At 74.2% G+C, this 54,684-nt stretch carries 56 protein-coding genes and 1 riboswitch (2 of these 57 cut by a window edge); of the genes, 22 read left to right on the top strand and 34 right to left on the bottom strand.

What is annotated here, in order from left to right; translation table 11 throughout:
* On the top strand, positions 1-302 hold the final stretch of the coding sequence (locus tag HTZ77_RS16045) for an epoxide hydrolase family protein (RefSeq protein ID WP_205302725.1). It extends 817 nt beyond the left edge of the window; only the last 302 of its 1,119 coding nucleotides appear in the window; the start codon falls outside the window, past its left edge; it ends in the stop codon at positions 300-302.
* An 84-nt stretch (positions 303-386) separates the two neighbouring features.
* Positions 387-965 carry a TetR/AcrR family transcriptional regulator gene (locus tag HTZ77_RS16040; RefSeq protein ID WP_175590398.1) on the top strand — a complete coding sequence of 193 codons (579 nt, stop codon included), beginning with the start codon at positions 387-389 and terminating at the stop codon, positions 963-965.
* A gap of 27 nt (positions 966-992) precedes the next feature.
* Here HTZ77_RS16040 and HTZ77_RS16035 read toward each other — a convergent pair whose 3' ends face one another.
* The 3 genes from HTZ77_RS16035 to HTZ77_RS16025 are packed head-to-tail and all read right to left on the bottom strand — an operon-like array spanning position 993 to position 3,788.
* Complete coding sequence (locus tag HTZ77_RS16035) at positions 993-1,748, bottom strand: ATP-binding cassette domain-containing protein (RefSeq protein WP_175590397.1); 756 nt, start codon at positions 1,746-1,748, stop codon at positions 993-995.
* The gene (locus tag HTZ77_RS16030; RefSeq protein ID WP_175590396.1) at positions 1,745-2,785 is read right to left on the bottom strand and encodes an ABC transporter permease; all 1,041 of its coding nucleotides are present in this window, start codon (positions 2,783-2,785) and stop codon (positions 1,745-1,747) included. Before HTZ77_RS16030 ends, HTZ77_RS16035 begins: the two co-directional genes overlap by 4 nt.
* 19 nt (positions 2,786-2,804) lie before the next feature.
* Entirely contained in the window at positions 2,805-3,788 is a 984-nt protein-coding gene (locus HTZ77_RS16025; protein WP_175590395.1) for a substrate-binding domain-containing protein, read from the bottom strand.
* A 124-nt stretch (positions 3,789-3,912) separates the two neighbouring features.
* Here HTZ77_RS16025 and HTZ77_RS16020 point away from each other — a divergent pair, with 124 nt between their 5' ends.
* Positions 3,913-4,545 (top strand): TetR/AcrR family transcriptional regulator, encoded by a 633-nt coding sequence (locus HTZ77_RS16020; protein ID WP_235994761.1) that lies wholly within the window; start codon positions 3,913-3,915, stop codon positions 4,543-4,545.
* 180 nt (positions 4,546-4,725) lie between these two features.
* Here the strand turns inward: HTZ77_RS16020 and HTZ77_RS16015 are convergent, their stop codons facing one another.
* Positions 4,726-5,625: an HpcH/HpaI aldolase/citrate lyase family protein gene (locus tag HTZ77_RS16015; protein ID WP_175590394.1), complete on the bottom strand. Its 900-nt coding sequence runs from the start codon at positions 5,623-5,625 to the stop codon at positions 4,726-4,728.
* The gene (locus HTZ77_RS16010; protein ID WP_175590393.1) at positions 5,622-6,809 is read right to left on the bottom strand and encodes a CaiB/BaiF CoA transferase family protein; all 1,188 of its coding nucleotides are present in this window, start codon (positions 6,807-6,809) and stop codon (positions 5,622-5,624) included. Before HTZ77_RS16010 ends, HTZ77_RS16015 begins: the two co-directional genes overlap by 4 nt.
* Positions 6,810-6,874: 65 nt before the next feature.
* Here HTZ77_RS16010 and HTZ77_RS16005 point away from each other — a divergent pair, with 65 nt between their 5' ends.
* Complete coding sequence (locus HTZ77_RS16005) at positions 6,875-7,552, top strand: GntR family transcriptional regulator (protein WP_235994760.1); 678 nt, start codon at positions 6,875-6,877, stop codon at positions 7,550-7,552.
* Between the two features lie 47 nt (positions 7,553-7,599).
* On the opposite strand, the gene HTZ77_RS16000 is transcribed toward HTZ77_RS16005, so the two are convergent.
* The gene (locus HTZ77_RS16000) at positions 7,600-8,439 is read right to left on the bottom strand and encodes a helix-turn-helix domain-containing protein (protein WP_175590392.1); all 840 of its coding nucleotides are present in this window, start codon (positions 8,437-8,439) and stop codon (positions 7,600-7,602) included.
* A gap of 136 nt (positions 8,440-8,575) precedes the next feature.
* Here HTZ77_RS16000 and HTZ77_RS48220 point away from each other — a divergent pair, with 136 nt between their 5' ends.
* On the top strand, positions 8,576-9,316 hold the full coding sequence (locus HTZ77_RS48220) for a hypothetical protein (RefSeq protein ID WP_175590391.1): 741 nt from the start codon (positions 8,576-8,578) through the stop codon (positions 9,314-9,316).
* Positions 9,313-10,014: an HAD family hydrolase gene (locus HTZ77_RS48215; RefSeq protein ID WP_175590390.1), complete on the top strand. Its 702-nt coding sequence runs from the start codon at positions 9,313-9,315 to the stop codon at positions 10,012-10,014. Before HTZ77_RS48220 ends, HTZ77_RS48215 begins: the two co-directional genes overlap by 4 nt.
* 84 nt (positions 10,015-10,098) lie before the next feature.
* On the opposite strand, the gene HTZ77_RS15985 is transcribed toward HTZ77_RS48215, so the two are convergent.
* Positions 10,099-10,899, bottom strand: a complete 801-nt coding sequence (locus tag HTZ77_RS15985) for an inositol monophosphatase family protein (RefSeq protein WP_175590389.1) — start codon at positions 10,897-10,899, stop codon at positions 10,099-10,101.
* 162 nt (positions 10,900-11,061) lie between these two features.
* On the opposite strand from HTZ77_RS15985, the gene HTZ77_RS15980 reads away from it, so the two are divergent.
* The 5 genes from HTZ77_RS15980 to HTZ77_RS15960 all read left to right on the top strand — a co-directional run bounded on the left by HTZ77_RS15980 (position 11,062) and on the right by HTZ77_RS15960 (position 16,763).
* Positions 11,062-11,802: a GntR family transcriptional regulator gene (locus HTZ77_RS15980; protein ID WP_175590388.1), complete on the top strand. Its 741-nt coding sequence runs from the start codon at positions 11,062-11,064 to the stop codon at positions 11,800-11,802.
* A 287-nt stretch (positions 11,803-12,089) separates the two neighbouring features.
* Positions 12,090-13,559, top strand: a complete 1,470-nt coding sequence (locus HTZ77_RS15975) for an MFS transporter (RefSeq protein WP_175590387.1) — start codon at positions 12,090-12,092, stop codon at positions 13,557-13,559.
* A gap of 180 nt (positions 13,560-13,739) precedes the next feature.
* Entirely contained in the window at positions 13,740-14,618 is an 879-nt protein-coding gene (locus HTZ77_RS15970) for a tryptophan 2,3-dioxygenase family protein (protein ID WP_175590386.1), read from the top strand.
* 7 nt (positions 14,619-14,625) lie between these two features.
* A complete protein-coding gene (gene kynU / locus HTZ77_RS15965; RefSeq protein WP_328808609.1) occupies positions 14,626-15,843 on the top strand; it encodes a kynureninase in 1,218 nt (405 codons plus the stop codon).
* Positions 15,840-16,763, top strand: a complete 924-nt coding sequence (locus tag HTZ77_RS15960) for an alpha/beta hydrolase family protein (protein WP_175590384.1) — start codon at positions 15,840-15,842, stop codon at positions 16,761-16,763. The genes kynU and HTZ77_RS15960 overlap by 4 nt, the downstream gene beginning before the upstream one ends.
* Before the next feature lie 18 nt (positions 16,764-16,781).
* On the opposite strand, the gene HTZ77_RS15955 is transcribed toward HTZ77_RS15960, so the two are convergent.
* From HTZ77_RS15955 to HTZ77_RS15940, 4 genes are all read right to left on the bottom strand, one after another.
* Positions 16,782-17,192, bottom strand: coding sequence for a DUF5360 family protein (locus HTZ77_RS15955; protein ID WP_205302724.1), 411 nt, complete (start codon positions 17,190-17,192; stop codon positions 16,782-16,784).
* Positions 17,176-17,721 carry a TetR/AcrR family transcriptional regulator gene (locus HTZ77_RS15950; RefSeq protein WP_175590383.1) on the bottom strand — a complete coding sequence of 182 codons (546 nt, stop codon included), beginning with the start codon at positions 17,719-17,721 and terminating at the stop codon, positions 17,176-17,178. The genes HTZ77_RS15955 and HTZ77_RS15950 overlap by 17 nt, the downstream gene beginning before the upstream one ends.
* Before the next feature lie 152 nt (positions 17,722-17,873).
* Positions 17,874-19,532 carry a 2-succinyl-5-enolpyruvyl-6-hydroxy-3-cyclohexene-1-carboxylic-acid synthase gene (gene menD / locus HTZ77_RS15945; RefSeq protein WP_175590382.1) on the bottom strand — a complete coding sequence of 553 codons (1,659 nt, stop codon included), beginning with the start codon at positions 19,530-19,532 and terminating at the stop codon, positions 17,874-17,876.
* Entirely contained in the window at positions 19,529-20,440 is a 912-nt protein-coding gene (locus tag HTZ77_RS15940) for an o-succinylbenzoate synthase (protein WP_175590792.1), read from the bottom strand. Before HTZ77_RS15940 ends, menD begins: the two co-directional genes overlap by 4 nt.
* 151 nt (positions 20,441-20,591) lie before the next feature.
* Here HTZ77_RS15940 and HTZ77_RS15935 point away from each other — a divergent pair, with 151 nt between their 5' ends.
* The 3 genes from HTZ77_RS15935 (at position 20,592) to HTZ77_RS46205 (ending at position 23,812) form a co-directional block, all read left to right on the top strand.
* Entirely contained in the window at positions 20,592-21,755 is a 1,164-nt protein-coding gene (locus HTZ77_RS15935) for an AMP-binding protein (protein ID WP_175590381.1), read from the top strand.
* A 68-nt stretch (positions 21,756-21,823) separates the two neighbouring features.
* Positions 21,824-22,192, top strand: a complete 369-nt coding sequence (locus tag HTZ77_RS15930) for a hypothetical protein (protein ID WP_175590380.1) — start codon at positions 21,824-21,826, stop codon at positions 22,190-22,192.
* A gap of 177 nt (positions 22,193-22,369) precedes the next feature.
* Positions 22,370-23,812: an RNA polymerase sigma factor gene (locus tag HTZ77_RS46205; RefSeq protein ID WP_235994759.1), complete on the top strand. Its 1,443-nt coding sequence runs from the start codon at positions 22,370-22,372 to the stop codon at positions 23,810-23,812.
* A 150-nt stretch (positions 23,813-23,962) separates the two neighbouring features.
* Here HTZ77_RS46205 and HTZ77_RS15920 read toward each other — a convergent pair whose 3' ends face one another.
* On the bottom strand, positions 23,963-24,361 hold the full coding sequence (locus HTZ77_RS15920) for a hypothetical protein (RefSeq protein ID WP_175590379.1): 399 nt from the start codon (positions 24,359-24,361) through the stop codon (positions 23,963-23,965).
* 112 nt (positions 24,362-24,473) lie between these two features.
* Here HTZ77_RS15920 and HTZ77_RS15915 point away from each other — a divergent pair, with 112 nt between their 5' ends.
* Together HTZ77_RS15915 and HTZ77_RS15910 are read left to right on the top strand one after the other, a co-directional pair.
* A complete protein-coding gene (locus tag HTZ77_RS15915) occupies positions 24,474-25,034 on the top strand; it encodes a TetR/AcrR family transcriptional regulator C-terminal domain-containing protein (RefSeq protein WP_175590378.1) in 561 nt (186 codons plus the stop codon).
* Between the two features lie 287 nt (positions 25,035-25,321).
* Positions 25,322-25,513, top strand: a complete 192-nt coding sequence (locus HTZ77_RS15910; RefSeq protein ID WP_175590377.1) for a DUF5999 family protein — start codon at positions 25,322-25,324, stop codon at positions 25,511-25,513.
* Positions 25,514-25,664: 151 nt separating this feature from the next.
* Here the strand turns inward: HTZ77_RS15910 and HTZ77_RS15905 are convergent, their stop codons facing one another.
* From HTZ77_RS15905 to HTZ77_RS15885, 5 genes are all read right to left on the bottom strand, one after another.
* Positions 25,665-26,255 carry an alpha/beta hydrolase family protein gene (locus HTZ77_RS15905; RefSeq protein ID WP_175590376.1) on the bottom strand — a complete coding sequence of 197 codons (591 nt, stop codon included), beginning with the start codon at positions 26,253-26,255 and terminating at the stop codon, positions 25,665-25,667.
* A 100-nt stretch (positions 26,256-26,355) separates the two neighbouring features.
* A complete protein-coding gene (locus HTZ77_RS15900) occupies positions 26,356-26,814 on the bottom strand; it encodes a S26 family signal peptidase (protein WP_175590375.1) in 459 nt (152 codons plus the stop codon).
* Positions 26,811-28,631, bottom strand: coding sequence for an ABC transporter ATP-binding protein (locus HTZ77_RS15895; protein WP_175590374.1), 1,821 nt, complete (start codon positions 28,629-28,631; stop codon positions 26,811-26,813). The genes HTZ77_RS15900 and HTZ77_RS15895 overlap by 4 nt, the downstream gene beginning before the upstream one ends.
* A 12-nt stretch (positions 28,632-28,643) precedes the next feature.
* The gene (locus HTZ77_RS15890; protein ID WP_175590373.1) at positions 28,644-29,213 is read right to left on the bottom strand and encodes a TlpA family protein disulfide reductase; all 570 of its coding nucleotides are present in this window, start codon (positions 29,211-29,213) and stop codon (positions 28,644-28,646) included.
* A 148-nt stretch (positions 29,214-29,361) separates the two neighbouring features.
* Positions 29,362-29,547, bottom strand: coding sequence for a hypothetical protein (locus HTZ77_RS15885; protein WP_175590372.1), 186 nt, complete (start codon positions 29,545-29,547; stop codon positions 29,362-29,364).
* A 165-nt stretch (positions 29,548-29,712) separates the two neighbouring features.
* Between HTZ77_RS15885 and HTZ77_RS15880 the strand changes: the two genes are divergently transcribed.
* From HTZ77_RS15880 to HTZ77_RS15870, 3 genes are all read left to right on the top strand, one after another.
* Positions 29,713-32,694 (top strand): tetratricopeptide repeat protein, encoded by a 2,982-nt coding sequence (locus HTZ77_RS15880; RefSeq protein ID WP_175590371.1) that lies wholly within the window; start codon positions 29,713-29,715, stop codon positions 32,692-32,694.
* A gap of 302 nt (positions 32,695-32,996) precedes the next feature.
* Positions 32,997-33,335 carry a hypothetical protein gene (locus HTZ77_RS15875; RefSeq protein WP_175590370.1) on the top strand — a complete coding sequence of 113 codons (339 nt, stop codon included), beginning with the start codon at positions 32,997-32,999 and terminating at the stop codon, positions 33,333-33,335.
* Between the two features lie 112 nt (positions 33,336-33,447).
* Entirely contained in the window at positions 33,448-33,744 is a 297-nt protein-coding gene (locus HTZ77_RS15870) for a winged helix-turn-helix domain-containing protein (RefSeq protein ID WP_328808607.1), read from the top strand.
* 21 nt (positions 33,745-33,765) lie between these two features.
* Here the strand turns inward: HTZ77_RS15870 and HTZ77_RS15865 are convergent, their stop codons facing one another.
* Positions 33,766-34,368: a TetR/AcrR family transcriptional regulator gene (locus HTZ77_RS15865; protein ID WP_175590368.1), complete on the bottom strand. Its 603-nt coding sequence runs from the start codon at positions 34,366-34,368 to the stop codon at positions 33,766-33,768.
* Between the two features lie 75 nt (positions 34,369-34,443).
* On the opposite strand from HTZ77_RS15865, the gene HTZ77_RS15860 reads away from it, so the two are divergent.
* Positions 34,444-35,439 (top strand): alpha/beta hydrolase, encoded by a 996-nt coding sequence (locus HTZ77_RS15860; protein WP_175590367.1) that lies wholly within the window; start codon positions 34,444-34,446, stop codon positions 35,437-35,439.
* 131 nt (positions 35,440-35,570) lie between these two features.
* On the opposite strand, the gene HTZ77_RS15855 is transcribed toward HTZ77_RS15860, so the two are convergent.
* The 13 genes from HTZ77_RS15855 to HTZ77_RS15795 form a co-directional block, all read right to left on the bottom strand.
* Complete coding sequence (locus HTZ77_RS15855; protein ID WP_175590366.1) at positions 35,571-36,380, bottom strand: tetratricopeptide repeat protein; 810 nt, start codon at positions 36,378-36,380, stop codon at positions 35,571-35,573.
* A 312-nt stretch (positions 36,381-36,692) separates the two neighbouring features.
* Positions 36,693-39,554, bottom strand: coding sequence for an aminomethyl-transferring glycine dehydrogenase (gene gcvP, locus HTZ77_RS15850; protein WP_175590365.1), 2,862 nt, complete (start codon positions 39,552-39,554; stop codon positions 36,693-36,695).
* A 153-nt stretch (positions 39,555-39,707) separates the two neighbouring features.
* A riboswitch (glycine riboswitch) is annotated at positions 39,708-39,803 on the bottom strand.
* 23 nt (positions 39,804-39,826) lie between these two features.
* Positions 39,827-40,447, bottom strand: a complete 621-nt coding sequence (locus HTZ77_RS15845) for a MerR family transcriptional regulator (protein WP_175590364.1) — start codon at positions 40,445-40,447, stop codon at positions 39,827-39,829.
* Between the two features lie 148 nt (positions 40,448-40,595).
* A complete protein-coding gene (locus HTZ77_RS15840; RefSeq protein ID WP_090771501.1) occupies positions 40,596-41,066 on the bottom strand; it encodes a bifunctional nuclease family protein in 471 nt (156 codons plus the stop codon).
* A gap of 150 nt (positions 41,067-41,216) precedes the next feature.
* Positions 41,217-41,882, bottom strand: coding sequence for a transcriptional regulator FtsR (gene ftsR / locus HTZ77_RS15835; RefSeq protein WP_175590363.1), 666 nt, complete (start codon positions 41,880-41,882; stop codon positions 41,217-41,219).
* A gap of 67 nt (positions 41,883-41,949) precedes the next feature.
* A complete protein-coding gene (locus HTZ77_RS15830; protein WP_175590362.1) occupies positions 41,950-42,462 on the bottom strand; it encodes an FHA domain-containing protein in 513 nt (170 codons plus the stop codon).
* Positions 42,463-42,817: 355 nt separating this feature from the next.
* A complete protein-coding gene (locus tag HTZ77_RS15825) occupies positions 42,818-45,322 on the bottom strand; it encodes a sugar phosphate nucleotidyltransferase (protein WP_175590361.1) in 2,505 nt (834 codons plus the stop codon).
* Between the two features lie 4 nt (positions 45,323-45,326).
* On the bottom strand, positions 45,327-45,908 hold the full coding sequence (locus HTZ77_RS15820) for a CDP-alcohol phosphatidyltransferase family protein (RefSeq protein ID WP_175590360.1): 582 nt from the start codon (positions 45,906-45,908) through the stop codon (positions 45,327-45,329).
* A gap of 118 nt (positions 45,909-46,026) precedes the next feature.
* Positions 46,027-47,064 (bottom strand): GNAT family N-acetyltransferase, encoded by a 1,038-nt coding sequence (locus tag HTZ77_RS15815; RefSeq protein ID WP_175590359.1) that lies wholly within the window; start codon positions 47,062-47,064, stop codon positions 46,027-46,029.
* A complete protein-coding gene (locus HTZ77_RS15810) occupies positions 47,061-47,654 on the bottom strand; it encodes a phosphoribosylanthranilate isomerase (protein ID WP_175590358.1) in 594 nt (197 codons plus the stop codon). Before HTZ77_RS15810 ends, HTZ77_RS15815 begins: the two co-directional genes overlap by 4 nt.
* 10 nt (positions 47,655-47,664) lie before the next feature.
* Positions 47,665-48,081 carry a hypothetical protein gene (locus HTZ77_RS15805; protein WP_175590357.1) on the bottom strand — a complete coding sequence of 139 codons (417 nt, stop codon included), beginning with the start codon at positions 48,079-48,081 and terminating at the stop codon, positions 47,665-47,667.
* Positions 48,082-48,145: 64 nt separating this feature from the next.
* The gene (locus HTZ77_RS15800; protein ID WP_175590356.1) at positions 48,146-48,853 is read right to left on the bottom strand and encodes a response regulator; all 708 of its coding nucleotides are present in this window, start codon (positions 48,851-48,853) and stop codon (positions 48,146-48,148) included.
* Positions 48,850-50,691: a sensor histidine kinase gene (locus HTZ77_RS15795; RefSeq protein ID WP_235994758.1), complete on the bottom strand. Its 1,842-nt coding sequence runs from the start codon at positions 50,689-50,691 to the stop codon at positions 48,850-48,852. The genes HTZ77_RS15800 and HTZ77_RS15795 overlap by 4 nt, the downstream gene beginning before the upstream one ends.
* 130 nt (positions 50,692-50,821) lie before the next feature.
* Here HTZ77_RS15795 and HTZ77_RS15790 point away from each other — a divergent pair, with 130 nt between their 5' ends.
* Positions 50,822-51,412, top strand: a complete 591-nt coding sequence (locus HTZ77_RS15790; protein WP_175590355.1) for a class I SAM-dependent methyltransferase — start codon at positions 50,822-50,824, stop codon at positions 51,410-51,412.
* 344 nt (positions 51,413-51,756) lie between these two features.
* Here the strand turns inward: HTZ77_RS15790 and HTZ77_RS15785 are convergent, their stop codons facing one another.
* The 3 genes from HTZ77_RS15785 to HTZ77_RS15775 are packed head-to-tail and all read right to left on the bottom strand — an operon-like array spanning position 51,757 to position 54,220.
* Positions 51,757-52,554, bottom strand: a complete 798-nt coding sequence (locus tag HTZ77_RS15785; protein ID WP_175590354.1) for an enoyl-CoA hydratase/isomerase family protein — start codon at positions 52,552-52,554, stop codon at positions 51,757-51,759.
* A 34-nt stretch (positions 52,555-52,588) separates the two neighbouring features.
* Entirely contained in the window at positions 52,589-53,524 is a 936-nt protein-coding gene (locus HTZ77_RS15780; RefSeq protein WP_175590353.1) for an alpha/beta hydrolase, read from the bottom strand.
* Positions 53,525-53,533: 9 nt separating this feature from the next.
* The gene (locus tag HTZ77_RS15775) at positions 53,534-54,220 is read right to left on the bottom strand and encodes a gamma-glutamyl-gamma-aminobutyrate hydrolase family protein (RefSeq protein WP_175590352.1); all 687 of its coding nucleotides are present in this window, start codon (positions 54,218-54,220) and stop codon (positions 53,534-53,536) included.
* Positions 54,221-54,647: 427 nt separating this feature from the next.
* Between HTZ77_RS15775 and HTZ77_RS15770 the strand changes: the two genes are divergently transcribed.
* Positions 54,648-54,684 carry the start of a globin domain-containing protein gene (locus HTZ77_RS15770; RefSeq protein ID WP_175590351.1) on the top strand. Its footprint extends 1,082 nt past the window's final position, so 37 of the gene's 1,119 nt are visible here — the first part of the coding sequence; its start codon is at positions 54,648-54,650; the stop codon falls past the right edge of the window.

Raw genomic sequence — 54,684 nt, 5'->3', positions numbered from 1 at the left:
TGCTCACGACCGTCATGCTCTACTGGCTGACCAACACGGCCGGCTCGGCGGCCCGCTCGTTCGTGGAGACGCCCGACACCGATCAGGACACGAGCGTGGAGTGGGAGCTCAAGCCGGCGACGGTGCCCACGTCGGTGTCGGTGTTCCCGAAGGACATCCTGCGGCCGATCCGCCGCTTCGCCGAGCGGGACAACGCCATCGTCGGCTGGGTCGAGCACGAGCGCGGCGGCACGTTCGCCGCGCTGGAGCAGCCCGCGGCGTACATCGAGGACGTGCGCGCCTTCTTCGCCACGCTCCGGTGAGCGCGCGGGAAACCCCGATGAGGACACAGTCCGCGCCCTGAGGGGCCTTACAGTCCGGGCACGCCCGCGCTTACTCTAATGGTCATGTCCGTGACCCCGTTGCGGGGCGGTCCCGCACGCGAGGCCGAGCTGCTCGGCGCGGTCCTCGAGGTGTTACGCGAGACCGGCTACGACCGGCTGAGCGTGGACACCGTCGCGGCCCGGGCCAGGGCGAGCCGGCAGACCGTCTACCGGCGGTGGCGGACGAAGGCGGACCTCGTGGTGGCGGCGTTCGTCAGCGCCGCCTCGCCCCTGCCCGAGGCGCCCGACACCGGAAGCCTGCGCGGCGACCTGCTGTGGCTCATGGAGTTCCTCGTCGCCGAGCTGGAACCGCTCGGCGACGTGCTCGCCGGCCTGGTGGGCGAGATCCGGCACAACAGGGAGCTGGCCGCCGCCGTGGACCGGCACTACGTGACGGGCCGCAGGCGGCTCATGCTGGAGGTGTTCCAGCGGGCCTGGGACCGGGGCGAGCTGGCGGCGGCCGCCGACACCGAGCTGCTGTGGCAGCTCGGGCCGGCGGCCCTGCTCTTCCGGGGGCTGATCAGCGGCGAGCCGGTGGACGGCGACCTGGCCCGCCGCCTGGTCGACCACGTCCTGCTGCCCCTCGCCCTGGCCCGCAGATGACCTGGGCAAGGGGGTAGGAGGCGGCACTCACTCGCGCCGCAGCTCGTGCTCCAGCTCCTCCAGCTCGGCCCCGCCGGCCATCAGCCCCGTCAGCTCCTCGCGGGTGATGTCGGCCTTGGCGTACTCGCCGAGGCTCGCGCCCCGGTTGAGCAGCAGGAACCGGTCGCCCACCAGATGGGCGTGGTGCGGGTTGTGGGTGATGAACACGACCCCGAGCCCCCGGTCGCGGGCCCGGACGACGTAGCGCAGCACGACGCCCGCCTGTTTGACACCGAGCGCCGAGGTCGGCTCGTCGAGGATGAGCACCCGGGCGCCGAAGTGCACGGCCCGGGCGATCGCCACCGACTGCCGCTCGCCGCCCGACAGGGTGCCGACCGGCTGGTCCACGTCCCGGATGTCGATGCCCATGGCCAGCAGCTCCTCGCGGGCGATCCGGCGGGCCCGGGCCACGTCGAAGGCCAGGCCCCTGCGCGGCTCGGAGCCGAGGAAGAAGTTCCGCCACACCGACATCAGCGGGATCATGGCGAGGTCCTGGTAGACGGTGGCGATGCCGCGGTCGAGCGCCTCGCGCGGGCTGCCGAGGCGCACCTCCCGGCCGTCCACGAGGAACGTCCCGGCGTCGTGCCGGTGCACCCCCGACAGGATCTTGATGAGGGTGGACTTGCCGGCGCCGTTGTCGCCGAGCACGCAGGTGACCTGGCCCGCCGCGACCCCCATCGACACGTCGCGCAGGGCCAGCACCGAGCCGAACGTCTTGCCGATGCCGCGCGTCTCGATGATCAATGCTTCACCTCCTCGGCGTACCGCCGGACCAGGCGGTTGGCGAGCGTGGCCAGCAGCAGCATGGCGCCGAGGAAGAACTTGAACCAGTCGGCGTCCCAGCCGAGGAACACGATGCCCTTGTCGGCCATCCCGAAGATCACCGCGCCGACGGAGGCGCCGATCGCGGAGCCGTACCCGCCGGTCAGCAGGCAGCCGCCGATCACCGCGGCGATGATGTAGATGAACTCCTGCCCGATGCCGATGTTGGCCTGCACGGAGGTGTAGCGCAGGGCGAGGATCGAGCCGACCAGCCAGGCCGCGAACGCGGTGGTCATGAACAGCGCGATCTTCGTGCGCGCGGCGGGCACGCCCACGGCCCGCGCCGCCTGCTCGTTGCCGCCGACCGCGAAGATCCAGTTGCCCGCGCGGGACCGCATGAGCACCCAGGTCGCGACGGCCGTGACGAGCAGCCACCACAGGATCGCCACCCGGAACGGCGTGCCGCCGATCTCGACGGTGCCGGCCAGCAGCGTGCGGGCGCCCTCGTAGCCGGCGGCCCGGCGCAGCCCGCTGACCTGCACGGTGCCGGTGAGCGCCTTGGTGACGCCGAGGTTGACGCCCTGGAGCATGAGGAACGTGCCGAGCGTGACGATGAAGCTGGGCAGGCGGGTCCGGGTGACGATCAGCCCGTTGACGAAGCCGATCGCCAGGGCCACGACCAGGCCGACGAGCATCGCCGTCCACACGTCCAGGCCGTACCGGGTGGCGAGCGTGACGAGGATCAGGCCGGTCGTGCCGGTGAGGACCCCGGCCGACAGGTCGAACTCGCCGCCGATCATCAGCAGCGCGATGGCGACGGCCATGATGCCGAGCGTGGCCGCCGGGTCGAGCCAGTTGGCGACGCCCTGCGGCGAGCGGAACACCGGCGACTGCGCCGCGAAGAACGCGAACACCGCCACCAGCCCGACCACCGCGCCCAGCTCGGGACGGATCAGCAGCCGCCGCACCAGGCCGGCGCGGGCGACCCGCTCGTCCGCCCGGCCGGCCACCGCGCTCACGACGGCCCTCCGGCACGGGTCATCGGGTGCCCGCCTCGGCCAGCTTGGCGACCTGCTCGGCGTTGTCCTTGGTGACGAAGCCCGGGCCGGTGTTGACCGGCAGCCCGCCGCCCACGGTGTTGAGGTTCTTCTTGTACAGGGTGAGGAACGTGATGGGCAGCCAGCCCTGGAGGTACTGCTGCTGGTCGACCGCGAACAGGATCTCGCCGTCCTTGATGGCCGTCACGACGTCGCCCGACAGGTCGAACGTGGCGAGCTTGGCCTGGGAGCCGGAGTCCTCGACCGCGTCGCGCGCGGCGACCGCGACGGCCGGGTTGAGCGCGAGCACGCCGTTGACCTGCTTGTCGGACTGGAGCTTCGCGGCGACCTTGGAGGTGACGTCGGCGAGGTTGCCCACGTCGACCTGGAGCCGCTCGACGGTGCCGCCGAGGCCCTGCTCGGCGCCCTTGCACCGCTGGTCGAGCCCCACGTTGCCGGCCTCGTGGACGACGCACAGGAGCTTGGTGACGCCCGCGGCCCTGAGCTGCTCGCCGGCGCCGCGGCCGGCCACGTCCTCCGACTGGCCGACGTGGGTGATCGCGCCGAACGCCTTGGACGAGCCGGCGCCCGAGTTGATGGTCACCACCGGGATCTTCGCGGCGACGGCGCGGCCGACGGCCTCCTTCAGCGCGTCGGGGTTGGCCATGGACACCACCAGGCCGTCCACCTTCTGCGAGACGGCCTGGTCGATGAGCTGCGACTGCTTGCCGGGGTCGCCGTCGCCCTGGTAGGTCACGGTGACGCCGTACTGCTTGCCCGCCGCCTCGGCGCCGTTCTTCACCACGTCCCAGAAGGCGTCGCCCGCCGAGGCGTGGGTGATGACGGCGAACGTGCCGCCGCTCGCCGCGGGCGGCGCGGAGCCGGAGGCCGGGGCGCTCTGCGCGCCCGCTCCTCCGGACGAGGAGGAGCAGGCGCCCAGCGTCAGAGCGCAGAGCAGGGCCAGCACGACAGGGGTTCGTCTCACGGGACACCTCCATGACCATCAGGCTCGCCCCGGTTGTACATCAATATCAACTCTTTGTATAGACATACGGACCAATGGAATCGAAGGTCTGGAACGGAAAGCTTCGTTCCGATATAGTGGAGCCATGACGACTCCACCCATGAGCGGGCGCAAGGCTCAGGCCGCGCGCAACGACGAGCTGATCCTGAAGGCGGCGCGGGCGGTCTTCACCGCGGACCCGGGCGCGCCGATCGCGGCGGTGGCCGAGCGGGCGGGCGTCGGGATCAGCGCACTCTACCGCCGCTACTCCAGCAAGGAAGACCTGCTGCGCAAGCTGTGTTTCGACGGCCTGCAGCTCTACATCGCGGTGTCGGAGAAGGCCCTGGAGGACCAGGGCGATCCGTGGGAGGCGTTCGCCGGCTACATGCGCGGCATCGTGGACGCCGACAGCAGCTCGCTGACCATCAAGCTGGCCGGCACCTTCCAGCCGACGCCGGAGCTGGGGGCGGCGGCGGTGCGGGCCTCCGAGCTGGCCACGCGGGTCCACGCGCGGGCCGTGGAGGCGGGCGTGCTGCGGCCGGACGTGACGACGGCGGACATCGCGCTGCTGTTCGAGCAGATGGCGTCGGTCAAGCTGGGCGACGACGAGCGCACGGGGCAGCTCCGGCACCGGTACCTGGCGCTGCTGCTGGACGCCCTGCGCCGCCCCGCCTCCCACGCCGCCCTGCCGGGCCCGGCCCCGGAGGACGCCGAACTCTCCGCCCGCTGGGTCCCCTGACCGCTCCCCGTCCCCCGCTCGCGCCGAGGCTCCGCCCCCTTCCTGCCCCCATCCCCCAAGAGACGCGCGCCCGCCGAGAGGGCAAGGCACGTCAGGCGCCGAAGCATCACGATGAGGGGCAGGTAGGGGGAGGTGGCTCGCGAAAAGGGTCAGGCGGGCGGGGGCGAGGTGGCGGGAGGGTCAGGCGGGCGGGGAGGCGAGGTGGCGGGCCAGGGCCAGGGTGCGGCGGGCGCGGGCCACGATCGGGGCGTCCACGAAGCGGCCGTCCGGCAGCGCCACCGCCCCCAGGCCCTCGCGCTCCGCCTGCTCGGCCGCCTCGGCGATCTCCGCGGCGCGGGCCGTCTCCTCCTCGGTGGGCGTGAAGGCCCGCCGGATCACCGGGATCTGGCGCGGGTGGATGGCCGCCCGGCCGAACATCCCGATCGCGCGTCCCGCGACGCACGACGCCAGCAGCCCCGCCTCGTCCCGTACGTCCGGATAGACCGACATGGGCACGGGCGGCAGGCCCGCGGCGGCCGCGGCCAGCACGACCTGGAGGCGGAGCTGGTTCAGGGCGGCCACGTCGGTGACGGACAGCTCGGCGGACAGGTCCTGCTCGCCCAGCGCCACGCCGGCCACGCGCGGGTGGGCGGCGACGGCCGGGGCCGCCAGGATCCCCGCCGCCGACTCCAGCACCGCGTACGCGGGGGCGGGGCAGCCGCCGAGCGCGTCCAGCACCGCGGCCGACTCGACCTTGGGCAGCCGGAGGCCGCCGAGCCCGGGCAGCGCGGCGAGCGCGGCCACGTCGTCGCGGCCTCGCGGCGTGGTCAGGTCGTTGACCCGCACGTGCACCGCCACGTTGCCGGGGCTCCCGGCCTGTCCGGCCGCGCCGGCTCCTCCGGCGGCCCCGGACGCGCGCTCGCGCAGGTAGGCGGCGGCGTTGGCGCGGGCCTCGTCCTTGCGGGCGGGCACGACCGCGTCCTCCAGGTCGATGATCACCACGTCCGCCCCCGACGCGACGGCCTTGGCGAACCGCTCGGGCCGGTCCCCCGGCACGTACAGCCAGGAGACGGCGGGCACTCCGGACGCCGGGGACGTCATGCGATCACGCCCTGCTCGCGCAGCCCGGCGATGCCCTCGGCCCCGTAGGCCAGCTCCTCCAGCACCTCGTCCGTGTCGTGCCCCAGGGGACGCCCCGGCCAGCGCACCTCGCCGGGCGTGTCCGAGAGCCGGAACAGCACGTTCTGCATCGTCACCGCCCCCAGCTCCTCGTCCGGCAGCTCGACGAACGTCCCCAGGGCCGCGTACTGCGGGTCGCGGGCGATGTCCCGGACGTCGTAGATGGGGGCGACCGCCGCCTGCGCCTCCTCGAAGCGGGCGATGACCTCGTCGGCGTCGCGGGCGGCGATCCAGATGGCGACGGCCTCGTCCAGCTCGTCCACGTGCGCGACCCGGCCGGCCCCGCTGGAGAACCACGGCTGCTCCACCAGGTCGGAGCGGCCGACGAGCGTGACGACGCGCTCGGCGACCGCCTGCGCGCTGGTGGAGACAGCCAGCCAGCGGCCGTCGCGGGTGCGGTAGGTGTTGCGGGGCGCGTTGCTGCTGGAGCGGTTGCCGGTGCGGCGCGGCACGGCCCCGAGCGCCTTGTACGCGCTCATCTGCGGGCCGAGCAGGCCGAGGATCGGCTCGATGATCGCCATGTCGACGACCTGCCCGCGTCCGGTCCGCTCGCGCGCGTGCAGCGCCACCATGATCGCGTACGACATGGCGAGGCCCGCGATGCCGTCGGCCAGCGCGAGCGGCGGCAGCGTGGGCGGGCCCTCCGGCTCGCCGGTCATCGCCGCGAAGCCGCTCATCGCCTCGGCCAGGGTCCCGAACCCCGGGCGGCGGGCCATCGGGCCGCTCTGCCCGAAGCCGGTCATGCGGGCGACGATCAGCCGGGGGTTGAGCTCCAGCAGGTCCTTGGGGTCGAGGTTCCAGCGTTCCAGCGTGCCGGGGCGGAAGTTCTCGACGAGCACGTCGGAACGGGCGGCGAGGCGGCGCAGGATCTCCTGCCCCTCGGGGTGCGACAGGTCGATCGCGGCGGCGCGCTTGTTGCGCGACAGGGACTTCCACCACAGGCCGACGCCGTCCACCGAGGCGCCGTGCCCGCGCGACGGGTCGCCGCGCCTGGGGTGTTCGATCTTGATCACGTCGGCGCCGAAGTCGCCCAGCATCATCGCGGCGGAGGGGCCGGCGAACAGCGTGGCGGCGTCGATGACCCGCAGGTCGGCGAGGCTCGTCATGTCTTATAACGTATAAGAAATAGGTTCGCGGTCAACCGGTGGCCCTCGTGCGAGAGACTGAACCCATGCCCAGCTCCGATCCGCGTCCCTCCGTGACCCCGCCCATGAGCAAGGCGGACTACGTCTACGGCGTGCTGGCCGAGGAGATCCGCTCCGCCCGCATCCCGGGCGGCACCGCGCTGCGCGCGGCGGCGATCGCGCGCCGCCTCGGGGTGTCGGTCACGCCGGTCCGCGAGGCGCTGCGCCGGCTGGAGAAGGACCGGCTGATCAGCTACGAGGCCCACCACGGCGCCACGGTGGTGGACCTCGGCGACGACGCGCTGGAGGAGTTCTACGGCCTGCGCGCGGTGGTCGAGGGCCTCGGGGCCCGGCTGGCCGCCACGCGGATCACGCCCGAGGAGCTGGACTGGCTGCGCGAGCTGCACGCCGCGATGGCCCGCGACGCCGCCGGCGGACGACTCGACCGGCTCGGCGAGCAGAGCCGCCACTTCCACCTGCGCATCGCCGACATCGGCGGCCCCGCGTTCCTGGGGCAGCACGCCCGGGCCGTGCACGACAGCTTCCCGGTGCCCGCCACCGCCTCGCTGTGGCTCGACCCCGGCCAGGTGCCGCACCAGATCGAGGCGCACGAGGGCATCCTGGACGCGCTGGAGCGCGGCGACGGCGCGGCCGCCGAACGGCTCATGATCGAGCACGTGCGGCGGGCGGGCGAGCACCGCCGCGACAACCCCCCGACCGGCTGACCCACCCCGTCCCGGCCGCGCGCCCTCCCGACCGGGCCGGCGGACGGTCAGACGGTGAGCTCGGCGCGGATCCCGTCCAGCACGTCCGCGGTCTCCGCGACGTCGTGGGCCGAGCGCGACAGCCGGGCGAACGCCTCGTGGTGCGCCTCGACCGTCCCGGGGTCGTCCACCACGGTCGAGCCGTGCAGCAGGTGCAGCACCAGCACGCCCGGCCGGCCCCGCCCGCCGAAGCCCAGCAGCGTGAACGGCGGCCCGTGGTAGAGGTGGCCGGTCTCGGTGCACGGGCGGGCCACCTGGACGGCGACCCCGGGCCGCCCGGCCGCCGCCGCGATCGCGTCGACCTGTCCGACCCGATCCTCCGGGCACGCCAGCGGCGGGTCGAGCAGCGCCCTGCGGTCCACGACCGCCCGCACGCGCGGGCCGCCGTCACGGTCCAGCAGCTGCTGCCTGCGCAGGATCGTCCCGGCTCCGGCCTTGACCTGCTCGGGCGTCATGCCCGGGTGGCCGCAGGCGCGGACCGTCGCCTCGGCGTAGGCGGGCGTCTGCAGCAGGGCGGGGACGAACATGGGCGCGTACGCGTCCACCTCCGCCGCCTCGTCCTCCAGCGCCAGGAACCGCGACAGCCACAGCGGGATCTCCGGCGCGTCGAACCAGCCGGGCAGCCGCTCGCCGCGCAGCAGCGCCAGCACGTGCCGGCGCTGGGCGGCGTCGTGCACGCCGTACAGCTCCAGCAGGGTGTCGGTGGTGGACTCGCGCGGCGCGACGTGCCCGTGCTCGATGCGGTAGACCGTGGACGTGTTCAGCCCGGCGGCGTCGGCGGCCGTCTTCATCGACAGCCGGCGGGCGTTGCGCAGCGCGGCCAGCCGCGCCGCAACGATCGTATGCATACGTCGAATCCCCCACGCCGGCGAGAGTGAGCCAGGCCAGGACCTGGTGTGTTGCAACATACCGGCGCTTGATGCACGATGGCCACCACTTGATCCAGACCAGTCATGCATACGCCGACCGGGAAGGTCCCACGCCGTGGCCTACACGTGGATGCTGCGCCCCGACTACCGGACTCCCCCGGCCCCCGCCGGCGAGGCCGTCCCCGCGGGCCCGTGGCGCCACGCCGACAACGGGCAGGTGATGAACGGCGTCTACGAGCGTTTCCTGCCCGGCCGGCGGATCGAGGTGGTGGCGATCTGGTACGGCTACGTGCTGAGCCGCTGCGACGGCCCGCGCATGCCCCGCTTCACCAGCCCCCTCGTCTCCGCCTGGAACCCGGTGCTGGCCCAGGGCCTGACGGCCGGGCCGAAGGCGCCGTCGCCGTACCGGGACGAGCGCTGGAGCGACCGGTGGATCGCCGAGGCGCTGCTGTACGGGCGCAAGCCCTTCGGGGTGTTCACGCTGCCGGTGGAGGAGGCGATGCGCTGGTTCACCCGCAGCGGCGGCACGGCCCTGGTCTACCGGGCGCAGCACACCGGCGAGGGGCTGGTGCGGGTGGTGGCGGGGCTGTCGGAGCCGTACGGGCGGCTGTTCGACGTGGACGCGCTGATCGCGGACTACCGGCGGGCGCTGCCGGGCGACCTGGGCGAGGAGGAGGCGGAGGCGCTCGCCGCCCACCGGACGTCCTCCCCCGCCCTCGGCTACGTGCTGCGCGACGACGCGGAGGGCTCGTTCCGGCGGGCGCCGCTGTCGGTGCGCGGGCTCACGCTGGGCTATCCGCCGCACGAGACGGCGGCGCGCATCCTCGCCGAGAAGGGTGCCAGGATAGGGGTGTGATCCGCGGCGTCCTGCTCGACCTCGACGGCACCCTCCTCGACCACCGCTCAGCGGCCGACGCGGCGGTCATCGGCTGGGTGTCCCACCACGCGCCCGGCCACCCGCGCCTGGCCGAGGTCGCCGCGCTGTGGGAGGCGCTGGAGGAGCCGCACCTGCGGGCCTGGCACGCGGGCGAGTGCTCGCTGGAGGAGCAGCGCCGCCGGCGGATCCGGGCGCTGTGCGTGGAGCTGGCCGTCACGGTGCCGGACGACCTCGACGCGGCGTTCGGCGCGTACGCCACCCGCTACCGGCGGAGCTGGAGCGCCTACCCGGACGCGGCGGAGGCGGTGGCGGCGCTGGCGGGATTCCGGCTGGGGGTGCTGACGAACGGGTCGCAGCACATGCAGGAGGCGAAGGTCCGGGCGATCGGCCTCGGCGGGCAGGTCGGGCCGGTGCTGACGGGCGAGGTGCTGGACGGGCACTACAAACCGGCTCCGGGCTCCTACACGGCCGCGGCGCGGGCGCTCGGGCTGGCGCCCGGCGAGGTGCTGCTGGTGGGCGACGACGTGGTCAACGACGTGACGGCGCCGGCGGCGGCCGGGATGCGGTCGGTGTGGCTCGACCGGCTCGGCGTCCAGCCGGCGCCCGCGGGGTTCCCGCGCATCACGTCGCTGGCCGAGCTGCCCGCTCTGGCCCGCGGCGACCTGCCCCCGTCCTGATCCGCCACCCCAGGAACGCCCCACCCCACGAGCGCCTCACCCCACGAGCCCCCGCCCCACGAGCGCGCTCGTGATCGCGTGGGGTCAGGGGGCGACCTCGGACAGGGCCGAGGAGGCGAGGTCGAAGCCGCCGACGCAGGCCAGGTAGTCGCCCGTGGCGAGCGGGTCGCCCAGGTAGAGGCCGCCCGCCTGCCGGACGAGCAGGGCGCCGGCCGCCACGTCCCACGGGTTGGCGCGCGTGCCGTACGCGGCGTCCGACCATCCGGCGGCGACGTGGGCGAGCTTGAGCGCGGCGCTGCCCACCCGGCGCACCGCCGAGAACGACGTCAGGAACCGGCTGTAGCGCCGCAGCGCGTCCTCGCCCTCGGTGGCCATGTCGCGGGGCGTCGGGTAGCTCGTCAGCAGCATGGCCTCCCGGTCGCCGGTGGCGCCGGCGCTGCGGATGGGGGTGCCGTTGCACCAGGCGCCCGCCGTCGAGGCGGTGAACTCGTCGTCACGCACCGGGTCGTACACGACGCCCGCGGCCAGTTCCCCGTCCACGGCAGCGGCGATCGAGACGCAGAAGAACGGCAGCCCGGCGGCGAAGTTGGCGGTGCCGTCGATCGGGTCGACGTACCAGCGCAGCCGTCCGGAGCCGGTGGACCCGCCCTCCTCGCCGAGGACGGCGCTGCCGGGCCAGCGGCCCTCGATGACGGCGCGGATGGTCTCCTCGGCCGCCTTGTCGTGCTCGGTCACGGGGTCCTGGAAGTCGCGTTTGGTGGCGACCTGCGGGCGGGAGCGGAACGCCTTGCGCAGCCGTGGCCCGACCGCCCGGGCGGCCTCGACGGCCGTCTCCAGCAGCGCGTCGTGCGGGAACTGCGTGTCGTCGTGTGGCGTGGCGTTCATGCCCGGCTCCCCCTCGATGGCGTCGGCACCCGCGGTGTCTCGACACCACGGTACGAGGACCCCTGCCCATTCCCGGCGGGAGCTCCCCTTCCGATCATGCCGCATGAAGTCCATGACCGTCGCATTTGTCTGGACATTATGACCTGCGTTAACCTGATCAGCATGACCGCGAATCTGGCGATCGACCTGGACCGATCCAGCCCCGTGCCGCTCTATTTCCAGGTGGCCGAGCAGATCGCCGAAGCGATCCGGCGAGGCGACCTGGTGCCCGGCGCCCGGCTCGACAACGAGATCCTGCTGGCCGACAAGCTCGGCCTGTCGAGGCCCACCATCCGCCAGGCCATCCAGTATCTCGTGGACAAGGGCCTGCTCGTGCGCAAGCGCGGCGTCGGCACCCAGGTGGTCCACGGCCAGGTCAAGCGGTCGGTGGAGCTGACCAGCCTGTACGACGACCTGCGCCGCTCGGGCCAGGAGCCGGCCACCCAGGTCATCGCCCTGGAGCCGCGGACCGTGGACGAGGAGATCGCGGCCATCCTCGGCCTGGAGCCGGGCGCCGAGGCGCTCTACCTGGAGCGGCTGCGGTTCGCGGCCGGCGAGCCGCTGGCCCTGCTGCACAACTGGCTGCCCCTCGGCCTCGCCCGGCTCGGCGCCACGGACCTGGAGACCAGGGGCCTGTACGAGCTGCTGCGCGGCGCGGGCGTGCGCATGCGGGTGGCCAACCAGCGCATCGGGGCCCGCGCGGCGGGCCAGAGCGAGGCCAGGCTGCTGGGCGAGCGGCGCGGCGCCCCGCTGCTCACGATGATCCGCACCACGTACGACGACCAGGGTCGCGCGGTCGAGCACGGCTCGCACGTCTACCGCGCCTCGCACTACTCCCTGGAGGTCACGCTCATCGAGCGCTGACCCGCGGCGAGGCGGCCGGCAGCCATGTCGATCAAGCGCTGACCTGCGGCGGAGCCCGCCGACGGAGCGCGGGCGAAATGCCCGCCGTCCCGGAGGCGTTGTTCCTGCCATAGGCATGGCGGCCCGCGACAGCCCGCCCGCATCGCCTCGGGGCCACCCGAAAGCCCGCCCGAGGACCCGCCCGAGGGCCTCCGGAGGACCGGACCGCCCGGGGACCGCCGCGGGGCCGCCTCAGGCCGTGCCGAGGCCGCCCTCCGCGGGCGGCGGCCTTCACGGAGGGAGGTCCCATGCAACCAGGGTCCGAGAACACCGGACCGGATCCGCGGCGCTGGAAGGCCCTCGCGGTCACCCTCGTCGTCGGCTTCATGATCTTGCTCGACGTGACCATCGTGGCCGTGGCCCTGCCGTCCATGCAGCGCGGCCTCGGGGCCTCCCCCGCGCAGGTGCAGTGGGTGGTCTCCGGGTACGCGCTCACGTTCGCGCTCTCCCTCGTCCTGGCCGGGCGGCTGGGCGACGCGATGGGCCGGCGGCGCATCTTCCTCGTCGCGCTGGCCGCGTTCGTGCTGTGCAGCATGGCCGCCGGGGCCGCGCCCACCATCGGGCTGCTGGTCGCGGCCCGGCTCGCGCAGGGGATCGCCGCCGGCTTCCTCGCCCCGCAGAACTCCGCCCTGATCCAGCAGATGTTCCGGGGCGCCGAGCGCGGGCGCGCCTTCGGCCTCTTCGGGGCGACCGTCGGCATCTCCAGCGCGGTCGGCCCGATCACCGGCGGCCTGATCCTCGCCCTGGCGGGCGCCGAGCAGGGCTGGCGCTGGATCTTCTTCGTCAACGTGCCGATCGGGGTGGCCGCGTTCACCCTGGCCGCCCGGCTGCTGCCGCACGCCCGCGGCGCCCGGCGCGGGGCGCTGGACCTGGCGGGTGTGCTGCTGCTCGGCGCCGGTGTGTTCCTCCTCATGTTCCCGCTCGTGCAGGCCGACGCGGGCGGCGTGCACGAGCTCTGGTGGATGTTCCCCGCCGGGGCGGCGCTCCTCGCGGCGTTCGTGCTCTGGGAACGGCGGGTCGCGGCCCGCGGCCACGACCCGCTGCTCGCCCCCGGACTCATCACCGAGACACGCGGCTACGCGCCGGGCGCGGCGCTCGCGACGGTCTACTTCATCGGGTTCAGCGGCGTCTGGCTGGTCTTCGCGCTGTACTTCCAGAACGGGCGGGGGTTCTCGCCGCTGATGTCGGGGTTGTGCGTCACGCCGTTCGCGATCGGCTCGGCCTGCGCGGCGGTCGTGGCCGGGCGGCTGGTGGAGCGGCTGGGACGGCTGCTGACCGTGCTCGGGCTCGCCGGGGTCGTGGTGGGGCTGTCGGCGGCGGCGCTGCTGCTGGGCTTCGCCTCCCCGGGCGTGGCCGTGTGGGCGGCGATCCCCGCGCTGCTCGTCGGCGGCGTCGGCAGCGGCTTCGTGATCTCGCCGAACATCACCATGACGCTCAAGGAGGTGCCCGTGCGGATGGCCGGGGCGGCCGGCGGCGCCCTGCAGACGGGCCAGCGGCTCGGCGGCGCGGTCGGCACGGCGGCCCTGCCGGGCGTGTACTACCTGGTGCTCACCTCCAGCGGCGACACCGCGCAGGCGGTGACCGTGGCCCTGGGCGCCGCGGTCGGCGGTGTGCTGGTCGCCCTCGCCATCGCCGTGGCGGAGTGGCGGCGGGACGGCCGGCCCGGGCCGTGCCCGCCCGAGGTCGCCCACGGCCACACCCACGCCGGCCAGGGCTGACAGCCCCCACAGGAATCCATCCTCATCAGACGCCCCTTGCCATACCGGGACACGATCCCGCATCATGCCTGATGGGTTCGGCGTCGCACCGTGAGCGGCCGGGCCCGAGGGGACCGGGGCTCCATCGCCTGAAGGAAGGGAGCGGACCGCTACCCGGTGGAACGTCTCCAGGAGACAGCGATGTCGCATCGCACGCACACCCGAACAGCGGACGACCGAGCGGCCGACGGCCGCGGCGAGCCCGACCGGCCGGAGTCGCCGAACCTCGACTTCGCGGGCACCACCCCGTACGAGGACTACGTCCACGCGGACGTCCTCACCCACCTCCAGCACCCTCTGTCCGACGACCCGGGCGAGATGGCGTTCCTGGTCACCACCCAGGTCATGGAGCTGTGGTTCACCGTGATCGTCCACGAGTGGGAGACCGCCGGCCGCGCGCTGCGCGAGGACCGGCTGCCCGTCGCGATGGCCGCGCTGCGGCGCAGCGCGCGCGAGCTGGAGGCACTGAACGCCTCCTGGCGGCCGCTGGCGCGGCTCACCCCGGCCGAGTTCAACGCCTACCGGGCCGCGCTCGGCGAGGGCTCGGGGTTCCAGTCGGCGATGTACCGGCGGATGGAATTCTTGCTCGGCGAGAAGTCGTCGTCCATGCTGGTGCCGCACCGGGGCGCGGCGCGCGTCCACGAGGAACTGGAGAAGGCGCTGCACCAGCCCAGCCTGTACGACGAGGTCCTGCACCTGCTCGCGCGGCGCGGCCACGCCGTGCCGCGGGCCGTGCTGGAACGGGACCTGTCGCAGCGCTACGAGCCCAGCGCCGAGGTCGAGGCGGTGTGGGCGGCGATCTACTCCGGCGACCGGGACACCGACCTGGCGCGGCTCGGCGAGGCGCTGACGGACGTCGCCGAGCTGGTGTGGCGCTGGCGCAACGACCATCTCGTGGCGACCCGGCGCGCGATGGGCGCCAAGACCGGCACCGGCGGCTCGGCGGGCGTCGCGTGGCTGGAGAAGCGGGCCGCCAAGACCGTGTTCCCCGAGCTCTGGACGGCACGCAGCCATGTCTGATCTTTCCGTGGGTTCCGGCCTTCCCGACCGGGCGGCCCAGCGCGAGAAGGCGCGCAAGCTCGACGAGGCCGACCCGCTGCGGGCCAAGCGCGCGGAGTTCGTCCTCGACGACGACACCGTCTACCTCGACGGCAACTCGCTCGGCGCGCTGCCCGCCGTCGTGCCCGACCGGATGGCCGACGTGGTGGCGCGGCAGTGGGGCAGGCTGCGCATCAGGTCGTGGACGGAGTCCGGGTGGTGGACGGCGCCGGAGCGCGTCGGCGACCGCGTCGCCCCGCTGGTCGGCGCGGCGCCCGGCCAGATCGTGGCCGGCGACTCCACCAGCGTGAACGTCTTCAAGGCGCTGGTGGGCGCGGTCCGGATGGCGGGCGAGGGGCGCGACGAGATCGTGGTGGACGCCACGACGTTCCCCACGGACGGCTACATCGCCGAGTCGGCGGCGCGGATGACGGGCTGCCGCCTGGTGACCGCCGACCCGGCCGGCATCGTGGACGCCCTGGGTCCCCGTACCGCCGTCGCCCTGGTCAACCACGTCGACTACCGCAGCGGGCGGCTGCACGACCTGCCGGGCGTGACGGCCGCCGCGCACGAGGCGGGCGCCCTGGCGGTGTGGGACCTGTGCCACAGCGCGGGGGCGCTGCCGGTGGGGCTCGACGAGCACGGGGTGGATTTCGCGGTCGGCTGCACGTACAAGTACCTCAACGGCGGCCCCGGCTCGCCGGCCTACCTGTACGTCCGCCGCGACCTGCAGTCCCGCTTCGACTCGCCGCTGCCCGGCTGGAACTCCCACCGCGATCCCTTCGGCATGTCGGGCCGGTACGAGCCGGCGGACGGCGCCCCGCGCGGCCGGGTGGGCACGCCCGACATCCTCTCGATGCTGGCCCTGGAGGCGGCGCTGGAGGTGTGGGACGGGGTGCCGATCGAGGCGGTGCGGGACAAGAGCCTGGCCCTGACCGACTTCTTCCTGGAGTGCGTCGCCGCGTACGTGCGGCCGGGACGCGTCGAGTCGATCACCCCGTCCCGCCACGCGGAGCGGGGCAGCCAGGTCGCGCTGCGCTGCGCCGGGGCGGGCGCGGTGATGGAGACGCTGATCGCCCGCGGGGTGGTCGGCGACTTCCGGCACCCGGACGTGCTGCGGTTCGGCTTCACGCCGCTGTACGTGTCGTTCACGGACACGGAACGGGCGGCGCGCGTGCTGGCCGAGGTCGTCGCGGCCGGCACGTGAACGCCGTCGCGCGCGACGCCGCCGAGCAGGCGTCGGCCTTCTCCCACCCGCGCGCGCGGCCGGACGCCACCGTCTCCTACGGCCCCCACCCCGACCAGCTCGTCGACCTCTACGCCCCGCGCACCGGGCCACTCGGCGACCCCGCGACCGCTCCCTCCGAGAGACCCGGCACGGGGAAAGAGCCCCTCACCGTCTCCGGCATGGAGGGGGCGCCGCTCGTGGTAGTCCTGCACGGAGGGGCGTGGCGGGCGGCGTACGACCGGTGGCACGTCTCCCCCTTCGCCGCCTTCCTGGCCCGCCGGGGCCTCGCGGTGGCCTCGGTCGAGTACCGGCGGGGCGGCGCGGCGGCGGGCGCGGCGGGGCGCTGGCCGGAGACGTTCGACGACGTGGCGGCCGCCCTCGACGCCCTGCCCGCCCTCGTGGCGGACGCGCTGCCCGAGGCCGACCCGGGTCGCGTCGTGCTCACCGGCCACTCGGCGGGCGGGCACCTCGCGCTGTGGGCCGCCGCCCGCCACGCGCTGCCACCGGGCTCGCCGTGGCGGCTGCCCGGGCCGTCCGTCGCGGGCGTGGTGGCGCTGGCGCCGATCGCCGACCTCGTCCGGGCGCGCGAGCTGTCCGTGTGCTCGGACGCCGCGCTCCAGTTGCTCGGCGGGCCGGACCGGTTCGAGGAGCGGCGCGCGTCGGCCGACCCGGCGACGCTGCTGCCCACGGGCGTGCCCACGACGATCGTCCACGGCCGCGACGACGTCGTCGTCCCGGCCGAGGTCACCGCGTCGTACGCGCGGTCGGCCGCCCGAGCGGGTCAGACGGTACGCCTCACGCTCGTGGAGGACGCCGGCCACTTCCCGCTGATCGACCCGGCGGTGGACGCCTGCGCCCTGGTCGCCGGGGAGGTCACGCGCCTCCTGGCCCGTACGTGAGCGGGGTCGCCGGGGACGTCAGGTGGCCGGCCTACCGGGCGGCCGCACGACGAGTGCCACCACGGCGGGCAGCGGGAACAGCAGCAGGTAGAGGTTCGGGATCCACCACATCAGGGAGAAGTCGCCGCGCAGCGTCCAGAACGCGACGGCCATGAGCCCGGAGGCCATGGTGAGCACGAGGGAGACGAGCATGAGCGTCGTCCCCGCGGCCGACGCGGCGGCCCGCCTGAGGAGCCAGAGGCTCGTCAGCCCGGTGGCGCCGGCGGCCAGGTCGATCCAGAGGAACGACCAGTTCCAGGCCACCATCACCGGATCGGTGTAGCCGGCGAAGGCCCACTCGGGCGGGATCAGCCCGAGGCCCGTGACGGTGAAGTAGGCGACGAAGCCGACGTCGGTCGCCAGCATCAGCGCCTTAGTCGTTCGCAGCACGGGCGATCAGCTCCATCAGGTAGGCGCGCGTCCGGGCGTGCAGCTCCGGGTCGGGCTCGCCGAGGCCGAGCAGCCGCACGGCCCACCAGCCGTCCACCGCGAGCCGGACGGCGGTGGCCGCGGCGGGGTCGACGCCGTCGCGGGTCAGGCGCTCCTGCCAGGCGGCGAACCGCGCGCGCAGCGGCTCCAGGCCCTCGGGATCGACGAGGACACCGGCGAGCAGCGCGGCGGTGACCCGGTCGGGCGCCTCCGAGGCGCGCGTCTCGGGCACGGTGGCCTCGACGTAGGCGCGCAGGAAGTCGCCCGGCCGGTCGCCGGCCCGCGCCAGCGCCTCGTCGAAGGCGCCGACCAGGCGCTCCACCATGGCCCTGACCAGGGCCTGCTTGGTCGGGAAGTGGTAGAACAGGCCGCCCTTGGACACGCCCGCGCGCTGCGCGACCGCCTCCAGCGTGAGCGACTCCGCTCCGTCCGACAGCAGCACCTCGGCCGCCGCGTCCAGGAGCCGGTCTCGGGAACTCGGTCTCGGCATGCTCGAAACTATACCGGTCAGCCGGTACAGTTTCACAGGGCTGCCAGAACGCCGGGAGCCGCCCGGGCCGCTCAGGCGGGGCCGGGGCCGGCTCAGGACGGGGGGCCGGGCAGCTCAGGACGGGGGCTGGGCGGCTCAGGACGGCGGGCGGCTCAGGCGAGGGCGGCGCGGATGGCGTCCTGGGCGGCGTCGCGCAGGCGGGCGTGGACCAGCGCGTTCTCCTCGCGGTCCGTGCGCACCTCCACCACGCGCGGCCCCTCGCCGCGCAGCGCCTTGGGCAGGTCTCCCAGCTCCTCCACCAGCCGGTACGGCGTGCGGGTCGCGGCGGCCACGTACTCGAGGTCCACCCCGTGCGGCGTGCCGAAGACCCGCTCGAACGGGTCGCGCAGCGCCGCCTGCGGCAGCAGCGAGAAGATTCCGCCACCGTCGTTGTTGACCACCACGATGCACAGGTCGGGCCGGGGCTCGCGCGGGCCGAGGACGAGCCCGTTCTGGTCGTGCAGGAACGACAGGTCGCCGAGCAGCGCGTACGACGGCCCGTTGTGGGCCAGCGCGGCGCCCATCGCCGTCGAGACGGCGCCGTCGATGCCGGAGGCGCCCCGGTTGGCCAGCAGCCGCAGCCCGCGCCGGGGCCGCATGGCCTGGTCGAGGTCGCGGATCGGCATGGACGAGCCGCAGAACAGCAGGGCGCCGTTGGGCAGCGTGTCGGCCAGGTCGCGGGCCAGGCGCGGCTCGCTCGTGCCCGAGGTGTCGAGCACCTGGTCCACCGCGGCCCGCGCCGCCTGGTCGGCGTGCCGCCAGGAGTTCAGCCAGCCGTCGTCGCCGGAGGCCACCGGGATCTCCACGGCCTGCGCCACCTGGGTGGCCGAGCGGGTGGGGTCGGGCCAGCGGTCGAGGGCGGGCGCGACGACGATGTGCTCCTGGACGCGCTTGAGCCACGACAGCAGCGGGCGCGAGAGCCCCGGCCGGCCGAGCGTCACCACGACGTCCGGCGCGTGCGCGTCGGCGAACTCCGGGGTGGCCAGCAGGTGGTGGTAGGTCGAGACGGTGTGGTCGCCGTAGCGGCCGCCGCCGTTCGGCTCCGACAGGACGGGCCAGCCGGCCATCCCGGCGGCGGCGACGTAGCGGCGCACGTTGGCGGCGCCGTCGCCGATCACCAGCACGCCGCGCCGCGTCGGCGGCAGGTGCAGCGCGACGGGCGGCGGCGCCACGCGGGTGCGCACCCACGGGCCGGTCGCGTCGCCGTCGAGCGGCTCGCTCCACGAGGTGTCGCCGTCGGGGATCAGCGGCTCGCGGAAGGCGAGGTTGAGGTGGACCGGCCCGGGGTCGGCGGGCCCGGCGGCGCGCTGGTAGGCGCGGCAGGCCAGCGACCGCCAGTAGGCGACCTGGCCGGGACGGTCCTCGGGCGTGCCCACCTCGGCGAACCAGCGGGCGGCCGTGCCGTACAGCTTCACCTGGTCGATGGTCTGGTTGGCGCCGGTGCCGCGCAGCTCGGGCGGCCGGTCGGCGGTGAGCACGAGCAGCGGGACGCCCGACTCGCTCGCCTCGATGACGGCCGGGTGGAAGTTGGCGGCGGCCGTGCCCGAGGAGCAGATCAGCGCGACGGGCCGCTCCGAGCGCCGGGCCAGGCCGAGCGCCAGGAACGACGCCGAGCGCTCGTCCACGCGCACGTGCAGCCGCACCCGCGACTCGGCGTGCAGCGCCAGCGCCAGCGGCGCCGAGCGCGAGCCGGGCGCGATCACGACGTCGGTCAGGCCGCAGCGCACCAGTTCGTCGACGAGCACCGTGGCCAGCGCGGTCGCGGGATTCACCGGGACGCCTCCTGCATTCGGCCGAGCCACCGGGGCGATTCGATGGCGAACTCTGACAGGGCATGCTCGTCCACCTCGGGCCGCCGCACGCGCAGCGCGCCGCCCTCGGGGACGAGGGGGTCGGCGGTGACGTCGCCGGACAGCAGCGTCATCGTGCCGAGCCCGCACGCGTACGGCAGCTCGGGCAGGGCGGCGGCCAGCGCGAGCCCGGCGGCCAGCCCCACGGACGTCTCCACGGCGCTCGACACGACGGCGGGCAGCCCGCACGCCTCGACCACGCGCAGCGCCTGCCGCACCCCGCCGAGCGGCTGCACCTTGACCACGGCGACGTCGGCCGCCTCGGCGGCCCGCACGCGCAGCGGGTCCTCGGCGCGGCGGATCGACTCGTCGGCGGCGATCGGCACGTCGCAGGCGCGCCGCACCCGGGCCAGCTCCTCCAGGGTGGCGCAGGGCTGCTCGGCGTACTCCAGGCCGAACCGGTCGAGCTCCTTCAGCCGGCGCACCGCCTCGTCGGCGCTCCAGGCGCCGTTGGCGTCCACGCGCAGCCGCCCGGCCGGCCCGAGGGCGTCGCGCACAGCCTCGACCCGGGCCAGGTCGTCGGCGAACGTCTGGCCGGGCTCGGCCACCTTGACCTTCGCGGTGGCGCAGCCGGAGCTCCGTACCAGCTCGAAGGCCCGCTCGGCGGGCACGGCCGGGACCGTGGCGTTGACCGGGACGGTGTCGCGGACCGGCGCGGGCCAGCCCTCGAAGGCGGCCTCGCGGGCGCAGGCCAGCCAGCGGGCGCACTCGCGCGGCCCGTACTCGGGGAAGGGCGAGAACTCGCCCCAGCCCGCCGGGCCGCGCAGCAGCACGCCCTCGCGGGCCGTCTGCCCGCGGAAGCGGGTGCGCATCGGGATGCGGAACACCACGGGATCGCGGGTCAGCCCCCGCTCCCCATCGCCGCCGGCGTCACCGGTCACACCCGTGCGCCACCCGTCCAAGCCGGATCGCGCGCCCCGCCCTGCCACCACCGCGTCACCACTGAGTCAGTACCGATCTGTCGCCACTAACCTTACGAGCATGCCGAGCACGCCGTCGCATCCGGACCGCCCGTTGAGCGCGGTCGTCATGCCGCCGGGCCCCGAGCTGTCCGCGGCGGTGCGCGACGCGCTGAGCGGCGCGGGGCCGGCCGTGCTGCCGCTGGCCCCGGGGCCGGCGGCCGACGCCGCGATCGCCGCGCTGCGCCCCACCGACGTCGGCGGCGAGCCGCTGGAGGGCGGCCGCGGCGTGCCGGGCGACGTCGCCGTGGTGATCGCCACCAGCGGCAGCACGGGCGCGCCCAAGGGCGTCATGCTCTCCGCGCGGGCGCTGCGCGCCTCGGCCTCCGCCTCGCTGCGCCGCCTCGGGGCCGCCGAGGGCGAGCGGTGGCTGTGCTGCCTGCCGCCGTCGCACGTCTCCGGCCTCCAGGTGCTCGTCCGGGCGCTGCTGAGCGGCACCGAGCCGATCGTGCACGACAGGTTCGCCCCGGAGCGGGTGCTGGCCTCCGGCGCCCGCCACGTGTCGCTGGTGCCCACGCAGCTGCACCGGCTGGTCGCCATGCGGGCCGACCTGTCGGTGTTCGCCACGATCCTGCTCGGGGGCGCGGCGGCCCGTCCCGCGCTGCTGGAGGAGGCGCGCGGGCTCGGCGCGCGGGTGGTGACGACGTACGGGATGAGCGAGACGTGCGGCGGCTGCGTGTACGACGGCCGGCCGCTCGACGACGTGGACGTGAAGGTGGGCGACGACGGCCGGATCCGGGTGGCGGGGCCGGTGCTGTTCTCCGGTTACCGCTCGGGCGAGCCGGTGGCGCGCGACGGCGCCTGGTTCGTGACCTCCGACCTGGGCGAGCTGACCGGCGGGCGGCTGCGCGTGCTGGGCCGGGCCGACGACGTGATCAACACCGGGGGCGAGAAGGTCGTGGCGGGCGCGGTGGCCGCGGTGCTCGGCGCCCATCCCGAGGTGGCGGACGTCGCGGTCGTCGGCCGGCCCGATCCCGAGTGGGGCGAGGTGGTGGTGGCCGTGGTGGTGCCCGCCGACGCCTCCCGCCCGCTGACGCTGCCGCAGGTGCGCGCCTACTGCGCCGAGCGGCTGCCCGCGTACGCCGCGCCCCGCGAGCTGCGCCTCGTGCCGCGGCTGCCGCTGCTGCCCAACGGCAAGCCCGACCTCGTACGTCTGCGCTCCGAAGCCTCCGCACGGCCCGCCTGACGCGCCCGCGCAGGAACCCGATGACCATCCGGTGCGTCAAAGCAGGGAAGAGCAAGGAGGGAGCCTTCATGGATCAGACCCGCAAGATGTGGGCATCCGCGGCGGTCGTCGGCGTCATCGTCGTCGGCGGCGTCTCGGTCGCGGCGGCCGCCTCGGCGGGCAGGCTCGAGAAGGTCTCCAAGGAGACCAAGGCCGTGGTTCAGGTCGATCCCGGCCAGGTGGCCGAGCTCACCGGGCAGACGCCCGCCCCGTCGCCCGACACCGTGGTGTCCCGGGACGTCAACCCCGACCCCGACGCGGTCCTCGACTACTGGACCGACAAGCGCATGGAGGACGCCGAGCCCATGCCGATGCCCGAGGGCGAGCCCGTCAAGGTGACCGAGGGGCCCGCGCGAGGGGCGCCCGACGGCAAGCCGGGCCAGGTCAGCGGCAACTAGCCGGCCGCGGGCCGCGCGTACCCGGGGTGGGCCGCCACGAGGCGGTCCGCCCCATTTTCGTCCTAACGGGAACAAATAGCGGCAGATGGCGTTATTGATACTGGTGCGCCGAGCGGCCCGTACCGCCCCACCACAATCTGCCTGATCGCTTCAACTCCGTATGGAGGAGGTGTCCTCATGCCCCGAACCGCCGTGGCGACCCCACCCGCGACCCTCGACCAGCTCATTGACCGAGGGCGAGCACAGGGTCACCTTTCTCTCGCGGAGCTGCGTCACGCGTTCGCCGAAGCCGGGATCAACCCCGCCGAAGGCCGGTCGATCCTGCGCGAGCTCACCGAGGCGGGCGTCAGCCTGGCCGCCGAGGACGAGCCGTCCCTGAGCCGGTCCGCGGCACGCACGACCGCGAGGAAGACCACCACGACGAAGACCGCTACCAAGCGCCCGGCCAAGCCGAAGTCTACCGGCTCCGGTGCCGCCGAGTCCAAAACCGACATCACGTCCGTTCCCTCCGTGGTCGGCACCGGCGACGACGCGCCCGCGGCCCCCAGGAAGACCCGGGCCAAGTCCACCAAGGCCGCCGCCAAGCCCGCGGATCCCGGCGCCGAGGCTCCCGCCGACGCCGAGCCGGACCCGGACGCCCTCGCCATGGGCGCCGAGGGCGAGGAGACGGAGCTGGAGACCGAGGTCCTGGACCTCGACGACAACCAGTCGGCCATGGGCGACTCGGTCCACACGTACCTCAAGTCGATCGGCCGCCGCACGCTGCTCACCGCCGCGCAGGAGGTCGAGCTGGCCCGGCGCATCGAGGCCGGTCTGTACGCCGAGTACAAGCTGGAGACCGACCCCACGCTGTCCCCGGCCGCCCGCGACGACCTCGACCTGGTCGTCCAGGACGGCAGGGAGGCCAAGGACCACATGCTGGAGGCCAACCTCCGGCTGGTCGTCTCGGTGGCCAAGAAGTACACCGACCGCGGCATGTCGCTGCTCGACGTGGTCCAGGAGGGCAACCTGGGCCTCATCCGGGCGGTCGAGAAGTTCGACTACACCAAGGGCTTCAAGTTCTCCACGTACGCCATGTGGTGGATCCGCCAGGCCATCCAGCGCGGCTTCGCCGACTCGGCCCGGACGATCCGGCTGCCCGTGCACGTGCTGGAGATGCTCTCGAAGCTGTCGCGCATCGAGCGGGACATGCACCAGCGCCTCGGCCGCGAGCCCACGCCGGAGGAGCTGGCCAGGGAGCTGGACAAGACGCCCGACCAGATCGAGGAGCTGCTGCGCACCAGCCGCCAGCCGATCTCGCTCAACGCGACGATCGGCGAGGACGGCGAGACCACGATCGGCGACCTCATCGAGGACGTCGACTCCCCCGAGGCGTCGGAGATCGTCGACCGCCAGCTGCTGGGCGACCAGCTGCGGGGCGTGCTCGACAACCTGTCGCCGCGCGAGTCGAAGATCATGGCGCTGCGGTTCGGCCTGGTCGACGGCAAGCCGCACACCCTCGACGAGATCGGCAAGCACCTGGGGCTGACCCGGGAGCGCATCCGGCAGCTCGAGAAGGAGTCGCTGTCCAAGCTGCGCCACCCGAGCAACACCCGTCCGCTGCTCGACTGGGCCAGCTGACCCGGCACATCGCGCGCACCACGAAAAGCCCCGGCTCTCCAGCCGGGGCTTTTCGCCGCCTTCACGCGGAAGCGGCCTTCACACGGAAGCGGCCTTCGGACCGAGCCGGTCTTCAGAGGACCGAGGGGGCCGTCAGAAGGACCGAGAGGGTCAGCGCACCGCGGGGACGGGGCGCGGGATGCGCGGGATGCCCCACAGGCGGTTCTCCTCGCGCAGGGTGCGCAGCCGCTCGACCTCGTCGCTCCACAGCCGCCCCGCCGGGGTGGCCTTGGCCTTGCGGCGGGCGATGCGGTCGTCGTAGGCGCGGACGCCGAACGTGGCCCGCTGCCCCGCCTCGGCCGCCCGCAGCGCCTCGGTCAGCGCCTTGTCGAACGCCGTGCCGGCGCCCAGCAGCTCGATCTCGTCGGCGTCGGCGGCCCGCAGGTCGCGCAGCACCCGCTCGGCCGTCCTGGCCTTCTCCAGCAACTCGGGGAAGCTCTTGGAGATCTCCAGGTCCGCGTGGTAGCGGACCTCGGCCTCCCGGCTCACCCGCGGACGGAAAAACGCCATCGGCTCTGCCCCTTCGCACAGTCGTTCTGTTGTCCGCGACAAGGGTACGCCTCTCCGCGACACACCACGTCATCGGACCGCGGCGACCGCCTTTACATAGTAAGATCCCGGCATGCCCGCCAAGAGGCCACCGGTCCCCCTGTCCCGCGAGCGCATCATCGAGACCGCGCTCCACATCGCCGACACGCAGGGGCTGCGCCGGCTCACCATGCGCCGGCTCGGCGACGCCCTCCAGGTGGAGGCCATGGCCATCTACCACCACCTGCCGCGGGGCAAGGAGGCGCTGATGGACGCGCTGGCCGAGCACGTCACCGCCGTCCACGTGGAGCCGGCCGCGAGCTGGCAGGACACCGCCCGGGCGTGGTGCCGGGCCAGCCGCGAGCTGCTGCGCGACCACCCGGGTGTGCTGGCGCTCGCGCTGACCAAGCCGCCCAAGGGCGCCACGGCGATCTCCATCAGGGAGCAGACGGACCAGCTCGCCGAGGCGGGCCTGCCGGACGCGGCCGAGGCGGTGCGGGCGCTGCGGGCGTTCGTCTTCGGGAGCGTGGCGGTCGAGGTGCAGCAGTCGGGCTGGGCCGACCCCGAGGTGGACGAGTGGGTGCGGCGCGACGAGCGGGCCGACGCCGACTTCGAGAGCGGGCTGGACGCGCTGCTGCGGGGCCTGCGCGCCTGACCCGCGGGCCGTCCGGGTCCGCGGTCCGGCGGCGCTGGAGGATCGCTACAGAAGATCTCGCGCCCCGGCCGGGCAAAGGGTTGCGAACATAGTGGCGTGTCGAGCTTGGCCCGTTATCCTGCATAAGGCACGCTGTGTCGAGGGTCACACCATCCGGGCATCCTCCTCTAACAGTCCGAACGGACTATGTCGGATTATGTGACATACGCCGCACACTTGCTAAGACCATCAGCCCGAGCCGCTCCCGTGCCCGCGGGGGCCTTTCACGAGATATCGGAGGCACGCCGATGTGCCCGCACGACCCGGTCTGTCCGTCCGCCGAGGCGCCCGACCGTGAGGCAGCACGCACCGTCGCGTGCCACCCCGAGCAGGGGTGGAGCCTGCTCTGCAACGGCGTGGTCCTGTTCGAGGACACCGGGGAGCTGCTGCCGGGCGGCACCGCCATCGCCCCGCACCGCCCCGTCGTGGGCGCCGCCTGAGCCGCGTGTCCTCACCGGACGTCGCCACGCGGAGGCCACCGGGCACGCGCCGCCCGGCCCTCCTCCACCGTCAGCTCACGCGTACGCCCCTCACCGTCAGCTCGCGTACGCCCCTCACCGTCGGATCACGCGTACGCCCCTCACCGTCGGATCACGCGTACGCCATGATCCAACCGGCGACCACCTCGCCGACCCGGGCCGGGTCCTTCTTCAGGTCGTGCCCCTCCCCCGGCAGCACCACGAGCCGCGCCGCGTCCGCGGCGTCCGGCACCCCGAACGGGTCACGGTCCCCGTTCACCACGAGCACGTCCACGCCCGCGCCGCGCAGCTCGTCCGCCCTGGAACGTTCCGGCTTGCCGGGCGGGTGCAGCGGGAACGCGAGGGCGACCGCGGCCGCGGCCCCGACGTCCTTGGCGGTGCGGCAGGCGACCCGCGCGCCGTTGCTCCGCCCGCCCTGCACCAGCGGCAGGTCCGGCACGGCCGAACGCAGCTCCGCCAGGACGGCGCGCCACGCCTCGTCCTGCCGTACCGGCGAACCGGGGGCGCGGGCCCCCGCGAGCCTGAACGGCTGCGTCACCCGGGCGACGCTCGCCCCCGCCGCGAGGGCCGCGTCACGCACGGCCAGCAGGTCGGGCGCGTCGACTCCCCCGGCCGACCCGTGGGTCAGCACGAGCAGCAGCCGGGGCCGCTCAGCCTCCTCCACCTGGACCAGCGCGGGCCCGCGCGGCGTCATGACCTCCATGCGAGAACCGTATCGGGCGACGCCCCGCGACCGCCCGCCGGACCCGCCGCGAGCCCCCGCCACCGGCTCCGGGGGCGCGGCCGGTTCACCGGAGCGGCCCTCAGGGACGGCCGGTCCATCGGACCACCACGCCGAGCACCTGGTCCGCCCGCACCGTGCCGTAGTGGCGGGAGTCCCGGCTGCCCGCCGGGTTGTCGCCGAGCAGGACGAGCCGGCCGTGCGGGACCAGTCCGGACGGCTGCCGGTCCCAGGCGGGCAGGTGGGGCGGTTCGGGGTCCCCCGCGACAGCGGCGATCCGTTTGACCACCCAGCGGGTCCCCGCCGCGTTCCCCCCTTCGCCCGGCCGGCACGGCCCCGGCTCCTCGACCACCACGACGTCCCCCCGCCTCGGCACGGCGTCGGGTGAGCGCCGCACCCGCACCCGGTCACCGGGACGCAGCGTCGGCTCCATGCTCGGCCCGCTGACCGTCACCACGATCGTCCGTCCCCTCCGGCGCGTCACGGCCGCGGCGGCGAGCAACGACAGCAGGGCGACCAGCGTGATGACGAGCGTCGTCATCCGACCTCCTCGGCGGCGGGCGACCGGTATCCGGCGGCCTGCAGGTCGAAGAGCCGTGCGTACGCGCCGGCCCGCGCCATGAGCTGGTCGTGGCTGCCCTGTTCCACGACCCGCCCGCCGGACAGCACCACGATCGTGTCCGCCTCGCGCACCGCGCCCAGCCGGTGCGAGATGAGCAGGCTGGTCAGCCCGCGCCGGTGCTCGCCCAGCCGGGCGTGCACCTCGTGCTCCGCCTCGGCGTCCAGCGCGGAGCTGGGCTCGTCGAGGACGAGCAGGTCGGGCCGGTCGAGAACGAGTCCCCGGGCGATCGACAGCCGCTGCCACTGGCCGCCGGACAGCACCACGCCGGTGTCCGGGTCGGCCCGGTCGGCCTCGGAGAAGAACATCCTGGTCAGCATCGTCTCGTAGCCCTTCGGCAGAGCGGCCAGGACGTCGTGGACGCCGGCGCGCCGTGCCGCGGCCTCGATCCGCGCCCGCTCGTCCAGGGCGGTCACGTCGCCGATGGCGATGTTCTCGGCCGCCGTGAGCTCGTAGGCGACGGCGTCCTGGAAGACGGCCCGGATCCGGCGCCTCAGCTCGGCGGGGTCGAGGTCGCGCAGGTCGACGCCGTCCCACAGCACCGCGCCGCGGGTCGGGTCGTAGAGCCGGCACAGCAGCTTGACCACCGTGGTCTTGCCGGCTCCGTTGAGCCCCACCAGCGCCGTCGCGCGCCCGTGCGGCAGCACGAGGTTCACTCCCCGCAGCACCCACGGCTGGTCGTCGGCGTACCGGAACCACACGTCGCGCAGCTCGATCCCGCCGCGCAGCGGCCGGGCGGGCAGCGGCGCGCGCCTGACGGGCAGGTCAGGCGCCGCGTCCACGACGGCCAGGTAGTGGCCGAAGAGCAGGAGCGCCTGGTGGACGGACACGCCCTCGGCCACCACGCTCGACAGCGCGCCCTGGACGGCGGCGACCGCCGCGACGACCAGCGCCACGTCGCCGACCGTCAACGTCCCGGACACGGCCGAGCGGACCGCCGCGACCAGCAGCGCTCCCGCCACGGCGGCGGCGAGCGCCGCCAGCGAGCCCTGGAGCGCGAGCTGCCGCCGGTCCACGCCGCGGCCCGCGTCGTGGATCAGCTTGATCTCGGCCGCCATCCGCCGCCACAGGTACGGTCCCGCGCCGAACAGGCGCACCTCCTTGGCGGCCTGCGGGCTGACCAGCAGGTTGGAGTAGAAGATCTCGCGGCGTTCGGCCTGGCCGGTCTCCGCGATCATCGCCGCGCGACGGCGGCTCAGCGCCAGCTCGGCCAGCAGGGTCGGCACGGCGGCGAGCAGGACCGCGACGGCCATCCACGGGCCGAGGACGAGCAGGGTGCCGGCGAACCCGGCCACCGTCAGAACCCCCTGGACCACACCGAGGCCGCCCTCCACCACCATCCACGGGCTGGAGACGCCGCTGCTCCTCGCGATCTGCAGCCGGTCCAGGAACGCCGGGTCCTCGAACGGGCGCAGCCCCACGAACCGGTCCGCCGCCGCGTAGATCCGCGAGGTGGCCAGCAGTTGCACCCGCCGGTTGCTCTCGGCCCGCAGGTAGCGGACGGCGTGCGGCACCAGGGAGCCGGCGACTCCCACGACGGCGAGCGCGGCGGCGGGACCGGCCACGTCCGGCCACCGCACCTGCGCGGCGGCCAGCCGGTCGATCAGGACCTTCGTCAGCCAGGCTGCGGCCAGGGGCGACAGTCCTCCCACGGCCGCCAGCAGGACGTACGCGATGACCTGCCGCGGAGCGCCGGCCCGGACGAGGTCCAGCGCCCGCGTGAGCGAGCGGAACGACATGAGCGGTCGCGCTCAGCTCGCGGCCGGCACCGCGGCGGCGGCGTCCCGGCTCGCCACCGGCTCGAAGTCGAAACCGGACGCGCCCACCACTCCCCCTTCGACCAGGACGAAGGCCGGGAATCCGCTGACCCCGAACGCCCGCTGCAGCGGGCCCTGGTCGGGCTCCACCACGACCGTGGCGACCGGGAGGAGCTGCTCGACCACCTCCGCCGTGTCGTCCGGCGTCCCCACGACGACCGCCAGCACCTCGGCCGGGCCGCCGGGCCGGGTCGCCGCGTGCTCGGCGAACAGCGGCAGCCGCTCCTTGCAGGGCCCGCAGTGGGGCGAGAAGAACCCGACCAGGGGCCGTTCGCCCATCTCGGTCAGGGTGACGGACCGGCCGCCGACCTCGGCCGCCTCGAAGTGACCCACCGTGGCCCCCGCGGGTAGCGCGACATCCGTCCCGCCCACCCCGAGACGACCGCTGCGCAGGTCGGCCAGCTCGGCGGTGTGCTCGCGCAGCCGGCGCACGACACCGAAGGTGAACAGCAGATTGGCCAACGCCAGAACTCCGACGAGGATCAGGGCCGCGGTCTGGTACATCAGTGGTCCTCCACACGTGAAGCGGTAACAAGCAGACGAAGCGGTTGAGACAGGCGAAGCGGTTGAGGCAGGCGAAGCGGTGACAGGAGGCGCGGGCGCGCCAGGGCCGCGGCGAGCGGACCCCGGCGCGCCCTCACCGGTGGGACACTCAGCAGCCGAGGCCGACGTAGTAGCAGGGGCCGCACGGCTCGAGGTCGCAGCACGTCTTCTTGTACAGGCGCGGGCCTGAGCAGTAGCACGAGATGCTGTAGCAGTTCCGGATGGCGTGCGCGGTGGCCTTCGGCACGACGGCGTTGACCATGCGGTCGGCGAGTGCGCTGATCTGACGGGTCATGGTTCTCCTTCTGTGCGGCGCCGGCGGCCCATCGCGCGCCGGCGCGCCTTCATGGAACCCCGGGGCCCCGAGCTCCCACCAGGACGCTCAACCGGATCTTGAGCCTGACGTTGAACCGGACGTACCGTAAGGGCGTTAAGGGGCAGACATGGGGAGGCCGCCGGGGTGGAGGACGCGTACGGGATCCTGCTGCGACGGCACCGGCTCCGCCTCCACCTCACCCAGGAAGCGCTCGCCGAACGCGCGGGGATGAGCTCGCGCTCGATCGCGGAGATGGAGCGCAGTCCGGCCCGCGGCCCGCGGCCCCGTTCCGTCGAGCAGCTCGCGGCGGCGCTGGGGCTCACGGGAGCCGAGCGGGAGGAGTTCGTCGAGGCGGGCCGGGCCCTGTTCTGGGCCAGCCGGGCGGGACGCGACGCCCGCCGCCGGGCCCCCGCCGCCGGGACCCACCTGCCCGAGAGCCCCGGAAGGCCCGGCCCGCCCGCGTCCGCGTCCGCGCCCACCTCTGCGTCCGCGCACGCCTCTGCGTCCGTGTCCGCGTCCGGACGGGCCAAGCCCGCGGCCCCGGCGGCGCGCCGCGAACGCCCGCACGAGGACGGCGCCCGCGTCAGGGGCGGCCACGCGGACACCGGCGACGCGCCGGGCGGCACCCGCGGCGAGGAAGCGCACGGCGGAGAGGCGCACGACGCAGAGGCCTACCCCGGAGAAGCGCACCGCGGAGAAGCGCACGGCGGAGAAGCGCACGACGCAGAGGCCTACCCCGGAGAAGCGCACGGCGAAGATCCGTACCGCAGAGAGGCGTACCGCGGAGAGGCGTACCGCGGAGAGGCGTACCGCGGGAGCGTGCCCGGCGGAGGGGCGCCTCCTCCCCGGCAGCTCCCGGCCGATCTCCCCGACTTCGTCGGCCGCGGCGAGGAGCTCGCCGTGCTGCGCTCCGTCCTCGCCCCGGCCGGTCACCGCGCACGGCTGGCCGCCGTCTCCGGCCCTCCCGGCGTGGGCAAGACCGCGCTCGCCGTGCACGCCGGCCACGCGCTGGCGTCCCGCTTCCCCGACGGGCTGCTGTACGCGGCCCTTCGCGGCACCAGCGCCGACCCGGCCGACCCCGCCGAGGTGCTCGCCCAGCTCCTGCGCGTGCTCGGCGTGGCGGGCGCGGCGCTCCCCACTGGGCTCGACGACCTCGGCGGGCTGTTCCGTGACCGGACGGCGGGCCGGCGGGTGCTCCTCCTCCTCGACGACGCGGGCGGATACCGCCAGGTGGAGCCGCTGCTGCCGGCCAAGGACGTCGCGGTGCTGGTGACCAGCCGGCTGCCGCTCACCGGGCTGCCCGGGGTGACGTCCATCGACCTGCGGCCGCTGCCCGACGCGACCGCCGTCGAACTGCTGTCCCGGGTGGCGGGCAGCGCGCGGGTCCGGGCGGAGCCCGCCGCGACCGCCGAGCTGGTCTCGGCCTGCGGCGGGCTGCCGCTGGCGGTGCGGATCGTCGGGGCGCGGCTGGCCGCGCGTCCCCACTGGACGGCCGAGACGCTCAACCTGCGGCTGGCCGACGAACGCCGCCGCCTCGACGAGCTGTGCCACGGTGACCTGGCCGTCCGGCCGGTCCTGCACCTGGCGCGCCAGGCGCTCACCCCCGCCGCCGCCCGGGCGTTCGCGCTGCTGGGTGAGCCGGACATGCCGTCGTTCCCCGAATGGGCGGTGGCCGCGTTCCTCGGCACCGAGCCGGCGTCCGGAGCGGCCGTCCTGGAGGAGCTGCTCGACGCGAGGCTGCTGGAGTCACTCGGCCCCGACCAGGCGGGCCAGCCGCGCTACCGCTTCAACGAGGTCACGCGACTGTACGCGCGGGAACGCCGGCAGGCCGAGATCCGCGAGGCCGAGTGGAAGGACGCGCTGGCCCGCGCCGCCGGCGGCTGGCTGTCCCTGGCCAGGAAGGCCCAGGACCGCCTGCACTGCCTGCGCCTCCACCTCGACGACCGAGCCGTTCCCGCGGCTGTCGTCGATCCTCAGTCCGCCGGGGTCGCCGCGGCCCGGCCCATCGAGTGGTTCGAGGCGGAGCGGGAGGCGCTCGCCGCGATCGGATCGGCGTGCGCCGAGATCGGCCTGGCGGCTCTCGCGCGCTGCCTGGCCGGCTGCTGCGCCGACTTCCACGAGCTGCGCGGCTACTACGACGACTGGCGGCGCGCCACGCAGAGCGCCCACGCCGCCTGCCGGCGGGCCGGGGACCGCGCGGGCGAGGCGGCGATGCTGCGCGGGCTCGGCACCTGCCTCGTCGAACTGGACGACACGGACGCCGCCGCCGCGGCGCTGACCGCCGCGCGCGAGCTCTCGGAGGAGGTCGCGGACCTGGGCGGGGCGGCGATGGCGAGCGGCGAGATCGGACTCGTGCTGAGCCTGACGGGACGGCTCGACCAGGCGGAGGCCGAACTTCGTCAGGCCGTCGAACGGCTCGGGCAGGCCGGTCTGCCGCTGGCGAGGGCCACCGCGCTCACCAGTCTCGGGTTCATCCTGCGGCAGCGCGGCGAGACGGCCACCGCCGTGGACGTGGTCCGCTCCGCGCTGGACATCGCCCGCTCGTGCGGCGACCCGTTCGCGGAGGCGTACGTGCTCCGTGGCCTGGCCGGGGCCCTGCTGGCCCACGGCCGCCCGGGGGAGGCCGAGGGGGCCGCCCGCCAGGCCGCGATCCTGTTCGACCGGGTGGGCGATCCGATAGGCACCGCGCAGAGTCTCAGGTCCCTCGGCGAGGCCCTGTCCCAGCTGCCCGCCCCTTCCTCGGCCGCCTCCTGGGCCGCGTCGCCGCTCCTGGCGGAGGCGAAGGCGGCCCTCGGCACGGCGGCCGCCGTCTTCCGGGAACGCGGCCACCGCTGGGGGCTGGCGCTCACGGAGCTCAGCCTGGGAGAGATCGAGGCCCGCCAAGGGCTTCCGGAGGCGGCCGCCCGCCTGCGCCGCTCCCTCCGCTACTGGACCACCGAGCAGGTCCCCGCCCTGCGGGCCCGCACGCTGGTGGCCCTCGCCTCCGCGGCCGAGAACGACGGCGACCCCGCCGCGTGGGACCTGCTGCGGCAGGCGTACGGGCTCTACCGTGACCTGGCGTCACCGGCCGCCGCCGACCTCGCGGCCCGCCTCGGCATCCCCGACGGACCCCTTCCCCGGCCCTGAACCGGGCCGCGGTCCTGAACCGGGCCATGGCCCTGGACCGGGCCGCGGTCCTGGATCCGGCCGCGGTCCAGGCGTCCTGGACCGGGTCTCGGTCCTGGATCCGGCCGCGGTCCTGAACGCGGACTCGGTCCTGAGTCCGGCGCCCGGGCACTCGCGGCGGCACGCTCGTCCCGGCGGATCCGGAACGTCCGGGGGATCGGCCATATGTCCAGGCAGCCCCGTCCCCGGGGAGGACGCGCGAATGGACCCCAGGTCGGATGACAGCGCCTCCCGCGGGCCACAGGATGGGTGCCATGCCTGACATGCCCACCGTTCGCGAAGACCTCCAGGCGACGCTCGACGCGCGCCGCGACCTCGGGCCGGAGTACGAGGCGGCGCTGGTCGAGTCGTTCGCCGACCGGCTGGACGCCACGATCGCGGCCCGCGTCCAGGCCGAGCTGCACCGCCAGGTCCCGTTCTCCGGCCGTACGCGGCGCACGGGGCCGCCGCTGGTGTCGTTGGCCCTGGGCTCGATGGGGATCGGCATCCCGCTGACGGCCATCGCCGCGACCACCACGGGCCTGGTGGGCCTCGCGGTGACCTGGATCGCCATCGCGGTCATCAACGTGGCCGCCGCCATGGCGTACATGCGCCGCCCCTGACGCGGCCCACACGAGTGAGGAGAGGCTGCGGGCCCTCGCCACGAACCGCCCGCTGATCTGCCGACAAAGGAGGCCGTTCAGATCACGCAACGGGCACGACCGGCCCGCTCGCGTGGCGACCGAATGCCGAGCGGATGAGGTCATCCACTCCCCCGTCCGGTTCTCGATCATGGCGACGCTGGCCGCCGCCGACAAGGCAGAGTTCGCCTTCGTGCGCGACACCGTCGAGGTGAGCGACCCGGTGCTGTCCAAGCAGGCCGCCACGCTGGAGAAGGCGGGCTACGTCGAGATCACCAAGGGGTACGTCGGCAAGCGCCCGCGAACCTGGCTGTCGCTCACTGCCCAAGGCCGCCGCGCGTTCACCGCGCACATCGCGGCATTGCGCGCGATCACCGAACATACCCGCTGAGCGGACCAGACCAGATTTCGATCACCGAGATCCACGGGACACCCCCTCGGCCGTGCCGGCGTCGCCCCCGAAGTGCGGCACGACCATCTCGACCAGTTCGGCGACGTCGGCCTCGACCATCGGCTCGCCGGTCATGCCCATCCGGTGCAGCAGCGTCCCGACGACGACGTCGATGAAGAACAGCACCCGGCCGTCCGGCTCGCCGAGCGCCTCGCGGAGCGCGACCCGGTACGGCTCCTGCAGCCGCGCGGACAAGACCTTGCGCAGAGCCGGATCGCTCACGGCGTCGCTGAACACGCCCGCGAACGCGTCGCCCACCCCCGGCTCGCTGATCTTCGCCGCGATCCAGCGGACGGCCGAGGACATGAGCTCGGCCCGGCCGGCGCCCTCCAGCGGCACCGGGCCGAACGCGTCCAGCAGGCAGTCCACGACCAGCTCGCCCTTCGACGGCCAGCGACGGTAGATCGTCGTCTTGGCGACGCCGGCCGCGGCGGCGATGCGGTCGACGGTGGCACGCGCGTAGCCGAGCTCGTGGACCGCGCTCAGCGTCGCGGCGAACACCACGGCGTTGACGCCGGAGCGCGGGCGACCGGGTGGCCGGGCGGATGCGGTCGCTCGGGTCATGGTCACACGATAGCTCATTGCGCTACCGTTGGTATCGATACTTGAGGTAGCGAAACCGGGGAGCGAGGAAGAGACATGAGCAAGGTCACCGATACGGAGCGGCCGCCGCTGGGCATCCGGCTGATGCAGGCGATGGGGAAGGAGCCGGACTGGCTGGAGATGACGGCCGAGGAGCTGGCCGCCCTGCGCGAGACGGTGAACCGCAAGCGGGCCTCCCGCCTGGCCCGGGTGATCACCGGCTTCCCGGACCGCGGCGCCACGATCCGATGGCAGGAGGTGGAGCTGCCCGGCCGCGCGCTCAAGGTCCGGGTGTACCGGCCCTCGCCCGGCGGCCACGGCGAAGGCACCGGCCGGTCCGGCCTGCCGCTCGTGCTCCACGTGCACGGAGGCGGGTTCGTGGGGACGGCGGCGCAGAGCGACTGGGTGAACAGCCACCTCGCCGCGCGGCTGCCCGCGGTCGTCGTCTCGGTCGAGCACCGGCTCCTCGACCACGAGACTCCGCTGTCGGCGGCCGTCGACGACGGCTGGGACGTGCTCCGGCACGTGGTCCACCACGCCGCGCGGTGGGGGGTCGACCCGGCGCGGACCGCCGTCTTCGGGGAGAGCACCGGCTCCCTGATCACCGCCCTGGCCGCGATCCGGGCCAGGGAGTCGGGCCCGCTCCTGCGGGCGCAGGTGCTGGCCAACCCCGCCGTGGATCTGACCCCGACGGGGTTCGAGCACCCGTCGATCAGCCGGCACGCCGACAGCCCGACCCTCACCATGACGCAGATCCGGATGTTCCAGCGGCTCGCCGTCCCGGCGGGGACGGATCCTCGGACGCTGTCGCCGATACAGGCCGACGACCTGAGCGGGCTGGCCCCGGCGCTCGTCGTGGTGCCGACCATCGATCCGGTGGCCGATCACGGCCGCTGCTACGCCGAGCGGCTGCGCGCGGCCGGGACGCCGGCGCGGCTCGTCGAATATCCCGGGGCGACGCACGCGTTCCTCAGCATGCCGGGCGTGGTGCCGCAGGCGAAGGCCGCACGGGCGGAGATCACCGAGTTCCTGCGCGGGGCGCTCGCCGGGTGACGGGTCCGCCATGCCCGCCCATCGGCGGATGGCGTGACGTGCTCCCGTCGTCCCGGTCAGGGGACGGGTAGGGCCATCCCGGTCAGGGTAGGGGCGGGCCTGAGTGCGGGAGGACCTTTGTCGGGAGGGGCTCAGGCGTCGCGGTCGCGGCGCAGGCGGACCTCGGCCGCCAGCGTCTCGTCCTCGTGGTCCAACCCGTACGCCCAGACCTGCTCGGCGTCCTCGTCGCGCCCACGTAAGGGAAGCGTGCGGGCCAGCAGCTCGATGGCCAGCGCGCTCGTCCCGGCGTCGGCGCCGTCCTCGACCGCGCCCGCGAACTCGGCGCAGGCCAGCTCCAGGTGCGCGATCCCGAGCTGGACCCGCAGCCGCGGCACGGCCTCGGCGGGGGCGGCCTCCAGCGCGCCGAGCAGCACCTCGGCGGCCTCTCCTGGCTCACCTCGCTCCAGCAGCAACTCGGCGAGCTGCTGCGCGGCGTGCGCGGCCGTCTCCGCGTCGTCGCCGGCGACCGCCGCCGCCCCGGCCTCCCGCAGCGCCGTCTCGGCCTCGTCGAACGCCCCGGCCTCCGCGGCGAGCCGGGCCAGGGCCAGGTGGGCCAGCGGCACGTAGGCGGCCGTGCCGAGTCCCAGGACCGCCTGCCACGCGCCGCGCGCCTGCTCGGCGCGCCCCTCGCGCTCGAAGCCCTGGGCGAGGTGGCAGGCCGCCTGGGCCGCGTACTCGGGATGTCCCGTGGCGAGCGCCGTGCGGGCCGCGGCGCGGGCGCCCTCGACGTCGCCGCGTTCCTCCAGCACCACGGCCAGGCCGACCGCGGCCTGCGCCCGGTCGGGCTCGTCGGGATCGGCGGCCAGCTCGGCGAGGATGGCCGCGGCGGCGTCGAGGTCGCCGTCCTCGGCCAGGCGGCGGGCGGTGTCGAGAGGCGGTGTCCGCAACTCTGAGGACGTCAAAGAGGGCTCCTTCGGCGACGATCGGACCGAGCCTAACGAGTTCTGGCGATCATGTCTGCCGACTCCGCGCGGTTGGCCTGGCGGGGACGGGAACCGCACTCCCCCGCCACCCCGGCGGGGTCACCGCCCCACGAGCATCACGACGTGCGCTCCCCGGCATCCCCAAGGCACAAGGGGAAGCGAGGGTGGTGCGGGCGGGGGATGCAAGAGGGCGGGCCGCCGTGGCGTGCGTCGTGACACACGCGAGAAGGTGCCGCGGACACAGCGTGGCCCCTCCCCGCGACGCGGGAAGGGGCCACTCGGAGGGGGACGTCAGTCCTCGTACGCCTCCAGGGGCGGGCAGGAGCAGACGAGGTTGCGGTCGCCGTAGGCCTGGTCGATGCGGCGGACCGGCACCCAGTACTTGCCGTCGCGCAGCGAGGGCACCGGGTAGGCGGCCTCCGTGCGCGTGTACGGGTGGGTCCACTCGTCGGCCGCGACGGCCTCGGCGGTGTGCGGGGCGTTGCGCAGCGGGTTGTCGGCCTTGTCGTACTCGCCGGAGGCCACCTTGGCGATCTCGCCCCGGATGGCGATCATGGCGTCGGCGAACCGGTCGAGCTCGGCGACGTCCTCGCTCTCGGTCGGCTCGATCATGAGCGTGCCCGCGACGGGGAACGACATGGTCGGCGCGTGGAAGCCGTAGTCGATGAGCCGCTTGGCGACGTCGTCGACCGTGACGCCGGTCTCCTTGGTGATCTGGCGCAGGTCGATGATGCACTCGTGGGCCACGAGCCCCCCGCGCCCGGTGTAGAGCACCGGGTAGTGCGGGGCCAGGCGCCGGGCGAGGTAGTTGGCCGACAGGATGGCCTGCTCGGTGGCGGCGGTGAGGCCGTCGGAGCCCATCATGCGGATGTACGCCCACGAGATCGGCAGGATGCCGGCCGAGCCGTACGGGGCGGCCGAGACGGGGCCGACCGGCGAGCCGTCGCGCAGCGGGTGGCCGGGCAGGTACGCGGCGAGGTGGGCGCGCACGGCCACGGGGCCGACGCCGGGCCCGCCGCCGCCGTGCGGGATGCAGAACGTCTTGTGCAGGTTGAGGTGGGAGACGTCGGCGCCGAACTCACCGGGCTTGGCCAGGCCGACCAGCGCGTTGAGGTTGGCCCCGTCGACGTAGACCTGGCCGCCGGCGTCGTGGACCTTGGCGCAGATCTCGGTGATGGCCTCCTCGTACACGCCGTGCGTGGACGGGTAGGTCACCATGATCGCGGCGAGCGCGTCGCGGTGCTTGGTGATCTTGGCGTCGAGGTCGTCCAGGTCGACGTTGCCCTCGGAGTCGCAGGCCACCACGACCACGCGCATGCCCGCCATGACGGCGCTGGCGGCGTTGGTGCCGTGGGCCGAGGACGGGATGAGGCACACCTCGCGGCCGGTGTCGCCGTTGGCCACGTGATAGGCGCGGATGGCCAGCAGACCGGCCAGCTCACCCTGGGAACCGGCGTTGGGCTGGATGGAGACCGCGTCGTAGCCGGTGATCTCGGCCAGCCAGCGCTCCAGCGTCTCGACCAGCTCGACGTAGCCGCCGGCCTGCTCGATCGGCGCGTACGGGTGGATCGAGGCGAACTCGGGCCAGGTGATCGGCTCCATCTCGGTGCTCGCGTTGAGCTTCATCGTGCAGGAGCCGAGCGGGATCATGGACCGGTCGAGCGCGATGTCCTTGTCCTGGAGTTTGCGCAGGTAGCGCAGCATCGCGGTCTCGGAGTGGTGGGTGTGGAAGACCGGGTGGTCGAGGTAGCCGGACTCGCGGGCCAGGGCGGCGGGCAGCCGGTCGAGGCTCTCGTCGGCCACCAGCTCCCGCAGGTCGGCCAGGGAGGCGGAGTCGTGGCCCAGCGCCTCGCCGAAGGCCGTGGCGACCCGCTCCAGGTCGGCGGCGGTGGTGGTCTCGGAGCAGGCGACGGCGACCTGGTCGGCGTCGGCCGGCCACAGGTTGACCCCGCGCTCGGCGGCCAGGCGTACGACGTCGGCGGCCTTGCCGGGCACGCGGGCGAGCACGGTGTCGAAGAACTCGCCGTGGACGACCTCGACGCCGCCGCGGCGCAGCGCCTCGGCCAGGGCGGCGGCGTGCCGGTGGGTGCGGGCGGCGATGCGGCGCAGCCCCTCGGGCCCGTGGTAGACGGCGTACATGCCGGCGATGACGGCGAGCAGCACCTGGGCGGTGCAGATGTTGCTGGTGGCCTTCTCGCGGCGGATGTGCTGCTCGCGGGTCTGCAGCGCGAGCCGGTAGGCGGGGTCGCCGTCGGCGTCGACGGAGACGCCGACCAGGCGGCCGGGCATCTGCCGCTGCAGGCCCTCCTTCACCGACATGTACGCGGCGTGCGGCCCGCCGAAGCCGAGCGGCACGCCGAAGCGCTGGGTGGAGCCCACGGCGATGTCGGCGCCGAGCTCGCCCGGCGCGGCGACGATGGTGAGGGCGAGCAGGTCGGCGGCGGCCACGACGAGGGCGCCGGAGGCGTGGGCGGCCTCGGCGACCGCGCGGAAGTCGCGCAGGCGGCCCGAGGCGCCGGGGTACTGGACGAGCACGCCGAAGCACTCGGGCAGCTCGCCGTCCAGGGGGTGCTCGACGAGCTCGATGCCGAGCGGCTCGGCGCGGGTGGCGAGCACCGCCTTGGTCTGCGGCAGCGTGTCGGCGTCGACGACGAACACGTTGCTCTTGGCCTTGCCGGCCCGCCGGGCCAGCGTCATCGCCTCGGCGGCGGCGGTGCCCTCGTCGAGCAGGGAGGCGCCGGCCACGGGCAGGCCGGTCAGGTCGGAGACGACGGTCTGGAAGTTGAGCAGCGCCTCCAGCCGGCCCTGGGAGATCTCGGGCTGGTACGGGGTGTAGGCGGTGTACCAGCCGGGGTTCTCCAGCAGGTTGCGGCGGATGACCGCGGGCGTGATCGTCTCGTGGTAGCCGAGGCCGATCATGGAGGTGAGGACCCGGTTGCGGCTCGCCAGGGCGCGCAGCTCGGCGATCACCTCGGTCTCGCCGGCCGCGGCGGGCAGCTTGAGCCGGTCCTTGGCCCTGATGGCCTCGGGCACGGCCACCGCCACGAGGTCGGCCACGGACTCGAAGCCCACGGCCTCGAGCATGCGCTGCTGCTCGGTGGCGGACGGGCCGATGTGCCGGGTCGAGAACGGCGGAGCTGTCAGGTCGGTCATGAGAGGTGCCTCCCGAGGCTGTGGAGACCGGCGCCAGGGCGCGGGCGAGTGCCGGGTCTCCCCCTCTGTCATGCGAACCTGAGAGCTTCACCCCGGAGGGCTTGCACCGTCGGTGAGGCGCGTCTGGCGGACGCGCCTGCTTTCCAGAGTCGCCTCACCCGAGCGGTACAGGTGCCTGAGAGATTCCGGGGAGGGTTGCTCCTTCGGCGCCCCTGGGACGATGCCCGGGGACTCTCCCGCACGGGGTCGTCAGCCTTGCGCCTCTAAGATTACTACCCCGTGCGGCGCGCGCGCCGCCGCCGGGCCAGCTCGTCAGCGGGATGGTCGGCCGGGACGGAGTCCGCGACCGCCGCCCGTTCCCCCGGCAGCTCCGCGAGGGACCCCTCGACCTCGCGCCACACCCGGCCGAGGGCTATGCCGAAGACGCCCTGCCCGCCCTGCAGCAGGTCGATCACCTCGTCGGCCGAGGTGCACTCGTAGACGCTGACGCCGTCGCTCATGAGCGTGATCTGGGCGAGGTCGGCCACGCCGCGGTCACGCAGGTGCTGCACGGCCGTACGGATCTGCTGGAGGGAGACCCCGGTGTCGAGGAGCCGTTTGACGACCTTGAGCACCAGGATGTCGCGGAAGCTGTAGAGCCGCTGGGAGCCGGAGCCCTGCGCCGCTCTTATCGTGGGCTCGACCAGTCCGGTGCGCGCCCAGTAGTCCAGCTGCCTGTAGGTGATGCCGGCCGCCGCGCAGGCCGTCGGGCCGCGGTATCCGATGTCACCCGGCAGCGCCGACGGCCGCTCGTCGAAGAGCAGGCCCTGCTCCCCGGCACGCTGCCGCGCGCTCTCGCGCCGCACCGAATCTTCCTGGCCGGCCGTCTTTCCCTCGCCGCTGCTGACCGCCACGCGGACCTCCGGCTTTCTCTCATCCCGTGACCTGATCTGGGGGTTCGTAAAAAGGCGGCCACGGGTTTCACTTGCACCGTAGGACCGTGACCATGCTCAGTCAACGATCCGGCTCGGCGCGTCGTGAAGCGTAAATGCACTGAAATACCTACCCCGCCCGGCCGAAGTCCTCGGGGGTGATCGTGTCAAGGAACTCCCTGAACTTCTCCACCTCGTCCTCCTGGTCGTCGGGGATGATCACTCCGGCCTCCTGGACGACCTCCTCGCTGGCGAAGATGCGCGCCCCCGTGCGCAGCGCCAGGGCGATCGAGTCGGACGGCCGGGCGCTGACCTCCACGCCGTTGGAGAACACCAGGTCGGCGAAGAAGATGCCGTCGCGCAGGGCGACGATGTTGACGGCGCGCAGGCCGACACCGAGAGCGCTCAGCACGTCCCTGAACAGGTCGTGCGTCAGCGGCCGGGGCGGGGGCTCCTCCGCCTGGGCCAGCGCGATGGCCGTGGCCTCGGTCATGCCGATCCAGATGGGCAGGAACCGCTCCCCGTGTGCCTCCTTGAGCAGGACGATCGGCTGATTTGTGGGCATCTCTACCCGAACGCCCACGACCTCCATCTGCAACACGGGCTGCTCCGTATTCGACTGGCCGGCGACCCGGCACAGCTCATTGCTGGTTCGCTTATGCATTTCAACGTAACACCCGGCGGGTGCCGTATGTCCGCCGGTGCGGCCCCGAATCTGCCCGAAGCGCTCACCCGTGCGGGGCGGCGCGGTTCAGCCCCTCAGCACGGTGCGCACGCCGTCGCGCAGCAGCGCGGCGTGCAGGTCGAGCAGCAGCGCCGACAGCTCCCTGGCCGCCTCGTCGGCCTCGCCGATCGCGCCCGGGGCCCGGCGTCTGAGCACCGGCGCGACCGCCTGCTCGACCAGGCCGCACTCGCGCTCGGCCGCCGCCTTGACGGCGCGCAGGTGGCGGGCGTGCAGGCCGAAGCGGGCCAGCGAGCCGACGGCCCGCGCCACGGCCAGCGCGTTGTCGTCGTAGCGCCGGGCGCGGGCCGCGAGCAGGCCGTAGTCCTCCAGCTCGGTGAGCGTCTCGTCGTCGATCCCGGCCTGCTCCAGCAGCTCGGCGCGGCTGAGCCGGACCTCCGGCTCGGCGGAGCCGGCGTCCGGGACGGCGCGCGGGCGGCCGAAGTCCTCGGCCATCTTGTCCTTGATCACCCGCAGCGGCAGGTAGTGGTCGCGCTGCTCGGTGAGGATGTAGCGCAGCTGCTCCACGTGCAGGTGGGTGAACTTGCGGAACCCCGAGGGGCTGCGCTCCGGCTCGATGAGCCCCTCACCCTCCAGGAAGCGGATCTTGGAGATCGTGACGTCGGGGAACTCGACCCGCAGGAGGGCCAGCACCTCGCCGATGCTCATGTGCGAGCGCGCCGCCTGCGCGGTCATGCGACCTCCTCCGTCGACCCCGTGGACGCGCGCGGGAGCGCGTCCACGGGTCGCTCGCTGCGCTCGCTCATGCGCCGGCGGCGGTCCGCATCAGGAACAGCAGCCGGAACTTGCCGATCTGTACCTCGTCGCCGGAGTGCAGCGGCACCTCCTCGATGCGCTCCCTGTTGACGTAGGTGCCGTTGAGGCTGCCCACGTCGCGCACGGAGAACTGGCCGCCCCGGTGCCGGTAGAACTCGACGTGGCGGCGCGAGACCGTGATGTCGTCGAGGAAGATGTCGCTCTCGGGATGGCGGCCCGTGGTGGTGAGGTCCTTGTCGAGGCGGAACCGGCTCCCCTGGTTGGGACCCCTGGTCACGGTGAGCAACGCCGTCCCGGGCGGGAGCTGCTCCACCAGCGCCCGCTCGGCGAGGAGCATGTCGCCGGTCTCAGCCTCGTACGCCTCGATTCCCGCGACGGAGATCGTCGACGTGGTGTCCCCGGCGACCTCGGGTCTGGTCAGCGGTGACCCACAACGGGAACAGAAACGGGCATCCTCGGGGTTGGCGTGCCCGCACTGCGTGCAGTAGACGCTCGGCATCGATCGGCTCGGCCTCCTACCGCGAAGACGCGGCGACGGTGCTCGGCGCGCCTCGCTTCGCTCTTCAAGTTTGCGAATGCCGCAACTTACGCTGCTGAACGGCAAAGGTCAAGGCGGGGCGCTGGACGACAGGTTCGGACGGTGACAAAGTTACCGCCGCCCGCGCCTGATGGTCCATGCCGCCGCGCGTTTCCACAATACGATCTTGCCGGGCCCGGCGCGAACCCCTGGGGCCGTTACACGCGGTGACATTCCTCTCAAGAGCTGCCCAAAAGGAGCCCCACCGGGACTCTGGGGCGCTCCGCCCCGTCAGGACGTGCTACGCGCCCCGGTCAGGACGCGCTCTGCGCCCCGGTCAGGACGCGCCGGATTCGACGATGCGCGCCCAGCGCTCGACGAGGGCCTGCGCCGTGTCGACGTCGTGGGCCTCGGCCCACAGGTCGGTGACCGGCTCCGTGGCGGCGGGGATGATCAGCACCCAGCTCCCGTCCTCGCCGACGACCCGCACCCCGTCGGTCGTGTCGATGCGGTGCCCCTCGGCGGACGCCTCCACGGCCTCGATGACCGAGCGCATGACCGCGCCCTTGGCCGCCCAGCGCGTCGGCACGGTGCGCTTGAGCAGCTTGGCCTCGGGGATGCGGGCGTCGATCTGGCTGAGCGAGAGCCGGGTGCGGGCCACCAGGCCGAGCAGCCGCATGAACGCCGCCAGGCCGTCGACGGCCGGGCTGAACTCGGGCACGACGAAGCCGCCCCGCCCGTCGCCCGCGAAGATCATGTCCTCGCCGGCGGCGGCCGAGGTGAGGGCGTCCAGGGCGGTCGGGGTCCACTGCACCTGCACGCCGTGGAAGCGGCACACCTGCTCGGCCACCCGGGTGGTGGTGACGGGCAGCGCCACCTGGCCGCCCTGGCGCTCGGCGGCCACCAGGTCGAGCACCACGAGCAGGGCGCGCTCCTCGCCGATGAGCTGTCCCATCTCGTCCACCAGCGCGATCCGCTCGCCGACCGGGTCGAAGCGGACGCCGAACGCGGCGCGCGAGGAGCTGACCAACTCCGAGAGGCGTTGCAGGTCGCGGCGGCGCTCGGCGAGCGTCTCGGTCGGCGAGGCGTCGTCGAGCCGGGCGTTGACGGTCAGCACCTCGACGCCGACGCGGCCGAGCAGGGTCGGCAGGACCAGCGAGGAGGTGCCGCCCGCGCAGTCGACGACGACCTTCATGCCGGCGATGCCGCTCATGTCGACCCGGCGCAGCAGCTCGTGGGTGTAGTCCTCGACGACCCGCGCCGGGTAGTGCAGCTCGGCGATCTCGCCGGGGAAGGCCCGGCGGAACTCCTGGCGGGAGAAGACGCGCTCCAGCTTGCGCTGGGCGCCGGCGGGCAGGTCGGCGCCCCGGTCGTCCATGATGACGATGTCCACGCTCTGCGGGTCGCCGGCGGTGGTGCGCAGGGCGATGCCGCCGGCGGCCGAGTCGCGGGCGGTGTGGAAGCGGGCCACCGGCAGCGGGGCGGCCTCCAGGTCGAGCACGTTGATGGCGCTGGCGGTGAGCGCGCTGATCACGGCCCGCTTGAGCGCCCTGGCCGCGAGCGAGGCGTCGCGCGAGGTGACGACGTGCGCGCCCTTCTTCAGGGTGGTGGCGTACGCGCTGGCCAGCCGTACGCACAGCTCGGGGGTGATCTCGACGTTGACCAGGCCGCTGACGCCGCGCGGGCCGAACAGGTTGCGCTGGCCGCGCGACTCCCAGATGACGCTGGTGTTGACGACGGCCCCGGCCTCGATGGTCTTGAACGGGTAGACCTTGACGCCGCTGGAGACGTACGCCTCGGGCTCGATGACGCACTCGTCGCCGATGACGGCGTTCTCCTCGATGCGGGCGCCCGTCATGATGTCGGTGCTCTTGCCGACGACGCAGCCGCGCAGGTGGGCGCCGGGGCCGAGGTAGACGTTGTCGTGGACGACGGCCCTGTGCAGGAAGGCGCCCTCGCGCACGACCGCGTTGTTGCCGAGGACGGTGTACTCGCGCAGCTCGGCGCCCGCCTCGACCTTGGCGTAGTCGCCGATGAGCAGCGGGCCCTTCAGCGTCGCGTCGGGGTCGACGGAGGCCGACTCGGCGACCCAGACGCCCGGCGACAGCTCGAAGCCGCCGATGTCCAGTCTGACCTTGCCGGACAGGGCGTCGGCCTGGGCCTTGAGGTAGCTCTCGTGGGTGCCGACGTCCTCCCAGTAGCCGTCGGCGACGTAGCCGAAGATGGGGGCGCCGCTCGCCAGCAGGCGGGGGAAGACGTCGGAGGACCAGTCGACGGGCTCCCCGGAGGCCACGTGGTCGAGGACCTCGGGCTCCATGACGTACACGCCGGTGTTGACGGTGTCGGAGAAGACCTGGCCCCAGGTCGGCTTCTCCAGGAAGCGCTGCACGCGGCCGGCCTCGTCGATGATGACGATCCCGAACTCCAGCGGATTCGGCACCCGCTTCAGCCCGATGGTAATGAGAGCGCCATTTTCTCGGTGAAAACGCACCATATCCGACAAATCGATATCGGTGAGGGCGTCGCCGGAGATGACCAGGAAGCGGTCGTCCCGGAGGCGGTCGGCGGCGTTCTTGACGCTTCCCGCGGTGCCCAGCGGGACGTCCTCGGTGGCGTACTGGAGGCTCATGCCGAGCTCGTCGCCGTCGCCGAAGTAGTTGCGCACGAGCGCGGCCAGGAACTGGAGCGTCACCACCGTCTCGGTCACCCCGTGCCGCTTGAGCAGGCGCAGCACATGCTCCATGATCGGCCGGTTGACCACCGGAAGCAGCGGCTTGGGCTGGTTGGCGGTCATCGGTCGCAGCCGAGTGCCCTCCCCGCCCGCCATGACGACCGCCTTCACCCGATCACTCCTTCGTGGTCGCAGTTACGAGCCGGCGTACCTGAACGACGTACAACACACCCGCCCACCAGTACAGACCTGTTCCCCATACGGCGAAGGCCCATCCCGTGACGCGCGCCATCTCGGCATACCACCCCGTGTGGGAGGCGAGGAAGAGGAGCGGGAAGGCGTACATGAGATTGAACATGGCGGCCTTGCCGAGGAAATGCACCTGGAGTGCCCGGTAACCGTGTTTACGGAGTACGGGGATGAAACAGGCGACGAAGAGCTCGCGCGCCAGGATGAGGGCGACCAGCCACCACGGGATGATGTCGCGCACCAGCAGCGCCACGATGGTCGAGAACACGTACAGCTTGTCGGCGGCCGGGTCGATGATCCGGCCGAGCCTGCTGGTCTGGTTGAACGCGCGGGCGATCTTGCCGTCGAGCCAGTCGGTGAACCCCGCCACCGCCAGCACGGCGATGGCCCACCCGTCCGCCTTCGGCCCGAGGACCAGCCAGAGGAAGACGGGCACGCCGAGGAGTCGCAGGAAGCTCAGCAGGTTGGGGACCGTCCAGATGCGGTCCTCGGCGGAAGTTTCGCTCACGGTGCAGACCCTACTGCGTCGTAACCGCTCGGCAGCGGGCCCGTCCGCGCCTCCCCGGGGCCGTCCGCGCCCGCCGGTGCGGGGACGCCTCAGAGCCCTGCCGGGCGTACGCGGAGCCTCAGAGGCGGAGGAAGGCGTGGGTGCGGCCGGCCGTGCGGAAACCCAGGCGGGTGTAGAAGTCCTTGGGCCAGTCCTCCTCGGCGGCGATCAGGAAGATCGGCTCGCAGCCGGCGGCCTCGGCGAGCAGGGCGCGCAGGAGGGCGCGGGCGTGGCCGCGGCCCCGGTGGCGGGTGCCGGTGTGGACGCTCTCGATCTGGGCGACGCCGTCCTGGACGTACAGCTCGGCGCGGGCCGCGATCTCGCCGTCGCCGGCGCGCACGCCGCGGAAGCGGACCACGTCGGCGCCGCGCCGCCGTTCCGCCACGCGCAGCGCGAGCTGCTCGACGGAGTCGTCGGGGACGTTGGGCAGAGCCTCGCGCCAGTCGTGGCGCAGGACGGGCACCAGCTCCTCCAGCGTCAGCTCCTCCGCCGGCGGCGCGTCCGCGGGCGGGACGCCACGGAAGACCATGACGAGGTTGGTCTCGTGGTCGTAGCCCGCCGCGGCGAAGGCGGGGGCGTACGCGGCGCCCAGGGTGTCGTCGTCCACGCACACGTAGCGGTGGCGGCGCCCGGCCAGCACCTCGTCGGCGGCCCGCAGCACCTCCTCCGGCAGGACGGCGCCGCCCGGCCGCGCGGGGGCGGGGATGACGAGGCGGTTGTCGTCGTGGGAGGCGGGGTAGCGGTCGTTCAGCACGGCGAAGCCGCCGGGCGCCTCCAGCACGCGGCCCGCCTTGCGCCGGGCGAAGGCGTGGGTGAAGGCGAGGACCCGGTCCAGCTCCGCGTCACGGTCGCGCGGGCTGTCATCGCGCGGCCCACCATCGCGCGGGCCGTCATCCTTGGGCCCGTCATCGCGCAGGCCGCCGTCATGCAGGCCGTCGCCCCTCGGCCACCCATCGCGCGGGGCGCCGTCACGTAGGCCGCCGTTGCGTAGGCCGCCGTTGCGTAGGCCGTCGTCGCGCGGGCCGCCGTCGAGGGGGCTCGGCCGGGCGGGTCCGGGGGCCGGGGACGCGTGCGGGTCCTCGCCGGTGGCCGGGCCAGGAGCGGGGTGGGTGGTCATCGAGCGCCCCGGGCCGCGGCGACGAAGTCGCGGATCAGCCCCGGGTCCTTGACGCCCGGCGCCACCTCGACGCCGCTCGACACGTCCACCCCCCACGGCCGGGCCGCCTCGATCGCGGTGGCCACGTTGGCCGGGTCGAGGCCGCCCGCCAGCAGCCAGCGGCCCGAGGGACGGCCGCGCACGGCCGCCCAGTCCCACGGCTCCCCCGAGCCGGGGCGGGGCGCGTCGACGATGAGCAGGTCCTCGTCGTAGGCGCCGCACCGCAGGTCGGCCTCGGCGTCCACGGCCCGTACCAGGGTCAGCCCGAGGTCCTTCAGCGCCGTGAAGTCGGCGTGCGGGTGGTGCCCGTGCAGCTGCACGGCCCGGAGGCCGGCGGCGAGGGTCGCCGCGCGCACCTGGGCCGGGTCCTCGCCGCGGAAGACGCCCACGGTGAGCACGTGGGCGGGCACCAGCGCGGCCAGCTCCGCCGCCCGTTCGGGGGTGACCCGGCGCGGGCTGCGGGTCAGCACGAACCCGATGGCGTCCGCGCCCGCCTCGACGGCCGTCTCCACGTGGCCGGGCTCGCTGAGCCCGCAGATCTTCACATGCACACGGTCGAGGTTAGCGGCGAACGGCCGCCCGCGGGGACCAGGTCCAGACGAGCATGGCCGTGATCAGCCCGAACAGGACGACCCCGTTCGGCACGTGGGCGCCGAGCCAGAGCCAGGTGACGTGCTGGGCCATGCCGACGACGAGCAGCGCCACGCTCGCCAGCGCGGGCCAGCCCGCCCCGCGTCCCGGCCGCCAGACGAGCACGGCGAGGACGACCTGCACGAGCGCGACGAGATGGACGACCATCCCGGCCATGACGTGGGCCTCGCGCATCGCCTCGCCGGCGCCGACCGCCTGACCGGCCAGCGAGGCGGCGACGAGGAGGGACGCCGCCTGCGCGACGACGACGATGCGCAGCCCGTACAGCAGCCCGGCGGACACCTGCCCGGATTGACGGGGCGCGGCCGTGGCCACGGTCTCCTGCATGGATGTGGTCCTTCCTGGAGATGTGAGGGATCCACATGCTTTCGGCCGGGGCCGTGGGCGGTCGTCAGCCTGCCGGGTTATTCGCGGGTCCGCCCCCGGGATGACGTGTGGGGCGCACGGGACGGAAGGAGGCGTCCACCAGGCCCATCCGGTGGGCGACGACGGCCGCCTGGATGCGGTTGCGCAGCCCGAGCTTGTCCATGGCGGCGCCGACGTGGGTCTTGACCGTGGTCACGCCGACGTGCAGCCGTTCGGCGATCTCGGCGTTGGACAGGCCGGTGCCGACGAGGGCGAGGACCTCCAGCTCGCGTTCGGTCAGGCCGGCGGGCGCGGGCGCGGCGGCGCGGTCGCCGGCGGCCAGGAAGCCCTCGACGACGCGGCGCAGCACGGACGGGGCGAGGAGCTGTTCGCCGGCGGCGGCCTTGCGCACGGCGTCCACCATGCGCTCGGGCTCGTCGTCCTTGACGAGGAAGCCGACCGCGCCGGCGCGCAGGGCGGCGTGCACGTCGGCGTCCTCGGCGAACGTGGTGAGCACGACGATCCTGGCGGCGGGGCGGGCGGCGAGGACGCGGCGGATGGCCTCCAGGCCGTCCACGCGGGGCATCCGCAGGTCCATGAGGATGACGTCGGGCACGTGGCGCTCGGCCTGGCGGACCGCCTCGGCCCCGTCCTGCGCCTCGGCGACCACCTCCATGTCGCCCGCGGCCTGCAGCAGCATGCGGACGCCGGCCCGGACGAGCGCCTGGTCGTCGGCGACGAGCACACGGATCACGCGGCCCCCTTGCCGGCCGCGGAGCCGCCCGCGCCCCGCACCGGGCCGCCGCCGCCCGCGAGCTCGCCACCGCCCGCGAGCTCGCCGTCATCCGCGAGGTCGCCACCGCCCGCGAGCTCGCCGTCATCCGCGAGGTCGCCTCCGTCCGCGAGGTCCCCGTCGGGGCCGGGCCCGGCGGTCTCCTGGGGCGCGCGCTCGCAGCCGAAGAAGGCGGACAGGCCGCCGGAGGAGGGAGCCGCGGGCCCGGCGGGTCCGGGCGGCCCGGGGAGGGTGGCGGTGAGGAGCCAGCCGCCGTCCTCGCGCGGCCCCGCCGTCAGCGTGCCGCCCAGCGCGCGCACCCGTTCCCGCATGCCCGCCAGCCCGCTGCCCGAGGACGGCAGGCGCTCGACGGCCGCCGGCGGGCGGCCGTTGGCGATCTCGACGACCAGCCCCTTGCCGCGGGCGGTGAGGGCCACCACGACCTCGGTGCCGGGTCCGGCGTGTTTGAGCACGTTGGTGAGCCCTTCCTGGACGATGCGGGCGGCGGAGGCGCGGGCCACGAGCGGCGCCCGGCCGGTGCCGGGGTCCAGGCGGAGGTCCACGAGGAGGCCAGCGGCGGCCATCCTCTCAGCGGACTCGCGCATCACGTCGGCGGGGTCGGCGAGCAGGCCGGGCCGGGCGCCGGGGTCGCGCAGCACGTCGAGCAGCCCGCGCAGGTCCTCCAGCACCTGGTGGCCGGTGTCGCGGATGTCGGTGAGCGCGTCGGCGACCGGTCCCCGCGGTGCGGCGTAGCGGGCGGCGCCGGCCCGCAGCACCATGGCGCCGACGTGGTGGGCGACGATGTCGTGCACCTCGCGGGCGATCCGTTCCCGCTCGGCGAGCTGGTCGGCGCGTACCTGGGCGAGGGCGAGGCGCGCGGACTCCTCCGCGCGCAGCCGCTCGGCGGCGGCCGCGCTCTGCCGGGCGCCGAGGTAGCGGCCGATCGCGATGGGCGCGACGACCAGGAGCATGAGGACGGCGACGCGGAACGGGGTGACCTCGGTCTGGGCGTCGACCACGGCGATGGAGGCGAGGACGCACCCGGCCGCGTACGCCACCGCGGTCCAGGTCCAGGACGCGACCCGCAGCGCGAACACGCCGAGCGCGATCATGGTGAGGACGAGGCACGAGTTGACCGCCTGCTCCAGGTACTGGTCGGCGGCCAGGAGCAGCAGGCCCTGGAGGATGAGGACCATGCCGGGCAGGCGGCGGGCCACGCCGAGCGACAGGCCGCCGCACACGGCGAGGAGCCCGACCACCCACACCGGCGGGCTCCCCAGGCCCCAGGAGCTCCAGGTGCTGAGCACCCCGATGGCCACCCCGGCGCCGGCGAGCAGCACGTCGGGGGTGATGTCGTGCGGCTGGAAGCGGCTCGTGCGGCTGCGCAGGTAGCCGCCGACCAGGGCCGGGAAGCCGGGCACGAGCGCCGCGTACATCCACGAGTTCTGGGTGAACGCGATGCCCGGGTCGGCCATGTTGATCCCGGACGCGAGGATCGCGGCGGCCACGCACAGGGCCGCGGCGCGCGGCCGGCAGCGGTAGGCGGCGTTGCCGACGGCGACGCAGATGAGGATCTGCGCCGTGTTGGAGGTGTACGAACCGACCTGGTCGGTGAAGATCAGGAACGCCGCCATGGACAGGGCCGCCCACATCGGTCTGGTCCGCAGGAGCCCCAGGGGCAGTCCGGCCAGCACCGCCATGGGCACCGTCATGGACGGGGGCAGGTCGCCGATCCCCGCCGCCTCGCCCGACACGAGCAGGTCCAGTGCGGTCCCCGAGACCGCCGGCAGCGCATCCAGCGCCACGCCACGCCAACGCATGCCCTGAAAACTATCCGGACGTACCCCGTGTCCCGATCCTCCGGACGGAGGACCCGGCCTCCTCCAAGTGGCCGGATCCGCGTCCGTCCGGCGGATCAGCCGGCCTGCCGGGCGCCCCTACGGTCGGGGCATGGCTCACGACAGCGCGTTGTTCTTCGGTCAGTTCCTGCGCGACCCGATCAGGGTCGGCGCGTTCGCTCCCAGCTCGTGGCGGCTGGCCCGCTCGGTCTGCGCGCCGGTGCCCGAGCGGGGCGAGCCGGTGGTCGTGGAGCTGGGGCCGGGCACGGGGCCGTTCACCGCGGAGATCCAGCGGCGGCTGGCCGGTCGCGGGCGGCACCTGGCGGTGGAGCTGAACGCGCCGATGGCGGCCCTGCTGGCGGCCCGCTTCCCCCGGGTGGACGTGGTGCACGGCGACGCGGCGGAGCTGTCGGGATTGCTCGCCGAGCGGGGGCTCGGCCAGGCGGACGTGGTGGTGAGCGGCCTGCCCTGGGCGGCGTTCCCGGCCGCGTTGCAGCACCGCCTGATGGAGGCGGTCGTCTCGGCGATGAGCCCGGCGGCCGCCTTCACCACGTTCTCGTACGTGCACGCGATCCCGCTGGGGTCGGCCCGGCGGTTCCGGGCACTGCTGGCCGAGCGGTTCGAGGAGGTGGTGCCGAGCCGCACGGTGTGGCGGAACGCGCCGCCGGCGTTCGTCTTCCACGCGCGCCGCCCCCGCGTCTGACGGCACACCGCCGCACGGGACCGCACACCGCCGCACGGGACCGCATGCGGCGGCCCGGCCGCCCGGCCGTCCGGAGCGGGGAGAGCTTGGTCTCAACCCTCCCGCGTCCCCGGCGCCGGACCGTCCCTCGGCCGTCGCCGGTCACGGCATGCGCGTGGCCGGTGCGCATGACCGTGCCGGTCGCCGGCCGCCTGCCGCGAGCCGTTCCCCAGGGCGGCGTTCTCGGCCCCGGCGGGCAGGCCCCTCGTCTCCTCGCGCCGGCGCTGCGGCAGGTGGACGGCCTCCTCGGAGTGCACGAGGCTGCGCCTACCCACCAGTGCCGGGGCCTCACCTGATCAGCAGAATCAGGAGAAGGACGGCGGCCGTTTCTCGCGCAGCGCCCGCACGCCCTCGGCCACGTCGGGCCCGGTGAAGCCCAGGAACTCCATCGCCAGCGAGGCGTCGAAGGAGGGGCCGGCCAGGCGCAGCCAGTTGTTGAGCGCGTACTTGGTGAGCCTGATCGCCTCCTGGGACCCGCCGGCCAGCCGGACGGCGAGGTCGAGGGCGGTCTCGTGCACCCGGTCGTCGTCGACGCACAGGCCGACCAGGCCCATGCGCTCGGCCTCCTCCCCCGTGACGGCCTCGCACAGCAGCAGGTGATACTTGGCCTTGGCCAGCCCGCACAGCAGCGGCCAGACGATCGCGGCGTGGTCGCCCGCGGCGACGCCGAGCCGGGTGTGGCCGTCGATGATCCGGGCGGTGCGCCCGGCGACGGAGACGTCCGCGAGCAGCGCCACGGCGAGCCCGGCCCCCACCGCCGGCCCCACGATGGCGGAGACGACCGGCTTGGAGCAGTTGACGACGTTGTAGACGATGTCGCGGGCCTCGGCGAACACCCGCATCCGCACGGCGTGGTCGCGCGTCATCTCCTCGATCATGGACAGGTCGCCGCCGGCGGAGAACGCCGCGCCCTCTCCCGTGATCAGCACGGCGCGGACGGCGTCGTCGCGGTCGGCGTCGCGCCAGATGGTGGCGAGCTCGCGGTGGCCGGTCGTGTCGACGGCGTTGAGCCGGCGCGGCTCGCTGATCGTGACGCGCAGCACGCCGTCGGCCGGCATGTCGACGCGCAGCCGCTCGTACCCCTCGTAGCCGGGAACGGTCACCGGGTCTCCCTCCGTCCATGACAACCCTCTACGGTCACGAGACCTCCTCCCGGCCGAAGGCGTCGCGCAGGCGGCGGGCGACCAGTTCGCGGGCCTCCACCGCCTGGTCGAACAGGCCGGGGAAGGAGCAGAAGCCGTGCACGGTCCCGTCGTAGCGGACCACCTCGGCGGGCACGCCCGCCGCGGCCAGGCGCTCGCCGTAGCGCTCGGCCTCGTCGCGCAGCACGTCGTACTCGGCGGTGACGACGGTGGCGGGCGGCAGGCCGGCGACCGACGGGAGCCGCAGCGGCGACAGGCGCGGGTCGGCGGGGTCGGCGCCCGGCGCGTACTGCCGGGCGAACCACGCCATCTCGGCGGCGTCCAGCCCGAAGCCCCGCCCGTACTCCGCGTAGCTCGGCGAGTCCATGGCCAGGTCGAGGACCGGGGTGACGAGCGCCTGGTGGACGAGCGTGAGCCCGGCGTCGCGGGCCTGCCAGGCGGCGACGGCGGCCAGGTTGCCGCCGGCGCTGACGCCGGTCACCGCGACGGAGCCGTCGCACTGGTAGAACGCCGGGCGGGCGAAGACGTCGCGCACGACGGTCCAGGCGTCGTCGGCCGCGGCCGGGAAGGAGTGCTCGGGGGCCAGCCGGTAGCCGGCCGAGACGACCACCGCGCCGGTGCGCAGGGCGAGGTCGCGGCCGGTGGCGTCGTCGCGTTTGACGCCGCCGAAGACCCAGCCGCCGCCGTGGAAGGACACCAGCACCGGGAGCGGCCCGTCGCCGCGGTCGGCCCGGTAGATCCGGATGGGCACGCCCTCGGCGCTCTCGTCGCGGACGGAGGCGATGCGGGTGAGGGGGCCGCGGTGCGCGGCCATGGGGTCGGCCGCCTCCCGCGCCTCCCGGACGGCGGCGAGGTCGAGGGTGTCCAGGGCGCCGCCGTCGTCCGGCCGGTAGCGCTCCAGGAAGTCGCGCGCCTGAGGGTTCAGCGGCATGCTCGGAGCCTAGCGGGCCGCCTCGACGAGCGCACCGAACAGCCCGGCGCCCGTGCCCCGTTCGGGATGCCACTGCACGCCCACCGTGAACCGGTGGCCCTGCAGCTCGACGGCCTCGACGATCTGGTCCTCGGCCCAGGCGACGGCCAGCAGCCCCGAGCCGAGCCGCCGTACGGACTGCGTGTGGGGCGCGATCACCTCGACGCGCTCCCCCACGGCCTTGCCGAGCTTGCTCGACACGCTGACCTGGATCGTGTGGGGGACGCCGGGCTCGCCGTGGCGGTCGTGGCCGAGCGTGTCGGGCAGCCAGGGGATGAGGGTGCCGCCCTGGGCGACGTTGAGCACGTGCATGCCGCGGGCGACGGCGAGGATCGGCAGGCCGGCCTGGACGGCGGCGCGGGCGAGGGCCAGCTCGTAGCGGTCGCGGTGGGCCTGCGGCGCGGGGAGGCGGGCGTCCTGCTGTTCGCCGTAGGCGTCGGCGCCGACCTCGGCGCCTCCGGCCAGCACCAGGCCGCGCAGGCCGCGGACGTGGTCGGCGGCCGTGGCGGGCGACAGGGGCGGCAGCAGCACGGGCGCACCGCCGGCCCGCTCGACCGCCTTGGCGTAGGCGGGGGGCGACAGGACCGCCTCCCGCACCCAGTCACCCCAGCGGGCGGCCTCGAAGTAGGCGGTGATGCCGATCAGCGGTCGGGCCATGCGATCTCCAGGTGCGAGCAGGAGTCGGGACGGCCGCCCGGCGGTGCGGTGGCCGCGAGGCCATCATGGCGCACGGCGTTTCGCTCACGGCACCCCCGCGACGAGATCTCGTCCACGGACTCTCGGGCCGCGTTTCTCGACAAAACGCGAAACAGCCAGAAAAAGCTAATGAAAGAGAAATTCACGTTTCGCGTCCGAAATGCGCGCCGCCTTGACCGCGATGAATAACAGTACCGTCACGCATAGTTCGGGTTCGCACCGTATCGGCGCGAAACGGTTGTGACGTCCATGTGGTGGTGTAAGACTCGATTTCCGAGCGATCGGCCGAGCCGGGGTCGTGCCGGACGCTCGTCACCCGGAGCCGTCAGGAGGTGGGTCGACACGACCGGAATGCGATTCCGGTCCATGGGGTGGGGTTGATGTGGCAATGTCGTTGAATCCGCGCCTGGTAAAAGAGAGCTTCT

The organism is Nonomuraea montanisoli (assembly GCF_013363975.1).
Classification (GTDB): Bacteria; Actinomycetota; Actinomycetes; order Streptosporangiales; family Streptosporangiaceae; genus Nonomuraea; species Nonomuraea montanisoli.
The sequence above is the reverse complement of the archived record's forward strand: the minus strand, read 5'-3'. Positions and strand labels throughout refer to the sequence as shown.

Bases quoted from the DNA above. Each gene is read 5' to 3' on its own strand.
- HTZ77_RS16040 (WP_175590398.1), top strand. From the start codon at position 387: ATGTCCGTGACCCCGTTGCGGGGCGGTCCCGCACGCGAGGCCGAGCTG.
- HTZ77_RS16020 (WP_235994761.1), top strand. From the start codon at position 3,913: ATGACGACTCCACCCATGAGCGGGCGCAAGGCTCAGGCCGCGCGCAAC.
- HTZ77_RS16015 (WP_175590394.1), bottom strand. From the start codon at position 5,625: ATGACGTCCCCGGCGTCCGGAGTGCCCGCCGTCTCCTGGCTGTACGTG.
- HTZ77_RS16010 (WP_175590393.1), bottom strand. From the start codon at position 6,809: ATGACGAGCCTCGCCGACCTGCGGGTCATCGACGCCGCCACGCTGTTC.
- HTZ77_RS16005 (WP_235994760.1), top strand. From the start codon at position 6,875: ATGCCCAGCTCCGATCCGCGTCCCTCCGTGACCCCGCCCATGAGCAAG.
- HTZ77_RS16000 (WP_175590392.1), bottom strand. From the start codon at position 8,439: ATGCATACGATCGTTGCGGCGCGGCTGGCCGCGCTGCGCAACGCCCGC.
- HTZ77_RS15985 (WP_175590389.1), bottom strand. From the start codon at position 10,899: ATGAACGCCACGCCACACGACGACACGCAGTTCCCGCACGACGCGCTG.
- HTZ77_RS15980 (WP_175590388.1), top strand. From the start codon at position 11,062: ATGACCGCGAATCTGGCGATCGACCTGGACCGATCCAGCCCCGTGCCG.
- HTZ77_RS15975 (WP_175590387.1), top strand. From the start codon at position 12,090: ATGCAACCAGGGTCCGAGAACACCGGACCGGATCCGCGGCGCTGGAAG.
- HTZ77_RS15970 (WP_175590386.1), top strand. From the start codon at position 13,740: ATGTCGCATCGCACGCACACCCGAACAGCGGACGACCGAGCGGCCGAC.
- HTZ77_RS15950 (WP_175590383.1), bottom strand. From the start codon at position 17,721: ATGCCGAGACCGAGTTCCCGAGACCGGCTCCTGGACGCGGCGGCCGAG.
- HTZ77_RS15935 (WP_175590381.1), top strand. From the start codon at position 20,592: ATGCCGAGCACGCCGTCGCATCCGGACCGCCCGTTGAGCGCGGTCGTC.
- HTZ77_RS15930 (WP_175590380.1), top strand. From the start codon at position 21,824: ATGGATCAGACCCGCAAGATGTGGGCATCCGCGGCGGTCGTCGGCGTC.
- HTZ77_RS46205 (WP_235994759.1), top strand. From the start codon at position 22,370: ATGCCCCGAACCGCCGTGGCGACCCCACCCGCGACCCTCGACCAGCTC.
- HTZ77_RS15920 (WP_175590379.1), bottom strand. From the start codon at position 24,361: ATGGCGTTTTTCCGTCCGCGGGTGAGCCGGGAGGCCGAGGTCCGCTAC.
- HTZ77_RS15915 (WP_175590378.1), top strand. From the start codon at position 24,474: ATGCCCGCCAAGAGGCCACCGGTCCCCCTGTCCCGCGAGCGCATCATC.
- HTZ77_RS15910 (WP_175590377.1), top strand. From the start codon at position 25,322: ATGTGCCCGCACGACCCGGTCTGTCCGTCCGCCGAGGCGCCCGACCGT.
- HTZ77_RS15905 (WP_175590376.1), bottom strand. From the start codon at position 26,255: ATGGAGGTCATGACGCCGCGCGGGCCCGCGCTGGTCCAGGTGGAGGAG.
- HTZ77_RS15900 (WP_175590375.1), bottom strand. From the start codon at position 26,814: ATGACGACGCTCGTCATCACGCTGGTCGCCCTGCTGTCGTTGCTCGCC.
- HTZ77_RS15895 (WP_175590374.1), bottom strand. From the start codon at position 28,631: ATGTCGTTCCGCTCGCTCACGCGGGCGCTGGACCTCGTCCGGGCCGGC.
- HTZ77_RS15890 (WP_175590373.1), bottom strand. From the start codon at position 29,213: ATGTACCAGACCGCGGCCCTGATCCTCGTCGGAGTTCTGGCGTTGGCC.
- HTZ77_RS15885 (WP_175590372.1), bottom strand. From the start codon at position 29,547: ATGACCCGTCAGATCAGCGCACTCGCCGACCGCATGGTCAACGCCGTC.
- HTZ77_RS15875 (WP_175590370.1), top strand. From the start codon at position 32,997: ATGCCCACCGTTCGCGAAGACCTCCAGGCGACGCTCGACGCGCGCCGC.
- HTZ77_RS15865 (WP_175590368.1), bottom strand. From the start codon at position 34,368: ATGACCCGAGCGACCGCATCCGCCCGGCCACCCGGTCGCCCGCGCTCC.
- HTZ77_RS15860 (WP_175590367.1), top strand. From the start codon at position 34,444: ATGAGCAAGGTCACCGATACGGAGCGGCCGCCGCTGGGCATCCGGCTG.
- gcvP (WP_175590365.1), bottom strand. From the start codon at position 39,554: ATGACCGACCTGACAGCTCCGCCGTTCTCGACCCGGCACATCGGCCCG.
- ftsR (WP_175590363.1), bottom strand. From the start codon at position 41,882: ATGACCGCGCAGGCGGCGCGCTCGCACATGAGCATCGGCGAGGTGCTG.
- HTZ77_RS15830 (WP_175590362.1), bottom strand. From the start codon at position 42,462: ATGCCGAGCGTCTACTGCACGCAGTGCGGGCACGCCAACCCCGAGGAT.
- HTZ77_RS15815 (WP_175590359.1), bottom strand. From the start codon at position 47,064: ATGACCACCCACCCCGCTCCTGGCCCGGCCACCGGCGAGGACCCGCAC.
- HTZ77_RS15805 (WP_175590357.1), bottom strand. From the start codon at position 48,081: ATGCAGGAGACCGTGGCCACGGCCGCGCCCCGTCAATCCGGGCAGGTG.
- HTZ77_RS15795 (WP_235994758.1), bottom strand. From the start codon at position 50,691: ATGCGTTGGCGTGGCGTGGCGCTGGATGCGCTGCCGGCGGTCTCGGGG.
- HTZ77_RS15790 (WP_175590355.1), top strand. From the start codon at position 50,822: ATGGCTCACGACAGCGCGTTGTTCTTCGGTCAGTTCCTGCGCGACCCG.
- HTZ77_RS15780 (WP_175590353.1), bottom strand. From the start codon at position 53,524: ATGCCGCTGAACCCTCAGGCGCGCGACTTCCTGGAGCGCTACCGGCCG.
- HTZ77_RS15775 (WP_175590352.1), bottom strand. From the start codon at position 54,220: ATGGCCCGACCGCTGATCGGCATCACCGCCTACTTCGAGGCCGCCCGC.